52 protein-coding genes (1 of these 52 running past the window's edge) are annotated in these 56,826 nt (G+C 73.2%); 29 read left to right on the top strand and 23 right to left on the bottom strand.

Features of this window, described 5'->3' with window-relative positions; genetic code table 11:
• Both ACFY7E_RS28285 and ACFY7E_RS28280 read right to left on the bottom strand, forming a co-directional pair.
• Window positions 1-550 carry the 5' portion of a hypothetical protein gene (locus ACFY7E_RS28285; protein ID WP_389489705.1) on the bottom strand. 410 nt of this gene lie to the left of the window's left edge, so only the first 550 of its 960 coding nucleotides appear in the window; the start codon lies at window positions 548-550; its stop codon lies off the left edge, out of view.
• 110 nt (window positions 551-660) lie between these two features.
• Window positions 661-1,185: a tetratricopeptide repeat protein gene (locus ACFY7E_RS28280; RefSeq protein ID WP_389489715.1), complete on the bottom strand. Its 525-nt coding sequence runs from the start codon at window positions 1,183-1,185 to the stop codon at window positions 661-663.
• A 248-nt stretch (window positions 1,186-1,433) separates the two neighbouring features.
• On the opposite strand from ACFY7E_RS28280, the gene ACFY7E_RS28275 reads away from it, so the two are divergent.
• A complete protein-coding gene (locus tag ACFY7E_RS28275) occupies window positions 1,434-1,889 on the top strand; it encodes a VOC family protein (RefSeq protein ID WP_389489702.1) in 456 nt (151 codons plus the stop codon).
• Here ACFY7E_RS28275 and ACFY7E_RS28270 read toward each other — a convergent pair.
• On the bottom strand, window positions 1,876-2,727 hold the full coding sequence (locus ACFY7E_RS28270) for an RCC1 domain-containing protein (protein ID WP_389489700.1): 852 nt from the start codon (window positions 2,725-2,727) through the stop codon (window positions 1,876-1,878). The genes ACFY7E_RS28275 and ACFY7E_RS28270 overlap by 14 nt on opposite strands.
• 396 nt (window positions 2,728-3,123) lie before the next feature.
• On the opposite strand from ACFY7E_RS28270, the gene fusA reads away from it, so the two are divergent.
• Window positions 3,124-5,124: an elongation factor G gene (gene fusA / locus ACFY7E_RS28265; protein ID WP_389489698.1), complete on the top strand. Its 2,001-nt coding sequence runs from the start codon at window positions 3,124-3,126 to the stop codon at window positions 5,122-5,124.
• Here fusA and ACFY7E_RS28260 read toward each other — a convergent pair.
• On the bottom strand, window positions 5,090-5,551 hold the full coding sequence (locus ACFY7E_RS28260; protein WP_389489695.1) for an ATP-binding protein: 462 nt from the start codon (window positions 5,549-5,551) through the stop codon (window positions 5,090-5,092). The two genes, fusA and ACFY7E_RS28260, sit on opposite strands and share 35 nt — an antisense overlap.
• Before the next feature lie 150 nt (window positions 5,552-5,701).
• Between ACFY7E_RS28260 and ACFY7E_RS28255 the strand changes: the two genes are divergently transcribed.
• Genes ACFY7E_RS28255 through ACFY7E_RS28245 form a run of 3 tightly spaced genes read left to right on the top strand, consistent with a single transcriptional unit; the run spans window position 5,702 to window position 7,589 of the window.
• Entirely contained in the window at window positions 5,702-6,556 is an 855-nt protein-coding gene (locus tag ACFY7E_RS28255; protein ID WP_389489693.1) for a Scr1 family TA system antitoxin-like transcriptional regulator, read from the top strand.
• Entirely contained in the window at window positions 6,553-6,792 is a 240-nt protein-coding gene (locus ACFY7E_RS28250) for a DUF397 domain-containing protein (protein ID WP_389489690.1), read from the top strand. The genes ACFY7E_RS28255 and ACFY7E_RS28250 overlap by 4 nt, the downstream gene beginning before the upstream one ends.
• Before the next feature lie 11 nt (window positions 6,793-6,803).
• Window positions 6,804-7,589, top strand: coding sequence for an SDR family NAD(P)-dependent oxidoreductase (locus tag ACFY7E_RS28245; RefSeq protein WP_389489688.1), 786 nt, complete (start codon window positions 6,804-6,806; stop codon window positions 7,587-7,589).
• A 14-nt stretch (window positions 7,590-7,603) separates the two neighbouring features.
• Here the strand turns inward: ACFY7E_RS28245 and ACFY7E_RS28240 are convergent, their stop codons facing one another.
• Window positions 7,604-8,284 carry a hypothetical protein gene (locus tag ACFY7E_RS28240; protein ID WP_389489686.1) on the bottom strand — a complete coding sequence of 227 codons (681 nt, stop codon included), beginning with the start codon at window positions 8,282-8,284 and terminating at the stop codon, window positions 7,604-7,606.
• A 167-nt stretch (window positions 8,285-8,451) separates the two neighbouring features.
• On the opposite strand from ACFY7E_RS28240, the gene ACFY7E_RS28235 reads away from it, so the two are divergent.
• Together ACFY7E_RS28235 and ACFY7E_RS28230 are read left to right on the top strand one after the other, a co-directional pair.
• Complete coding sequence (locus ACFY7E_RS28235) at window positions 8,452-9,057, top strand: CchlQ (protein ID WP_389489684.1); 606 nt, start codon at window positions 8,452-8,454, stop codon at window positions 9,055-9,057.
• 183 nt (window positions 9,058-9,240) lie between these two features.
• Window positions 9,241-10,128, top strand: coding sequence for a hypothetical protein (locus ACFY7E_RS28230; protein WP_389489682.1), 888 nt, complete (start codon window positions 9,241-9,243; stop codon window positions 10,126-10,128).
• A 97-nt stretch (window positions 10,129-10,225) separates the two neighbouring features.
• Here the strand turns inward: ACFY7E_RS28230 and msrB are convergent, their stop codons facing one another.
• From msrB to ACFY7E_RS28210, 4 genes are all read right to left on the bottom strand, one after another.
• Window positions 10,226-10,633, bottom strand: a complete 408-nt coding sequence (msrB, locus tag ACFY7E_RS28225; RefSeq protein WP_389489680.1) for a peptide-methionine (R)-S-oxide reductase MsrB — start codon at window positions 10,631-10,633, stop codon at window positions 10,226-10,228.
• A gap of 24 nt (window positions 10,634-10,657) precedes the next feature.
• Window positions 10,658-12,049 (bottom strand): UDP-N-acetylmuramate--L-alanine ligase, encoded by a 1,392-nt coding sequence (gene murC, locus ACFY7E_RS28220; RefSeq protein ID WP_389489678.1) that lies wholly within the window; start codon window positions 12,047-12,049, stop codon window positions 10,658-10,660.
• A gap of 129 nt (window positions 12,050-12,178) precedes the next feature.
• Window positions 12,179-12,649, bottom strand: coding sequence for an indole-3-glycerol phosphate synthase (locus ACFY7E_RS28215; RefSeq protein WP_389489676.1), 471 nt, complete (start codon window positions 12,647-12,649; stop codon window positions 12,179-12,181).
• A gap of 105 nt (window positions 12,650-12,754) precedes the next feature.
• On the bottom strand, window positions 12,755-13,609 hold the full coding sequence (locus ACFY7E_RS28210; RefSeq protein WP_389489674.1) for a dihydrofolate reductase family protein: 855 nt from the start codon (window positions 13,607-13,609) through the stop codon (window positions 12,755-12,757).
• 36 nt (window positions 13,610-13,645) lie between these two features.
• Between ACFY7E_RS28210 and zapE the strand changes: the two genes are divergently transcribed.
• The 5 genes from zapE (at window position 13,646) to ACFY7E_RS28185 (ending at window position 18,742) form a co-directional block, all read left to right on the top strand.
• Window positions 13,646-14,731, top strand: coding sequence for a cell division protein ZapE (zapE, locus tag ACFY7E_RS28205; protein WP_389489672.1), 1,086 nt, complete (start codon window positions 13,646-13,648; stop codon window positions 14,729-14,731).
• A 38-nt stretch (window positions 14,732-14,769) separates the two neighbouring features.
• Window positions 14,770-15,195: an OsmC family protein gene (locus ACFY7E_RS28200; RefSeq protein WP_125667333.1), complete on the top strand. Its 426-nt coding sequence runs from the start codon at window positions 14,770-14,772 to the stop codon at window positions 15,193-15,195.
• A 171-nt stretch (window positions 15,196-15,366) separates the two neighbouring features.
• On the top strand, window positions 15,367-16,743 hold the full coding sequence (locus ACFY7E_RS28195) for an alkaline phosphatase PhoX (RefSeq protein WP_389489669.1): 1,377 nt from the start codon (window positions 15,367-15,369) through the stop codon (window positions 16,741-16,743).
• Between the two features lie 102 nt (window positions 16,744-16,845).
• On the top strand, window positions 16,846-17,727 hold the full coding sequence (locus ACFY7E_RS28190) for a PPK2 family polyphosphate kinase (RefSeq protein WP_389489667.1): 882 nt from the start codon (window positions 16,846-16,848) through the stop codon (window positions 17,725-17,727).
• A gap of 103 nt (window positions 17,728-17,830) precedes the next feature.
• Window positions 17,831-18,742 carry a polysaccharide deacetylase family protein gene (locus ACFY7E_RS28185; protein WP_389489664.1) on the top strand — a complete coding sequence of 304 codons (912 nt, stop codon included), beginning with the start codon at window positions 17,831-17,833 and terminating at the stop codon, window positions 18,740-18,742.
• 6 nt (window positions 18,743-18,748) lie between these two features.
• Here the strand turns inward: ACFY7E_RS28185 and ACFY7E_RS28180 are convergent, their stop codons facing one another.
• From ACFY7E_RS28180 to ACFY7E_RS28170, 3 genes are read right to left on the bottom strand one after another with little or no spacing between them, the layout of a single operon-like run.
• Window positions 18,749-18,958, bottom strand: a complete 210-nt coding sequence (locus tag ACFY7E_RS28180; protein WP_389489662.1) for a hypothetical protein — start codon at window positions 18,956-18,958, stop codon at window positions 18,749-18,751.
• 26 nt (window positions 18,959-18,984) lie between these two features.
• Window positions 18,985-19,635 carry an ABC transporter gene (locus ACFY7E_RS28175; RefSeq protein WP_389489659.1) on the bottom strand — a complete coding sequence of 217 codons (651 nt, stop codon included), beginning with the start codon at window positions 19,633-19,635 and terminating at the stop codon, window positions 18,985-18,987.
• Complete coding sequence (locus ACFY7E_RS28170; protein ID WP_389489657.1) at window positions 19,632-20,534, bottom strand: ATP-binding cassette domain-containing protein; 903 nt, start codon at window positions 20,532-20,534, stop codon at window positions 19,632-19,634. Before ACFY7E_RS28170 ends, ACFY7E_RS28175 begins: the two co-directional genes overlap by 4 nt.
• Before the next feature lie 93 nt (window positions 20,535-20,627).
• Here ACFY7E_RS28170 and ACFY7E_RS28165 point away from each other — a divergent pair, with 93 nt between their 5' ends.
• The 3 genes from ACFY7E_RS28165 to ACFY7E_RS28155 all read left to right on the top strand — a co-directional run bounded on the left by ACFY7E_RS28165 (window position 20,628) and on the right by ACFY7E_RS28155 (window position 23,877).
• On the top strand, window positions 20,628-21,311 hold the full coding sequence (locus ACFY7E_RS28165) for a peptidyl-tRNA hydrolase (protein ID WP_389489655.1): 684 nt from the start codon (window positions 20,628-20,630) through the stop codon (window positions 21,309-21,311).
• 122 nt (window positions 21,312-21,433) lie between these two features.
• Complete coding sequence (locus tag ACFY7E_RS28160) at window positions 21,434-22,864, top strand: DUF692 family multinuclear iron-containing protein (RefSeq protein WP_389489652.1); 1,431 nt, start codon at window positions 21,434-21,436, stop codon at window positions 22,862-22,864.
• A gap of 2 nt (window positions 22,865-22,866) precedes the next feature.
• On the top strand, window positions 22,867-23,877 hold the full coding sequence (locus ACFY7E_RS28155) for a TIGR04222 domain-containing membrane protein (protein WP_389489650.1): 1,011 nt from the start codon (window positions 22,867-22,869) through the stop codon (window positions 23,875-23,877).
• 203 nt (window positions 23,878-24,080) lie between these two features.
• Here the strand turns inward: ACFY7E_RS28155 and hemQ are convergent, their stop codons facing one another.
• Both hemQ and hemG read right to left on the bottom strand, forming a co-directional pair.
• Entirely contained in the window at window positions 24,081-24,794 is a 714-nt protein-coding gene (gene hemQ, locus ACFY7E_RS28150; protein ID WP_389489647.1) for a hydrogen peroxide-dependent heme synthase, read from the bottom strand.
• Window positions 24,795-24,811: 17 nt separating this feature from the next.
• A complete protein-coding gene (gene hemG, locus ACFY7E_RS28145) occupies window positions 24,812-26,308 on the bottom strand; it encodes a protoporphyrinogen oxidase (protein ID WP_389489646.1) in 1,497 nt (498 codons plus the stop codon).
• 138 nt (window positions 26,309-26,446) lie between these two features.
• Between hemG and ACFY7E_RS28140 the strand changes: the two genes are divergently transcribed.
• On the top strand, window positions 26,447-27,448 hold the full coding sequence (locus ACFY7E_RS28140) for a DUF4349 domain-containing protein (RefSeq protein WP_389489643.1): 1,002 nt from the start codon (window positions 26,447-26,449) through the stop codon (window positions 27,446-27,448).
• A 10-nt stretch (window positions 27,449-27,458) separates the two neighbouring features.
• Entirely contained in the window at window positions 27,459-28,847 is a 1,389-nt protein-coding gene (locus tag ACFY7E_RS28135; RefSeq protein WP_389489641.1) for an FAD-dependent oxidoreductase, read from the top strand.
• 88 nt (window positions 28,848-28,935) lie between these two features.
• Here ACFY7E_RS28135 and hemE read toward each other — a convergent pair whose 3' ends face one another.
• Window positions 28,936-30,012, bottom strand: coding sequence for a uroporphyrinogen decarboxylase (hemE, locus tag ACFY7E_RS28130; RefSeq protein ID WP_383448271.1), 1,077 nt, complete (start codon window positions 30,010-30,012; stop codon window positions 28,936-28,938).
• Between the two features lie 91 nt (window positions 30,013-30,103).
• Between hemE and ACFY7E_RS28125 the strand changes: the two genes are divergently transcribed.
• From ACFY7E_RS28125 to ACFY7E_RS28075, 11 genes are all read left to right on the top strand, one after another.
• Window positions 30,104-30,799 (top strand): DUF3000 domain-containing protein, encoded by a 696-nt coding sequence (locus tag ACFY7E_RS28125; protein ID WP_389489639.1) that lies wholly within the window; start codon window positions 30,104-30,106, stop codon window positions 30,797-30,799.
• Between the two features lie 284 nt (window positions 30,800-31,083).
• Window positions 31,084-31,749, top strand: coding sequence for a response regulator transcription factor (locus ACFY7E_RS28120; protein WP_015037008.1), 666 nt, complete (start codon window positions 31,084-31,086; stop codon window positions 31,747-31,749).
• A gap of 82 nt (window positions 31,750-31,831) precedes the next feature.
• Window positions 31,832-33,115, top strand: coding sequence for an HRDC domain-containing protein (locus ACFY7E_RS28115; RefSeq protein WP_389489636.1), 1,284 nt, complete (start codon window positions 31,832-31,834; stop codon window positions 33,113-33,115).
• A 224-nt stretch (window positions 33,116-33,339) separates the two neighbouring features.
• Window positions 33,340-34,554 (top strand): thiolase family protein, encoded by a 1,215-nt coding sequence (locus ACFY7E_RS28110; protein WP_389489634.1) that lies wholly within the window; start codon window positions 33,340-33,342, stop codon window positions 34,552-34,554.
• Entirely contained in the window at window positions 34,551-36,680 is a 2,130-nt protein-coding gene (locus ACFY7E_RS28105; protein ID WP_389489632.1) for a 3-hydroxyacyl-CoA dehydrogenase NAD-binding domain-containing protein, read from the top strand. The genes ACFY7E_RS28110 and ACFY7E_RS28105 overlap by 4 nt, the downstream gene beginning before the upstream one ends.
• 145 nt (window positions 36,681-36,825) lie before the next feature.
• The gene (locus tag ACFY7E_RS28100; protein WP_389489629.1) at window positions 36,826-37,881 is read left to right on the top strand and encodes a signaling protein; all 1,056 of its coding nucleotides are present in this window, start codon (window positions 36,826-36,828) and stop codon (window positions 37,879-37,881) included.
• A 261-nt stretch (window positions 37,882-38,142) separates the two neighbouring features.
• On the top strand, window positions 38,143-40,137 hold the full coding sequence (locus tag ACFY7E_RS28095; RefSeq protein WP_389489626.1) for a hypothetical protein: 1,995 nt from the start codon (window positions 38,143-38,145) through the stop codon (window positions 40,135-40,137).
• Window positions 40,138-40,204: 67 nt separating this feature from the next.
• On the top strand, window positions 40,205-41,698 hold the full coding sequence (locus ACFY7E_RS28090; RefSeq protein WP_389489623.1) for an SDR family NAD(P)-dependent oxidoreductase: 1,494 nt from the start codon (window positions 40,205-40,207) through the stop codon (window positions 41,696-41,698).
• Window positions 41,699-41,745: 47 nt separating this feature from the next.
• A complete protein-coding gene (locus tag ACFY7E_RS28085) occupies window positions 41,746-42,549 on the top strand; it encodes a rhamnogalacturonan acetylesterase (protein WP_389489620.1) in 804 nt (267 codons plus the stop codon).
• Window positions 42,550-42,558: 9 nt separating this feature from the next.
• Window positions 42,559-43,386, top strand: a complete 828-nt coding sequence (locus tag ACFY7E_RS28080; protein ID WP_389489617.1) for an Ig-like domain-containing protein — start codon at window positions 42,559-42,561, stop codon at window positions 43,384-43,386.
• Window positions 43,383-44,987, top strand: a complete 1,605-nt coding sequence (locus tag ACFY7E_RS28075) for a glycosyltransferase (protein WP_389489614.1) — start codon at window positions 43,383-43,385, stop codon at window positions 44,985-44,987. Before ACFY7E_RS28080 ends, ACFY7E_RS28075 begins: the two co-directional genes overlap by 4 nt.
• Here the strand turns inward: ACFY7E_RS28075 and ACFY7E_RS28070 are convergent.
• The gene (locus ACFY7E_RS28070) at window positions 44,964-46,151 is read right to left on the bottom strand and encodes a hypothetical protein (RefSeq protein ID WP_389489611.1); all 1,188 of its coding nucleotides are present in this window, start codon (window positions 46,149-46,151) and stop codon (window positions 44,964-44,966) included. The genes ACFY7E_RS28075 and ACFY7E_RS28070 overlap by 24 nt on opposite strands.
• A gap of 146 nt (window positions 46,152-46,297) precedes the next feature.
• Here ACFY7E_RS28070 and ACFY7E_RS28065 point away from each other — a divergent pair, with 146 nt between their 5' ends.
• Entirely contained in the window at window positions 46,298-47,392 is a 1,095-nt protein-coding gene (locus tag ACFY7E_RS28065) for an LCP family protein (protein WP_389489608.1), read from the top strand.
• Window positions 47,393-47,456: 64 nt separating this feature from the next.
• Here ACFY7E_RS28065 and ACFY7E_RS28060 read toward each other — a convergent pair whose 3' ends face one another.
• The 7 genes from ACFY7E_RS28060 to ACFY7E_RS28030 all read right to left on the bottom strand — a co-directional run.
• A complete protein-coding gene (locus ACFY7E_RS28060; protein ID WP_389489606.1) occupies window positions 47,457-48,533 on the bottom strand; it encodes a hypothetical protein in 1,077 nt (358 codons plus the stop codon).
• 109 nt (window positions 48,534-48,642) lie between these two features.
• Window positions 48,643-50,157, bottom strand: a complete 1,515-nt coding sequence (locus ACFY7E_RS28055) for an amino acid permease (protein WP_389489603.1) — start codon at window positions 50,155-50,157, stop codon at window positions 48,643-48,645.
• A 177-nt stretch (window positions 50,158-50,334) separates the two neighbouring features.
• Window positions 50,335-52,281 carry a 1-deoxy-D-xylulose-5-phosphate synthase gene (gene dxs, locus ACFY7E_RS28050; protein ID WP_383441322.1) on the bottom strand — a complete coding sequence of 649 codons (1,947 nt, stop codon included), beginning with the start codon at window positions 52,279-52,281 and terminating at the stop codon, window positions 50,335-50,337.
• Between the two features lie 235 nt (window positions 52,282-52,516).
• On the bottom strand, window positions 52,517-53,836 hold the full coding sequence (locus tag ACFY7E_RS28045) for a sugar ABC transporter permease (protein ID WP_389489600.1): 1,320 nt from the start codon (window positions 53,834-53,836) through the stop codon (window positions 52,517-52,519).
• Window positions 53,833-54,612, bottom strand: coding sequence for an ATP-binding cassette domain-containing protein (locus ACFY7E_RS28040; RefSeq protein WP_356547418.1), 780 nt, complete (start codon window positions 54,610-54,612; stop codon window positions 53,833-53,835). Before ACFY7E_RS28040 ends, ACFY7E_RS28045 begins: the two co-directional genes overlap by 4 nt.
• 322 nt (window positions 54,613-54,934) lie before the next feature.
• Window positions 54,935-55,999: a sugar ABC transporter substrate-binding protein gene (locus ACFY7E_RS28035; RefSeq protein WP_389489596.1), complete on the bottom strand. Its 1,065-nt coding sequence runs from the start codon at window positions 55,997-55,999 to the stop codon at window positions 54,935-54,937.
• A 122-nt stretch (window positions 56,000-56,121) separates the two neighbouring features.
• On the bottom strand, window positions 56,122-56,826 hold a 705-nt coding region (locus tag ACFY7E_RS28030), incomplete at its 5' end, for an ROK family protein (protein WP_389489593.1).

Here is a 56,826-nt window from a genome sequence, read left to right as displayed (position 1 = left end):
GCCCCTCGACGGGCAGTCCGCGCAGGTTGTGCAGGGCCCGGTCGCGCAGCTGCGCGTGGTTCCCGAGCCGGGCGAGGGCGTCGTCGGTGAGCATCATGACGCTCTCGGGCAGGTCGAGGGCGAGGACCTCGTACAGGCCGGGGGCGACGGTCCTGGCGTACCCGAAGGAGGCGGCGTCGATGCCGTCGCCGCTGACGACCCGGGGGTACAGCTGGGAGCGGATCCGCTCGGGCGGGAGGGTGTCGAGGGCGGAGGGGCCCTCCATGGCCCGGACGACCAGCTCGACGTGACGGCGGACCAGTCCGGGCCAGACGCGGGGGCCGCGCCGGTCCTGGTGGCAGACGGCGGCGAGGTTGGCGAGCCCGAAGCGGCGCCCCCGGTCGTCGACGACGTGGTCCGCGTAGACGGAGACCTCCAGGCCGAGTTCGGCGAAGGTCTCCCGGACCCGGCCGCGGAAGAGCGCGGCCTCGTTCCGGGAGAAGTACGCGAACTCGGGATCCCTCGGCGCGTCGTCGCCGTCCCGCCTGGGTCCCCGCCGCAGCCAGCCCACGCCCGCCCGCCTTCCGTCGCCGTTGGGCCCAGGGTAGCGACTGCGGGTGTCGGCTCCCTTTCGGAAGGGTCAACTCCGCTGCTCGCGCTACGGGTTCGCGGCGCTTCCGCTCAGGAGCCGTCGGGGGCGGTGAGGAGCGCGCGGGCGTAGTGGGCGAGGGAGCGGTTGTAGCGGGGCAGCAGGGGCGCGAGGGCGCCGAGGGCCAGGGAGGCGGCCTCGCGGTCGCGGCCGGTGTCGGCCAGGGCGAGCGCGAGGAAGGCGTCGACGGCCCCGGCGAGGCCCTTCTCGTCGGCGTCGAGCCGGTCGGCGGGAAGATCCCGTTCGGCGGTGAGGAGCTCCACGGCGAGGTCGGGCCGGCCGAGGTTGCGCAGGCTGCTGGCGAGCTGGATCACGGCCCGGCGGCGGCGCAGCCCGGTGAGCCCGAGGTCGAGGGCGCGCCGGTAGAGCGCCACGGCCTCCTCGGGCAGGCCGGTGGAGTCGTGGGCAGCGCCCTGCTCGAAGAGGGCGGCGGCGTCGCCGTCGGGCCGCTCGGCGGCCAGTTCGGCCACGCGGGCACGGAAGTCGGCGGGCTCGTGGTCGTCGATGCGCTCCCAGAGCGCGGCGATCCGGCGCTCCCAGTCCTGGTCGTCGGTCATGGCGGCGTCGTCGGTCATGGCGGCACCCTAGAGGACGCCACGGCCGCGCCGGAGGCCGGGCGGCGGGCCGACCACCAGCTCGACGCCGGGTAGGCGGGAGCCGACGCCGCGCCCCTCCGGATCCGGGCTCCGTCGGGGTCCGCGCGCGGGTCGCGAGGCGTTCGAATTGTTGCGTGTCCATGTCGGACACGGCCGCGGCGGGCGTGGCGATTGACGCGGGTAGATCCATACGTATTACTTTTGGCTCCATGCCGTCCATCGCACTCGTCACCCTCGTCGTCCGTGACTACGACGAGGCCGTCGCCTTCTACACCGACGCCCTCGGTTTCGACCTCGTCGAGGACACCGACCGGGGCGACGGCAGCCGCTGGGTCGTCGTCAGGCCGCGCGACGCGGCCGGGGTCGGGGGCCTCGGGAACGCGGGCCTGCTGCTCGCCCGCGCCAAGAACGAGGTCCAGGAGGCCGCGATCGGCAACCAGACCGGCGGCCGGGTCGGTTTCTTCCTCCACACCGAGGACTTCGCCCGCGACCACGCCCGGATGACGGCGGCGGGCGTGAAGTTCCTGGAGGAGCCCCGCCACGAGCCGTACGGCTCCGTCGCCGTCTTCGAGGACCTGTACGGCAACCGCTGGGACCTGCTCCAGCCGGCGGACGCCTCCGCGCCCGGTCCCGCTCAGGACCGGAATCCGCCTACGGGAGCCTGATTCCGGACCAGGCGCCGACCGCGCACTGTCCGTCGGCGTCGTTGCCCGTGGAGACGACCGTGCCGTCGGCGCGCAGGCCGAGGGTGTGCGTCGAGCCGGCCGCCACGGCGACGACGTCGCGCCAGTCGCCGACGTCGCACTGTCCGTGGCCGTTGTCCCCCGTCGCGAGGGCCCGTCCGGACGCGGTGGCCCCGACGGTGTGGTGGCTGCCCGCGTCGAGCGCCACCACCTCCTCCCAGTCACCGACTTCGCACGCCCCGGTGGTCCGGTCCCCGGTCGCCACCACCCGCCCGTCGGTGGTGAGGCCGACGGTGTGGACGTACCCGGCCGCGACGGCGGCGAGGTCGCGCCACCCTTCGACCGCGCACTGCCGTCGCCGGTTGTTGCCCGTGGCCACTGCGGAGCCGTCCGACCGGACGCCGACCGAGTGCCAGTCACCGCAGGAGAGGGCGACCGTCTCGCGCCAGGACCGCACGTCGCACTGCCCTTCCGCGTTCCGGCCGACCGCCACCACCCGGCCGTTCGCGAGCAGCCCGAGCGTGCGCCGCCAGCCCGCGGCCACGGCGGTGACTCCACGCCATCCGGCGACCTCGCACTGCCCGTCGCCGTTCCACCCCGTCGCCAGCACCGTGCCGTCCGACCGCAGCCCCACCGTGTGGGACCTGCCCGTGTTCGTCGCGGTGTGGACGTTCCCGGCCGCCACCATGACGACGTCCTCCCAGCGCTCGACCCGGCACTCACCGGACGCCGTGCCGCCCACGGCGAGAACGGTTCCGTCCCCGCGCCGTCCGACCGAATGGCGTCTTCCGGCCGCCAGGGCCGACGGGTTGGCGAGCACGACGCCTCCTCACACGGGAACGGGTCCACGACACGGGCCCCATGGAACCAGAGGATGCCCCCGCGTCCCCTCCCCACCCGACTCCCCCGTAAAACCGATGTCGCACGGTCACCCCGGCTCCCTACACTCACCTCCCGGCGCACCGTTCCGTGCCACCGACAGACGCCCGTGCATCCGTCCGAGGGGAGAAGACCGTGCGCAGCCACGCCGCCGTCGCCGTGTCCTCCTCCCGTGCCCGGTACGACGTGATCCTCGCCTCCCCGGCCGAGCGGTGGCGGCTGCGCGCCCGCCATCGCCGCCCGTGACGACCCCGTACGCCTCCCGCACCCGGTAGGCCCCGTCGTCCGGGAATCGCGCTGCCCGTTCCACCACCGCAGCAGCGAAAGGCACGAGACCGTGCGTACCCCTGAGATCACCGCCGTCCGCAACCTCGGCATCCTGGCCCACGTCGACGCCGGCAAGACCACCGTCACCGAGCGGATCCTGTACCTGACCGGAGCCGTCCACAAGCGGGGCGAGGTCCACGACGGCACCACCGTCACCGACTTCGACCCGCAGGAGCGGGACCGGGGCATCACGATCTTCGCGGCGGCCGTGAGCTGCGACTGGGCCGGGCACCGGATCAACCTGATCGACACGCCCGGCCACGTCGACTTCTCCGACGAGGTCGAGCGCTCGCTGCGCGTCCTCGACGGCGCGGTGGCCGTCTTCGACGCCGTCGCGGGCGTGGAGCCGCAGAGCGAGACGGTGTGGCGGCAGGCCGACCGGCACGGCGTCCCGCGCCTCGCGTTCGTCAACAAGCTGGACCGGGCGGGCGCGGACCTCGACTCGGCCGTGGAGTCCATCCGCGACCGGCTCGGTGCCGTGCCGCTCGCCGTCCAGCTCCCCATCGGGCGCGAGGACGGCTTCACCGGCGTCGTGGACCTGCTCCGGATGCGGGCGTACGTGTGGGCCGACGGCACCGACACGTACACCGAACAGGCCCTCCCCGAAGGCCTGTTGGACGAGGCCCGGCACCGTCGGCGACGTCTGGAGGAGGCCGTGGCCGAGCTGCACGCGGGCGCCTTCGAGGAGTTCCTCGCCCGCGAGGAGCTGGCCGAGGAGACCCTGCGGAGCGCGCTCCGCGACCTCACCCTCGCCGGGGAGGCCGTGGTCGTGCTGTGCGGCTCGGCCTACCGCGACCGGGGCATCGAGCCCCTGCTCGACGCCGTGGTCGCCTACCTCCCGGCCCCGTCGGACCTGCCGCCCGTGCGCGGCGAGGTCCCGGCGGACCCGGAGGCGCCGTTCACCGCGCTCGCCTTCAAGGTGAACGCCACGGCCACCGGCCGCATGACCTACGTCCGCGTCTACGCGGGCACGATCGGGAAGGGGGACACCGTGCTGGACGCGACCGGCGGACGCGCCGAGCGGATCGCCCGCATCCTGCGCGTGCAGGCGGACCGGGCGACAGAGGTCGGGTCGGCGCGCGCCGGTGACATCGTCGCCGTCGTCGGTCCGAAGTCCGTCCACGCCGGGGCGACGCTGTGCGACCCGGCCGCGCCGCTCGTCCTCGAACCGCCGACGACCGCCGATCCGGTCGTCTCGGTCGCCGTCGAGGCCCGCCGCAGCACGGACACCGGCCGCCTGGCGACGGCCCTCGCCCGCCTGTCCGAGGAGGACCCGTCGCTCGTCGTCCGGTCCGACCCGGAGACGGGCCAGACCGTCCTGTCCGGCCTGGGCGAACTGCACCTGGAGGTCGCGGTGGAGAAGCTGCGCCGCGACCGGGGCCTGGAGGTCGCGGTCGGGCGCCCCCGGGTGGCGTACCGCGAGACGGTGGCGAAGGGCGTCACCGGCCTGCTCTACCGCCACGTCAAACAGGACGGCGGCGCGGGCCAGTTCGCCCACGTCGTCATCGACCTCGAACCCCTGCAAGGAGACGAGGAGTTCGCGTTCCGCTCCACCGTCACGGGCGGTCGCGTCCCGCAGGAGTACGTCCGCGCGGTCGAGGCCGGCTGCCGGGACGCCCTCGTGGAGGGCCCCCTCGGCGGCCACCCGGTGACCGGCGTCCGGGTCACGCTCACGGACGGCGCCACGCACCCGAAGGACTCCTCGGAGATGGCGTTCCGCACGGCGGGCCGCTTCGCCCTGCGCGAGGCGCTCCGGGCGAGCGCGATGACCCTCCTGGAGCCGGTGGCCGAGGTGACCGTCACGGTTCCCACCGAGTCCGTCGGCGCGGTCCTCGGCGACCTCGCGGCCCGCCGGGGCCGGGTCACGGATCAGGCGACCCGGGGCGGTACGGCGGTGGTGGCGGCGACGGTGCCGCTGGCCGAGCTGTTCGGCTACGCGTCCCGCCTGCGCGGCCGCACCCAGGGTCGGGGCACCTTCACGACCCGCCCGGCCGGGTACGAGCCGGGCTGAGGTCCAGCTCGGCCCGTACGGTCTTCCCGACCGGTACGCGGTCGAGCACGGCCCACCGCGAGGCCAGCGCCTCGACCAGGAGCAACCCGCGCCCGCCCTCGTCGAGCGTTCCCCGCTCGGCGGGGGCGGGCCGCCGCTCGCCCCGGGTGTCGGAGACGTCGATCCGGAGCAGTTGCCCGGGCGCGTACGAGAGCGTCAGCTCGCAGTCGCGCCCGGGCACCCGGCCGTGGGTGACGGCGTTCGCGGCGAGTTCCGCGACGAGCAGCGCGGCGGTCTCGGAGGTCTCGGAGTCGTAGGGGACGCCCCAGCGGTCGAGCTGGAGTACGGCGAGCCGGCGGGCGAGCCGGGCGCCGCGCGGCGTCGAGCTGAAACGCTGCGCGAACACACGTACGGTGACGGGCACTTCGCGGATCACGGGGGAGGTCATGGGGCCAATGTGGCGTTGTGCGGGGAGTGTTGCCAGCTCAGAAACCCGTACGCTGCGACAGCGTACGGGTTCACACTCTGGACTGTATTGGTCACTAGCCGTGAGCATGGGTGCGTTCAGTACGAGTGCACGGGTGCGGGAGGTGGCCAGGTGACGGACGGGTTTCCGGAGGACTCGGGTAAGGCTCCGAGGGGGAGCGAACCGGAGGTGTCGGAGAGTCTGAAGGCCTTCGGGGAAGTTCTCAAGGTCTTGCGCAAACGGGCGGGCCTCACACAGGAGCAGTTCGCGCCGATGGTGGGCTACTCGGTGCCGATGGCCGCCTCGATCGAACAGGGGCGGCGCCTGCCGTCGAAGACGTTCGTGGACCGCTCGGAGGAGGTGTTGGACGCGTTCGGGGTGGTCCGGGCGGCGGCCAAGCATCTGACGCGCAAGGCGGGACTGGCTCGTTGGTTCGAGAAGTGGGCGGAGCTGGAAGCCCTCGCGGTGACGCTGTACACCTTCGAGAGCCGATTCGTCCCCGGCCTGCTCCAGACGCCCGCGTACGCCCGGACGCTCTTCGAGGAGCAGATCCCGGCGATGGGCGACGACCAGATCGAGTCCCATCTGACGGCTCGCATGGAGCGCACGAAAATCCTCACGGAACGCCCGCACACGATCTTCAGCTTCATCATCGAAGAGCACGCGCTGCGCCGCCAGATCTGCGCTCCGGAGGCCATGCGCGAGCAGATCGACCACATCCTCGCACTCTGCGAACGGCGCAACATCGACATCCAAGTCATGCCGCAGTCACGGGGATATCACGCAGGTCTCGGCGGCCCCTTGTGCCTCCTGGAGACCCCGGAGAACGCCTGGCACGCCTACTCCGAAGGCCAGGAGACCGGTCACATGATCTCGGACCCCAAAGTGGTCAGCGTCCTCCAGCAGCGGTATGCCAGGATGCGAGCACAGGCTCTGTCCGTGGAGGACTCCGTGAGCCTGCTGCGGGAGATCCGAGGAGCACTATGAGCACCACAGAACTGGCCTGGTTCAAGAGCAGCTACAGCAGCGGAAGCGGCGACAACTGCATCGAAGTCGCCCTCTCCTGGCACAAGTCGAGCTACAGCAGCAGCGGCGACGGCGACTGCGTAGAGGTCGCCTCCTGCCCCTCCACCGTCCACGTCCGCGACTCCAAGAACGTCACCGGTCCGCAGCTCGCGCTCTCCCCCGCCGCCTGGGCCTCGTTCCTGACCCGGCTGAGCTGAAGGGCGACACCATGAGCACGAACCCGGCCGACTACCTCTCCGGCCTCTTCTCGCTCGACGGGCGCACCGCCCTCGTCACGGGAGGCAGTTCCGGTATCGGCCGGGCCATCGCGGGAGCCCTGGCCCGCGCCGGGGCGGAGGTCGTCGTGCTCGCACGTAAGAAAACCGACCTCGTCGCGACCGTGGACGAGCTGACGGCCGACGGCTGCCGGGCGGCCTGGGTGAGCGCCGACCTGAGCACCCGGGAAGGGATCAGGGCCGGGGCCGAGGAGGCGGCGGCCGTGTTCGGGGAGCCGGACATCCTGGTGAACTCGGCCGGCATCAACCTCCGCCCGTCACTGGGTGAGTTGGCCGAGGAGGTCTGGGACGCGACGATGACCGTGAACCTGGAGGCGCCGTTCCTCCTCGGTCAGCGCTTCGGGCCCGGGATGGCCGAGCGCGGCTTCGGGCGGATCATCCACGTCACCTCGCAGCAGGCGCACCGCGCGTTCGTGCAGAGCGGGGCGTACGGGGTGTCCAAGGGCGCTCTGGAGTCGCTGGCCCGTTCGCAGGCGGAGGCCTGGTCCTCGTACGGGGTCACGGCCAACACGCTCGTGCCCGGTTTCGTGATGACCCCGCTGAACGAGCGGCTCTCCTCCGACCCCGAGAAGGTCGCCGCGCTCGCCGCCCGCACGATGGTCGGCCGCAACGGGCTCGCGGGGGACTTCGCGGGCGCGGCGGTCTTCCTGGCGAGCGCGGCCTCCGCGTACGTCACGGGGCACTCCCTCTTCGTGGACGGCGGGTTCTCCGTCCACTGAGGGGGTTCGCGGCCTCAGCCGTCGGCGGCGTTCGCGTCCCGGACGTCGGCGGCGGCCGGGGGCCGCACGTCCAGGGGGCGGTCGAAGGCGCTGTACGTGGTGGTGGTCCGGTGTTCGGGGCCCTCGTAGGCGACCTTGAGGATGTACGGCTCGCCCTCGGTGGCGATGTGGAACGTGTAGGTACTGCCCTTGTCCGCCTTGTCGGTCACCACCAGGGAGATCGCGGGGGTGCCGCCGACCTCGGTCGGCCCGCCCCTCGTCGCGGTGCCGAAGGAGGCGAACTCCTGGGCGCAGGAGGTCGGTCCCAGCTCGGCCGTCTCCTTGTCGACGGGAACCTTGGTCCAGTGCTTTCCGGCCCCCGCCCCGGGCGCTTTCGCGGCGGCTCCCTTCAGGGGGGCGGGCTCGGAGCGGGCGTAGGCCGTGTCGCCGATCCGGATCTGCTCGAAGGTCCCGCCCCCGGTCCAGGCCAGCCGGGCCGCGCACGTGTCCTTGAGGTCGGTCGTCATGTGGCCGGACTGGCCGGCAACGGCGATGGCCCCGGTGTAGGTCCAGTCGACGGTCACCGACGTGAGCGCCTTCATCGTCTCGTTCGCGCGGTCGAGCAGTTCCGCGGCGGAGGGCTCCGGCGGGGTCGCACCGTCCGAACAGCCCGCCAGGGCGAAACCCGTCGCCACGCACACCAGCGCGGTCGTCACAGCGGTCGATGTCGTACGCACGAGCCCCCCGGGAAAATACGAGCGGCTCAAGCTACCAGGCCTGCTCGAATCTTTCGGAGGCACACGGTGGGCGCCGGCCTTCGGGCATGATCCGAGGGAGGGGGCGACACGGGGGCGCCCTTCCGGAACGCCGACGGGGGCACGACATGGAGTGGGGAACGCTGGTCGCCACGCTGGGCGGTGGTCTGATCGCGATAGCGGGCACGGTCCTGGCCGACCGCCTGCGCACCCGCCAGGAGCACCGGCGCGGTCTTCAGGAGCGTCGCCGGGAGGTCTACACGGAGTTCATCGCGGCGGCGGGCGCGGCCCACACCGAGCTGCGGCGGCTCGCGCAGAGCGGCGGCGGGGACGGTCTGGAGGAGGCGAGCCGGTCGGCGCTGACGGACGCCCGGGTCTACGAGGTGCGCGAGCGCCTCTTCCTCGACGGCAGCACCGGGATCGCGGCGGCGGGCCAGACCATGTTCGAACGCCTCCGTGCCCTGCGGAGGGCGGTCGCCGGGGGCGCCGGGATCTCGGACCCCGCCTTCCACGACGTCTACCACCCCTATCTGGACGCCGTCTGGGCCTACCGCGAGGCCGTCCGCGACGAGTTGGAGGGCCGCGCCCTCGCCCCGGCCGACTTCGGCTGGTCCGCGTGGGACGGCCGCGAGCGCTGCCCGCACTGCGCGGACCGGGGAACGGGCACGGTGGCCACGGCACCCGGACAGCGGCGGCTCCTTCCCGGACGCGGGCACCGGGAGGACGCTCCCTGAGGAGCTCCCGTCATCGGCCGTCGGTCCGGCCCGGTCGTCGTACTGCCTGTTCTCCGAATCGGGCTGCGCCGAGGGGATGCTGACGTAGCATCAGGAGCGAATCGGTCGCCGTGGCACGCGAGGTCGACGTTCACGCCCGCTCCGCCGCACGCGGCCTGGCACCCTTCGCCTCCGGGGGATCCCATGAGTCCTGTGCGCAAGAACGCCGTCATCGCCGGTGCCCTGCTGTTGGGGCTGACCGCCGGGTGCGGGAAGGCAGCGGAAGCCGACAGGGCCGACAGGCGTCCCGGCGCCACCGCGGGCGACAAGGCGCCGAGCCCGTCGGCCACGGCCGACGCCACGCCACCCAGGTCGACGTACGTGGAAGCCGACTCCGGCTCCCGGTTCGACGTCACGCGGCCCGACGGAACGACCTACACCGTGACGGTGGACACCGGGCTGATCCGCAAGGCGGAACGCGGTCTCGCCACGGGAGACAGGTACAGGGCCGAGGACGACGCGACGAAGAGCGGAACGGGCCTGATCGCCGTTCTCGGCGACGGGTGCGGCGACGAGATCGACCTGAGCGCCGAAAGCCGCGACGCGGTGATGCCGTTCACGATCGGCTTCACGGACAACACGCCGGGCGGTTTCGTCACGCGGCCGGAGATCTTCGTCGACGTGTACAAGCGTGACGGGATCCTGAGGGAGACCGACGGCGTGCGGCTCATGTACGAGCGGAACGAGGGCGGCACCTACCACTGCGGCGAGACCCGTGGAAGCGGATCCCGGGCGGGCAGTTCCCTGGGCGGGACGTCGTCGAACGGCGACGCGCGGACGCCGGGATGGATCGTCCTGAAGGACTACTACTCGCCGGAGAACCCCGAGGGCGACAGGGAGAGGTTCATGGGGGTGCGGCTCTCCCTCGAAGTCGAGGACGGGGGCTACGAGACCGTCTACGACGAGCAGCGGGGCGCGCTCTTCGTCGTCCGGGAGCGCGATCAGGCCGCGGCCGACGGCAGCACGTACACGTCCCGGGTCGACATGAACCTGTTGACGGCGGGACGGAACAAGGTCCCCCCGACCGGGTGACTGCAGCCCGGCGGGACACCGCACCCGGAGGCCCTCCCGTCTCCCCCGCCCCCTCGGGACGGGTCGCACGGAAGGGCCCCTCTCCGGGTGGTCCGGCTCAGCCCTCCGTCGGCTCCAGCCGCAGCGAGATCGAGTTGATGCAGTACCGCTGGTCCGTCGGGGTCGGGTAGCCCTCGCCCTCGAAGACGTGGCCCAGGTGGGAGCCGCAGCGGGAGCAGCGGACCTCCGTGCGGACCATGCCGTGGGTGCGGTCCTCGATCAGTTCGACCGCGTCGGAGTCCTTCGGGTCGTAGAAGGACGGCCAGCCGCAGTGCGACGAGAACTTCTCGTTCGAGGTGAACAGCTCCGCGCCGCACGCCCTGCAGGAGTAGACGCCCCTGGTGGTGGTGTCGGTGTACTCACCGCGGAAGGCGGGCTCGGTGCCCGCCTGGCGCAGCACCTGGTACTCCGCCGGGGACAGCTCCGCACGCCACTGCTCGTCCGGCTTCTCGACGTCGTACGCCATGGGCTCGCTCCCTCTTGCTTCGCGCTACTTCGACAGGTGGTCCAGGATGCGCGGGCCGAGGTCCGTGACGTCGCCCGCTCCCATGGTGAGAACGAGATCGCCGGGGCCGGCCATTCCCTCGACGATCTCGGGCACGGCACCCTTGTCGTGCACGGGCGTCACGTCGGCGCCGGCCTTCCGGGCGGCCTCGACGATCAGCTCGCTGGTGACGCCCGGGATCGGGTCCTCGCGGGCCGGGTAGATGTCGAGGACGACGGAGGCGTCCGCGAGGGCCAGCGCGTCGCCCATCTCCTCGCTCAGCTCCTGGGTGCGGGAGAACAGGTGCGGCTGGAAGACGACGAGCAGGCGGGAGCCCCCGGCGGCGCCCCGCATGGCCTCCAGGTCGGCCGTCATCTCGGTGGGGTGGTGCGCGTACGAGTCGATGACCTGCACGCCCCTGGCCTCGCCCTTGAGCTGGAGGCGGCGGCCGACGCCCGTGTAGGCGGTGAGGGCCTGGGCCAGCTCGGCCGCGTCGATGCCGACGCGGGCGCCGGCGGCGAGCGCGGCGGCGGCGTTGTGCGCGTAGTGGCGGCCGGGGACCGAGACGGTGAAGGTGTGCTCGGCGCCGTCGAGGGCGACGGTCACCTCGCTCTTCATGCCGCTCGGGACGATCTTCAGGATGCGCGCGTCGGAGTCCTCGGACTCGCCGACCGTGACGATCTCCAGGCCCTCGCGGTCCGCGACCCGGCGGGCCAGCTCGCGGGCTCCGGCGTGCTCGCCGACGACGAGGGTGCCGCCGGGGCGGATCTTGGTGGTGAAGGCCTCGAAGGACTCGTAGATCTCGTCCATGGAGGCGTAGTTCGCGTGGTGGTCCAGCTCGACGTTGAGGACGATCGCGACCTCGGGGTCGTACTTCTGGAAGCTGCGGTCGCTCTCGTCGGCCTCGGCGACGAAGACCTCGCCGTCGCCGTGCCGGGCGTTGGTGCCGGGGCCCGCCAGGTCGCCGCCGATGGCGTACGAGGGGTCGAGGCCGAGGTGACCGAGGGCGACGGCCAGCATGGAGGTGGTCGTGGTCTTGCCGTGCGTGCCTGCGACCGCGATCGCGCGCAGGCCGTCCATGAGGGAGGCGAGCGCGTCGGAGCGGTGCACGACCGGGATGCCGAGCTCGGCGGCGCGGGCCAGCTCGGGGTTGTCGGCGCGGATGGCGCTGGAGACGACGACGGCGGAGGCGTCGTCGGCCAGGTGCTCGGCGGCGTGGCCGATGTGCACGGTGACGCCGAGGGCGCGCAGGGCCTCGGCGGTCGCGGAGTCCTTGGCGTCGCTGCCGGCGACCTTGGCGCCGCGCTGGGCGAGGATCTTCGCGATGCCCGACATCCCGGCACCGCCGATGCCGATGAAGTGCGGCCGGTCCATGGCGGCGGGAATGGCGGGTGCCATGCGGATCTCTCCCCGAGGTGTGTCGTTGGCTTGAAGTCCCAGCCTAGTGGCTCCCTCCGGACGCGCCCGGCAGGGCACGGCCCGGCCCGCGCCCCCGTACGGAGCGCGGGCCGGGCCGTCACCCTCCGGTCACTCGCTGTGCGCGAAGAGCTTCAGGACGGGGACGCCCACCTTGTGGCGGGCGCGGGAGGCCCAGTCGCGGTGGAAGAACTCCTCCACGTAGTGCGGGGCGGTGAGGACGATGACCTCGTCCGCCCCCGCCTCCTCGACGACCGCCCTCATCTTGTCGAGCGGGTGGTTCTCGACGACCTGGCCGACCGCCTCGCAGCCGGCGTCCCTCAGGGCCCGGAGCGAGTGCTCCAGGGCCTGTTCGGCGGGGGGCCGGGCCTCCTCGCCCTCCGGTTCCTCGCCCTCGCGGGCGGCTTCCTTCAGTTCGCCCATGGCGACGTCGTCGATGGCGCGCAGCAGTACGTCGGCCTGGTCACCGCGCGGCTGCATCAGGACGATGAAGGACACGCCCTCGTCGCCGTGCAGCGTGGTGACGAACTCCACGTCGACGGACGTCAGGGGCTTCTCGATCATCAGAACGCTTGTGAACACTTCGGGAGCCCTTCTGCGGAAGCCGTCCTTCCCCGTGTTCGCACGGGGACTGCGACAGTAAGTGTGCCCGGCGGACAGTAAGCGGAACGGCAAATTCCGCTTTTCTCAGGACCGAAGGTAGCGGGTGAAGAGGAAGCCGTCCCGCTCCAGGACGGAAGCCACCCGGAAGCGTGTCGGGACGGCCACCCGGGGGCCCTCGGCGATCCGCTGGGCGTCCCCGGCCGTCATGGTCGGCGAGATCGTCAGGCACAGCTCGTCGAGGACCTCCGCCGCCACGAACTGGCCGAGCAGCCGGGGCCCGCCCTCGGTCAGCTGGCGCCGCAGCCCGCGCTCCGCCAGGACCGCGAGCGCGCGGGCCGGGTCGACCCGGGTCCCGTCGCCCGCGAACAGCACCTCGGCCCCCGCCTCCCGGGCCGTCCGGACCCGCTCGGCGGGCGCCCCGTCGCCGGTGAGGACCAGGGTCGGCACCGACGGCTCGGTGAAGAGCGGACGCGAGAAGTCCAGGTCGAGCGAGGCGGTGACCACGGCGATCACGGGGGCCGGGCCCTGTCCGGCGGCGGCCCGGCGCTCCGCGAAGGCCTCCCGCGCCCGGGCGGGGCGGTACCCCTCCAGGCGTACGGTCTCCGCGCCCACCACGATCACGTCGGCGAGCCCGCGCAGGGTGCCGAAGATCCTCATGTCGGTCTCGGAGGAGAGCGGCTGGGAGCGCCCCTCGTGCTGGCCGGCGCCGTCGAGCGAGGAGACCATGTTGGCCCGCAGCCAGGAGCCCCCGGTCTCCGGGTAGGCGTAGGCGTCGGCGAGCGCGTCGAGGGACCAGTCCCCGCCCTCCGTCCCGGCCTCGTCGGCCGGTCCGGCCGGTCCGACGGGTGCGGTCGGCACGGCGGGTGCGGTCGGACCGGCCGGTCCGGTCGGCACGGCCGGTCCGGCTGTCATGTCCGTCACAGGAAACAGGCGTCGCATCCAGGCAGTCTGACATGGCGCTTACAGTGGGGAACTGTGTCGACCCGTGCCCTCACCGAAGCCGTCCCCTCCGCCGCGGCCCCGCTCTCGCTCTGCTCCCGAGAGCCCCACGTCCCCGCCGAGCGCCTCGTCGCGGAGATGGTGCCGCCGCCGCGCTTCGACTCCGTGCGTTTCGACACGTACATCCCGGACCCGAACCAGCCCAGCCAGACGCAGGCGGTCGAGGTCCTGAGCGGCTTCGCCGAGGGCCTGGGCGGCGCGCACGCCTCCGGCGCCGGGAAGCGCCGCTGGTTCGCGCGGAAGCCCGCCGCCCCCACCGGGCCGCGCGGGGTCTACCTGGACGGCGGGTACGGCGTCGGCAAGACCCACCTCCTGGCCTCGCTCTGGCACGCGACCCCCGCCGAGCCCGCCCTGAAGGCCTTCGGCACCTTCGTGGAGCTGACCAACCTGGTGGGCGCGCTCGGCTTCCAGCAGACCGTGCGGACCCTGAGCGGGCACCGGCTCCTCTGCATCGACGAGTTCGAGCTCGACGACCCGGGCGACACCGTCCTCGTCTCCAGCCTCCTCGGCAAGCTGGTCGAGGCGGGCGTGGCGCTCGCCGCCACCTCCAACACGCTCCCCGGCAAGCTCGGCGAGGGCCGCTTCGCCGCCGCCGACTTCCTCCGCGAGATCCAGGGCCTCTCCGCCCACTTCCGGCCGCTGCGGATCGACGGCGAGGACTACCGCCACCGCGGCCTGCCCGAGGCCCCCGCGCCCTTCTCCGACCAGGACGTCACCGCGACCGCGTACGCCACGCCGGGCGCCTCCCTGGACGACTTCCCGCACCTGCTCGACCACCTGGCCAGGGTCCACCCGAGCCGGTACGGCGCCCTGACCGACGACCTCACCGCCGTCTGCCTCACCGACGTGCGGCCCGTGCCCGACCAGTCGACCGCGCTGCGGCTCGTCGTCCTGGCCGACCGGCTCTACGACCGCGAGATACCCGTGCTCGCCTCCGGCCTGCCCTTCGACCGCCTGTTCAGCGACGAGATGCTGAACGGCGGATACCGCAAGAAGTACTTCCGGGCGATCTCACGGCTCACCGCGCTCGCCCGCGACGCGAAGGGGCTCGTCGCGCAGTAGCTTGGGGGCCGTACCCGACCGATCGAAAGGGATCCACCATGGCCACCGTGCGTCACGCCCACACCGTCTGGCAGGGCGACCTCCTCAAGGGCTCCGGCACCGTCTCCCTCGACTCCTCCGGCATCGGCTCGTACGACGTCTCCTGGCCCGCCCGGTCGGAGGAGCCGAACGGGAAGACCAGCCCCGAAGAGCTGATCGCCGCCGCGCACTCCTCCTGCTTCTCGATGGCCCTCTCCCACGGGCTGGCCGGCGCGGGCAACCCGCCCACCCGTCTGGAGACGAAGGCCGACGTCACCTTCCAGCCGGGCGAGGGCATCACCGGCATCCACCTGACGGTGCGGGGCGAGGTCCCCGGCCTGGACGCGGACGGCTTCCGGGCGGCGGCGGAGGACGCGAAGAAGAACTGCCCGGTCAGCCAGGCGCTGTCGGGCACGACCATCACGCTCGACGCCGAGCTGGCCTGATCCCGCTCCTGACCCGGAGTCAGGATCCGCGCCGCACGCGGCAGTTGCGGCCCGCATGGTTCACGCGCCACCGGAGTGCGTGATACACACGTGCGGGTCGCACGTCACACAGGCAACACGTGACGCGACGGAACGTCACCACCTGTCCGCCAACAGGGGAGCCCGTTGCCCATGTCCGCAACACGACGTCAGATCCTGTCCGGCACCGGCGCGTCCGTCGCCGGGATCGCCTTCGCCGGAGCCCTCTCCGAACTCTTCGCCGCGAGCGCGTCGGCCGCGACCGGCGGCCACCCGCCCCGGGGCGGCTACGGCCCCCTCGTACCCGACCCCGACGGGCTCCTCGACCTGCCGGCCGGGTTCCGCTACAAGGTCCTCTCCCGGCAGGGCGACCCCCTCCGCTCCGGCGAGGGACCCGTGCCCGGCAACCACGACGGCATGGGCGCCTTCCCCGGTCACCGGGGCCGGACGCACCTGGTCCGCAACCACGAGAACAAGGCCACCGGGAAGAGCGGCGTCCCGACCGTCCCCGGCCTCACGTACGACCCGGCGGCCAAGGGCGGCTGTACGGCCCTCGAACTCGACGGCCGGAACAACGTCCTCGGCGAGCGGGTCGCCGTCGCGGGCACGGCCGTCAACTGCGCCGGCGGGCCCACGCCCTGGAACACCTGGCTGACCTGCGAGGAGACCGAGGACCGGGCCGGCACGAACGGCTACACCAAGGACCACGGCTTCGTCTTCGAGGTCGACGGCGCCGACCCGCGCCGCACCGGGGCCGTCCCGCTCACCGCCCTGGGCCGCTTCCAGCACGAGGCCGTCGCCGTCGACCCGCACAGCGGCATCGTGTACGAGACGGAGGACGCCTTCGACCGCCCCTTCGGGCTCTTCTACCGCTTCCTCCCCCGCAAGCCGCTCGGCGGCACGGGCTCGCTGCGCGCGGGCGGCGCCCTGGAGGCGATGCGGGTGCCGGGCGTCCCCGACCTCTCCGCGGTCCAGGAGACCGGCACCCGCTTCGAGGGCGTCGAGTGGGTCCCCGTACCGGACCCCCTGGCGGCCGTGACCCCCGTCCGCTTCCAGGACTTCGGGCCGAAGGGCATCACGCACGCGCAGAAGCTGGAGGGCTGCTACTGGGGCGGGCGGGCCGTCTACTTCGTGTCGTCGTTCGCGCGGGTCGGGGACGGCTCGGCGGCCACCCACTTCGGCCAGGTGTGGAAGTACGAGCCGCACCGGCGCCGGCTCACCCTCGTCGTCGTCTTCGGCCCGAGCACCGACGTGCGACTGCCGGGCGAGTCGCCGGACAACATCTGCCTGGCGCCGACCGGGGGCCTGATGGTCTGCGAGGACGGCGGAGGCGCGCAGCACGTCTTCGGGGTGAGCGAGCGCGGCGAGGTCTACCCGGTGGCCCGGGGGCGGCAGAACATCGGCACGGCCGAGGAGCCCGAGTGGGGCGAGTTCGCGGGAGTCACCTTCTCCCCGGACCGGAGCACGATGTACGTGAACTGCTACACGCCGGGCACGACGTTCGCGGTGACGGGTCCCTGGCACCGCTGATCCGCCGGCCTCCGGGGGCCGGTCCGCCCCCGGAGGTCGCGGACGGCCCGGTTGCGGCGGAGGATCGGGGGAAGGCGGGCGGGACTGCGGAAGGAGCGCGAGATGCCGAAGAAGAACGACGGGAAGAAGCGACGGAAGGAGCGGGAGCCGGCCCTGCGCGACGTGCTGCGCGTGCCCGTGGGCGAGCCGGTCGACCTCTCCTCGTACGACGCCCGGGGCATCCCGGCGGGCCCCGCCGACAAGGCGGCCGGGGTGGCCGCCACCGCCGAGCTGGGACCGCGCCTGGCCGACCTCCAGGAGCGCCTGTACGCGTCGAGCACCGCCGGGGACCGCCGCAGGGTGCTCCTGGTCCTCCAGGGCATGGACACCAGCGGCAAGGGCGGCACGGTCAAGCACGTGATCGGCTTCCTCAGCCCGTCGGGCTGCCGGGTGCGCGCCTTCAAGGCCCCGACGCAGGAGGAGAAGGAGCACTCCTTCCTCTGGCGGATCGAGAAGGCGCTGCCCCTGCCTGGCGAGATCGGCATCTTCGACCGCTCGCACTACGAGGACGTCCTCGTCCCCCGCGTCCACGAGCTGCTCTCCCGCTCCGAGATCAAGCGCCGCTACCGGCAGATCAACCACTTCGAGAAGTCCCTCGCGGACGACGGCGTGACGGTGGTGAAGGTCTTCCTCCACCTCTCGTACGAGGAGCAGCGCGCCCGGCTCCTCGCCCGCCTCGACGATCCCGACAAGCACTGGAAGTTCACCACGGGCGACATCGAGGAACGCGCCCTGTGGCCGGACTACCAGAAGGCCTATGCGCTGGCCCTGGAGCGCTGCGGTACGGACGCGGCCCCCTGGCACGTGGTCCCGGCGGACCGCAAGTGGTACCGGAACTGGGCGATCAGCAAGCTCCTCCTGGAACACCTGGAGGCGCTGGACCCGAAGTACCCGCCGGGCGACTACGACGTGGAGGAGAGCCGGAAGCGGCTCCTGGCCTCCTGAGCGGCGCCGCGCGCCGGGGCGGGCGTCGGCCCGGCGGGTGGACTCGGGCTCTGCCGTCGCCGGGTCGCAGGCATTAATAACTTTGATCGGATAACTTCCGATCGTGAATATTCCTGTACGAAAAGCGGCGGCGCTCGGTCTTCTGGGCGCCGCCCTCGTCGGCTGCGGCGGGGCTGCCGGAAGCGGCGCCCCGACGGCCGACGCCCCGAAGGCCCCGATCGCCGGGGCGTCGGTCGGCGTCCTCCCGCCCTCTGCGAGCACCGGCGCCGCCGCCCGCCCCAAGCCGGGAGCCGAGCCCGCCGCCGCGCCCACCATGGCGCCCGGGCCGAACGGACTCACGCCCGTCTACACGCGCCGGGCCGCGAACTCCCCGAAGGGCGCCGAGAAGGTCGTCGCGCTCACCTTCGACGCCGACATGACCGCCGACCAGGGGCCCAGGGCCGCGCGCGGCGAGCGCTTCGACAACCCGGAGCTCATCGCGACCCTGCGCCGCCTGGAGGTGGACGCGACCGTCTTCATGACGGGCCGCTGGGCGGAGGAGTACCCGGACCAGGCCAAGGCCATCGGCGGCGACCCGCGCTTCGAGATCGCCAACCACTCGTACAGCCATCACGCCTTCGCGTCCCCCTGCTACGGCCTGCCCTCCGTCGCCGGACCCGACATGGCGGCGGACGTCCAGCGTGCCTTCGACGCCTTCCGGGACGCCGGGGCCCTCAACGTCGTCCCGTACTTCCGCTTCCCCGGCGGCTGCTACGACGACGCGGCCCTGCGCGCCCTCGGCCCCGCCGGGGTGACGGCGGTCCAGTGGGACGTGGTCAGCGGGGACGCCTTCGCGAAGGACGCGGACGCGGTCGCCGAGCAGGTGCTCGACGGGGTGCGGCCCGGGTCGCTCGTGGTCATGCACTGCACGCGCAGCGCCGCGCCCGTCACCGAGCGGGCGATCCGCCGGATCGTCCCGGAGCTGCGCGCCCGCGGCTACCGCTTCGTGAAGGTGTCGGACCTCATGCGCGGCTGAGGGGGCTCAGCCGGAGCAGGCCGTGCGCTGGGCCTCCTGCCACTCGCACACCGGGCAGAGCGTGATACCCCTGGCCGAGGTCGGGTACTCGGTCGGTTCCTGGCACAGCACGCAGGCCGCGAAAGGGCCCTCGGCCGCAAGTTCGGGCCTCGGGGCGGGCTCGGGGGCGCAGTACGACGCGGCCGCGGAGGCGGACGCGGGCGTGGTCTCGGTCATGTTGTCCGAGCGTACTCCCGGCGTGCTCACTCCAGGCGTGCCGTGGCGCGGCAGGCGAGGGCCGCCGCCGTCGCCGCGAGGAGCAGGGCGCCCGCGCAGGCGAGCCAGGGCGGGTCGGCGGTCGCCGTGCGGGCCCCGGTGGTCAGGACCGTCATGGCGTGCTTCGCCGGGGACCCGGTGACCACGAAGGCGAGGAGAGAGCCGAGGACGAGGGCCGAGAGGGACCAGCCGGAGGCCTTGAGGAAGGGCCGGGAGGCCAGCGCGCCCACGGCGGCGCCGGTGAGGGCGCAGGCGAGCGCCGCGAGGAGCCCGGTGAGGGCCGCGACGGGGGCGGGAATCCCGCGCCGGTCGCTCACGGCCGTCACGACCAGGACGGCGAGCGTGCCGGGCAGGACCGGCCAGGCGGTCCCGGCGAGGAGCGCCGCGAGGTGTGCGCGGTTCCGGCCGGCGGCGGCCGCGACCACGTTCCGCGCGGCGGGCGGCTCCTGGGTGAGGCAGATCCGCACCGTCCAGGCCGTCACCGGCAGCAGGGCGGCGGCGGTGAACCCGAGCGCGTCGAGCACGGGTTCGGCCGCCTGGACGCCGGCGCCGACGAAGACCGCGTACAGGAGGAACGGGGCCAGCCACCGCTGCGAGCGGAGGAGGAGGCCCGACTGGTAGCGCAGCAGCGCCGTCATGTCCGTACGCCTTCCTCGGGAACGTCGGTCTTCGCCGCATGGAGCCGGTGGACGTGCCAGGAGGCCGCGAGGAGCGCTCCGAGCAGGGCGTCGGAGTGCGCCGCGCCCACGGTGAGGGCGGTGGTGCCGTCGGGGCCGGGGGCGACGGCCGGTTCCCCCGGCAGCCGGTCGGGGAGCGTGCGCCCGCCGGAGACGGTGATCCGCACGAGGGCGTCGGACGGCTCCCCCGCGGGCTCCCGCCCCGCCCGCACCCGCCCCGCCTCCACCCCGTACACCACGTCCGCCTCGCCCCGCAGCCGGCGCGGGTCGTGGTCGACGAAGACGACCGTCGCGCCCGCCGCGACGCGTTCGCGGACGACGGCGTCGAGTGCGGCGCGGGCTCCGGCGTCGAGCCCGGTCCAGGCCTCGTCGAGGACGAGGAGGTCCGGGTCGGCGAGCAGCGCCTGGGCCACGGCGACCTTCTGGCTCGTACCCTTGGAGAGCTCCCCGAGTCCGGTACGGGCGTGCCCGCCGGCCCCGAAGCGCTCCAGCCACTCCCCCGCCCGGGCCCGGGCGGCCGTCCGGCCGAGGCCCTGGACGCGGCCGAGGCGGACCAGGTAGCCGAGGGCCGTGAACGGCAGCGCGACGGGGAAGCGTTCGGGGACGTACGCGGTGCGGGCGGGCCGTCCGGTGACGCGCCCCTCGGTGGGCGCGTCGACGCCGGCGAGCAGCCGGAGCAGGGTGGACTTGCCGGTGCCGTTGGTGCCGGTGATCCGGACGAGGGCGGCGGCGGGCAGGTCGAGGTCGACCCCGCGCAGCACCCACGGCCCCCGGGGGCCGTGCCGGCGCCCGACCTTCTCCAGCCTCGGCCGTCCGTCCACGGGGGCGGGCCGCCCCCCGGCGGAGAGATCGCTCCTCATGGGGGCATCCTGGCGTGGAAGCGGCGAGTTCCACAAAACCGCTCGTCACGGCACCGGTGACGGCGCTCGTGACGGCGGTGGCAGACTTGCCGGGTGAGCAGCGAAGAGACCGATTCCCGCGACGAGAAGCCCCAGTTCGTCCTTCCCCTGGTGGTGCGGATCGAGCGGGAGGCGCCCCCGGCCCGCACCGACGCCCTGGAGACCGCGGCGCGGGCCGTCCTGGAGATCCTGACCGACGAGCGCTCCACCGGCGAGGGCGAGTGGGCGCGGGCCATGACCGACTGGCAGGACGCCCGGATCCGCAAGGTGGTGCGCCGGGCGCGCGGCGCCGAGTGGCGGCGGGCGTGCGCGCTCCCCGGCATCACGGTCACCGGCGCGGAGGCGGAGCTACGGGTCTTCCCGCCGGTCCCGCTCGACGGCTGGCCCAAGGACCTGGCCCGCCTCCAGGTCTCGGGCACCGACCTCGACGACCCGGCCGCCCCCGGCCCCGTACCGGAGGGGGCGGCGGTGCTGTGGTTCAACCCCGACCTGGACATGTCGGCCGGCAAGTCGATGGCCCAGGCCGGCCACGGCGCCCAACTGCTCTGGTGGGCCCTGCCGGACGCCGGACGCGAGGCCTGGCGGAAGGCCGGCTTCCCCCTCGCCGTACGCACCGCCCCGGCCGCCGACTGGCCCGCCCTCACCACGAGCGGCCTCCCGCTCGTCCGCGACGCGGGCTTCACGGAGATCGCGCCGGGCTCGGCGACGGTGGTGTCGGCGTTCCCCCGGACCGACTGAGAGCACCGCCGGGCTCCCGGGTGCCCGGAACCTCAAATGAAGCTCTGAACGTCCCCCTCCCGGGGTTCGAACGTTCCCGCGTGGGCCATCACAGGGGAACTGAGGACCGAAGGAGGGGGACCATGACGGAACTCGGCATCGGCATCGGCTGGCGTCCCGAGATCGCGGAGGCGGTGGAGGGACTGTCCGGGGTCGACTGGGTGGAGGTCGTCGCGGAGAACATCTGCGCGGACCACCTGCCCGACTCCCTGACCCGGCTGCGGGGGCGCGGCGTCACGGTCGTGCCGCACGGGGTCTCGCTCGGGCTCGGCGGTGCGGACCGGCCGGACCCCGGGCGGCTCGCGGCGCTCGGCGAGAAGGCGGTGGCCCTCGGGGCGCCGCTGGTCACGGAGCACATCGCGTTCGTACGGGCCGGGGGGACGCTCACCGCGTCCCCGGCGCTCGAAGCGGGCCACCTGCTGCCCGTGCCCCGCACCCGGGACGCCCTGGACGTGCTCTGCGAGAACGTGCGCATCGCCCAGGAGGCGCTGCCCGTACCGCTCGCCCTGGAGAACATCGCCGCCCTGATCGCCTGGCCGGGCGAGGAGATGACGGAGGGGCGGTTCCTCGCGGAGCTGGTGGAGCGCACGGGGGTGCGGCTCCTGATCGACGTCGCCAACCTGCACACCAACCACGTCAACCGGGGCGAGGACCCGGCGCGGGCCCTGTCCGAACTGCCCGTCGAGGCCATCGCGTACGTGCACGTGGCGGGCGGCGTCGAGCGGGACGGCGTCTGGCACGACACCCACGCCCACCCGGTGCCGCGCCCGGTCCTCGACGTCCTCGCCGACCTCGCCTCCCGGGTCTCCCCTCCCGGGGTGCTCCTGGAGCGGGACGACGACTTCCCCCCGGCGGCGGAGCTGGCGGAGGAACTGGCCGTGATCCGGGCGACGGTGGCGGGGGCGCCCGTCCGCCGTGGGGCGGAGGCGCAGCGGCCGGCCGGCCGGCCGCTGCTCATCGGCGCCGGGGCCCGCGTCTCCGGCGGGCCGATGCCCGGGGCCGTCCTCGACGCGCCCCCGGTTCCGGCGCAGGCGAGCACGCCCGTACGGGAAGGGGACGCGGCCGACCAGGGGGTGCGGCAGCGGCTCGGGACCGTGGCGGACGAAGGCGCGCGGCAGCGGCTCGGGCTCGCGCAGGCCTCGTTGCTCTCGGCGCTCGTCGCGGGGACGCCCGTGCCCGAGGGGTTCGACAGCCGGCGGATCGGGGTGCAGAGCCGGGCGCTCGCGGCCAAGCGGGCCGGGGTGGTCGCCAAGGTCGCGCCGGAGCTGCCCGAGATCCTGGGCCGGGAGTTCCGGCCCGCGTTCCTCGCGTACGCCAGGTCCCGTCCCATGGGCGGCGGTTACCGCCGGGACGCGCTCGACTTCGTCGAGCACCTGCTGATCGCCGGGCGTCCGGAGGACCCGGTCGCCCACCGCCGGCTCACCCGGTGGTGGCAGGACCGTTCCGGCAACCGCCCGCAGGGCCCCGCCGCGCGGCTCGTCCGGGCCGCCCGCCACGCACTCGTACGGAGATGACCATGGACCTCCTGATCGTCCTGTACTACCTCGTGGCCGCCGTCGCCGTCGCCCTGCTCGTCACCCGGGTCGTCCGGTCCCGCCGGGGCTCCGGCGGGCCGGTCCACGACCGGTACGAGGCCGCCTTCCTGCACGGTGGTCCCGCGAGGGTCGTCGACAGCGCCCTCGCCTCCCTCCACGCGGACGGGCGGATCGCGATCGGCGGGCCCGGCATCGTGGCCGTCGTCCGTCCCACCGCGCGCGACCTGGTGGAGCGCGCGGTGTTCCAGGAGCACGCCGCCGCCCCGCACGGCGCCCTGCACCACCTGCGGCTCGCCGTGATGCGGCACCCGGCGGTGCAGGAGATCGGCGACGGGCTCGCGGAGCGCGGCCTCCTCGTGGACCCGGCGACGCGGCGCGCCGTGAACCGGTGGTGCGCGGCGGTCGGCATCGCGGCGTTCGTCCTGTTCCCGGTCTCGTTCTTCGTCACGGTCGCCGACTTCGCCGCGGCGGAGGAGTTCTCGGTGCCGTTCACCTTCAAGGTGGTCCCGGCGCTGTTCGTCATGGGGGCCGCGGCCGTCGTCTGCGGATCGGTCTCCGCCCGGCGGGTCACCCCGGCCGGGCGGGGCGCGCTCGCCGCGCACGGGCGCGAGCGGGGGCACCTGGCGGACGCGGGCCACCTCGTGGCCCTGTACGGGCTGCGGGCGCTGCCGGACCCGGTGCTCCGGGAGCAGCTCGTCGCCGCCGCCCGCGTCCACGGGCCCCGGAGGCCCGGTCGCGGCGGGCGTCCGGGACCGTTCCCGCACCAGTCCTCCTCCCCGGGCGCGGACGAGTTCGGCGTGGTCGCCGTGTGGTGCGCGGGCGCCGGGTCCTGCGGCGGCGGGGGCGGGGGCGGAGGCGGTGGGAGCTCCTGCTCGTCGGGCTCGTGCTCCTCCGGGTCCTGCTCGGGAGGGGGATCGAGCTGCGGCGGAGGTTCCAGCAGCAGCGACGGCGGGAGCTCCAGCTCGTGTTCCAGCTCCAGCTCCAGTGGCTGACCGTCCTTACCGCGCGGAGACGTCCCGGAAAAGGCCCCGGAAATGACGCCGGTGCGGCGCGCGTGACGCGCGCCGCACCAGGAGCCGGACCCGGTGTCGCTGGAGCGGCCGGCGGATGGTTTCCGCCGGCCGTCTGATCTTCCGGGTCGGGGGATGGCGCGCCCGGCCGGGAGCCGGGCCGCCACCGGGTTTTCGGGAGGCCGTCAGGCCAGGCCCGCCACCAGGTCGGCGACGCTCTTGCGCCGGCCGGTGAAGAACGGCACCTCCTCGCGGACGTGCATCCGCGCCTCGGAGGCGCGCAGGTGGCGCATGAGGTCCACGATGCGGTACAGCTCGTCGGCCTCGAAGGCGAGGAGCCACTCGTAGTCGCCGAGCGAGAAGGAGGCGACCGTGTTGGCGCGGACGTCGGGGTAGCCGCGGGCCATCTTGCCGTGGTCGGCGAGCATCCGGCGACGGTCCTCGTCCGGCAGCAGGTACCAGTCGTACGAGCGGACGAAGGGGTAGACCGAGACGTAGTCGCGCGGGTTCTCGTCGGCCAGGAAGGCCGGGATGTGCGACTTGTTGAACTCGGCCGGGCGGTGCAGCGCCATGTTCGACCAGACCGGCTCCAGGGCGCGGCCCAGGCGGGTGCGGCGGAAGAGGTTGTACGCCTCCTGGAGCTCGTCGCTCGTCTCGGCGTGCCACCAGATCATGACGTCGGCGTCGGCGCGCAGACCGGACAGGTCGTACGTGCCGCGGACGGTGACGTCCTTGGCCGCGAGCTGGTCGAACAGCTCCTGGACCTCGTCGGCGTAGCCGCTCCGGTCCTCGGGCAGGACGTCGCGCAGCTTGAAGACGGACCACAGGGTGTAGCGGATGACCTCGTTGAGGTCCTTCGCCTTCTTACCGGCGTTCGGGATCTTTTCGGGCGCACTCATACGCCCATTCTCGCCCGTCACGAGGAGTGCCCCGCACCGGGGGGCGCCGTTTCCGACGTGGCGATGATCTCGTCGGCGCGGCCGGAGGTCCCGTCGGCGAGCGCGCCCGCGATCTCGTCGGCCGCGCGGTGCGCCGAGGCGATGCAGGCGGGGATGCCGACGCCGTCGTACGCGGCGCCCGCGATCCGCAGTCCGGGCAGGGCGGCGACGGCCTCGCGGATCCGGGCGACGCGGGCGAGGTGGCCGGTCGGGTACTGGGGCAGGCCGCCGGCCCAGCGGGTGACCGTGGTGGCGACGGGCCGGGCGCCGAGGCCGGTGGCGGCGGCGAGGTCCTTGAGGGAGGCGTCGACGAGGTCGGCGTCCTCGCGGTGGAGCTGCTGCTCCTCGCCGTGGCGGCCGACGGAGGTGCGCAGGACGAACAGGCCGGGCGCCGCGTCGGCCACCCAGCCCCACTTCTGCGAGGAGAAGGTGGAGGCCTTGATCGTGTGGCCGTCGACGGGGGGCACGAGGAAGCCGGAGCCGGGCAGGCCGGGCACGTCCGAGCGGCGGAACGCGAGGGTGACCAGGGCCATGGAGGCGTACTCGACCGCGCCGAGTTCGCCCGCGGCGGCGGGGGCGTGCTCCGCGAGGAGGGCGGCGGCGGGCCCGGCGGGGGTGGCGAGGACGACGGCGTCGGCGGTGAGGACCCGGTCGCCGCTCACGACCTGCCAGCCGGTGGCCCCGGTGCGGCGCAGCGCCGTCACGGGGGCGTTCGGGACGATCTCGCCGCCGGCCGCGCGGACGGCGTCGGCGACCGCGCCGGGCAGGGTGCCGACGCCGCCCTCGATCCCGGCGAAGACGGAGCCGCCGAGGCCGGTGGCGGCGCCCGCCGCGTCGGCCGGGACGGCGGCGCCGGCCCGCTGGACGGCGCGGACGGCGGCGGTGAGCGTGGGGTGCTCGCGGGCGGCATCGAAGAGGGCGGGGACGGCGGCCTTCATGGAGATGCGGTGGGCGTCCCCGGCGTACACCCCGCCGAGGAGGGGTTCGACGAGGCGGTCGACGACCTCGTGGCCCATGCGGGCGGCGACGTACGCGCCGATGGCGATGTCGTCGCCGATCGCGGTGGGCGGCAGGTCGAGGTCGGCGGCGATCCGGCGCACGCCCTCCTCGGAGAGGAGGCCCTCGACGGCGCGGGCGTCGCCGGGGACGCCCATGACGTGCCCCTTGGGCATGGGGACGAGCTCGCCCCGGGACCAGACGGACGCGGTGGTGGTGGCGGGGGCCGTCAGCCGGTCGCCGAGGCCGACGGCGCGGGCGAGGGCGACCGCCTCGGGACGGCGGGCGAGCAGCGACTCGGCGCCGAGGTCCACGGGCGCGCCCGCGACCTCCCCGGCGAGGAGCTTGCCGCCGAGTCTGCCGTCCGCTTCGAGGAGGGTCACCCGGTGGCCGGCGAGGGCCAGCCGGTGGGCGGCCGCGAGGCCGGTGATCCCGCCTCCGGCGACGACGACGTGGGGTCCCGTGGTGTCCGCGTTCATGGGACCACTCTCTCAAATCGCCCGTCCGCTCCCGTTCCGAGGCCGGACCGTGACCGCATCGCTACCGCCGGACGGCAACCCGCGCCACCGGGTCGTACGTCAAAGGGGCATCGATCGTCACCACCTTGGGGGGTTCCCGTGCGGAGAGCGCATACGACGGCCGCCGTCCTGCTGACGGCGTCACTGGTCCTGACGGGCTGCGGCGCGGGCGGTACGGACGCGGGCGGCAAGGCGGGGGGCGCGCGGGCGGCGCGGCCCGCCGCGCCGGAGCCGGGCGGGGGCGCGGCGGACGGCTCCTCGGGGGCCGCGTCCGGTTCCGGATCCGGGCGGGCGGCGGCGGAGGCTCCGGCCCCGCAGCACGTCATCCGTACCGCCTCGCTGTCCGTGGAGGTCGCGGACGCGACGAAGGCCCTGGCCACCGCCCGTGCGGCGGCGGTGGACGCGGGCGGGCGGGTCGAGGACGAGTCGACGGAGCGGATCGACGACGCGTACCTCGCCTCCCGGGTCGTGCTGCGGGTGCCGCAGGCGGAGTACGACTCCGTCCTGGCCGAACTGGCGGGCACGGGAAGGCTGTTGTCCCGCAAGGCCGACGCGAAGGACGTCACCGACCAGGTGGTGGACGTGCGGAGCCGGATCGCCACCCAGCGGGCGAGCGTGGCGCGGGTGCGGGAGCTGATGGACCGGGCGGACGCGCTGTCCGACGTGGTGACCCTGGAGGCCGAGCTGAGCCGGCGTCAGGCGGACCTGGAGGCGCTGCTCGCCGGGGAGGCCTCGCTGAAGGACCGGACGTCGCTGGCGACGATCACCCTCCAGCTCACCGAGGAGCGGAAGGAGAAGCCGGAGGACGAGGAGCGGGAGGAGGGCCGTCCCGGTTTCCTGGAGGCCCTGGGCGGCGGCTGGAACGCCCTGGTCGGCGTGGTGGCCTGGGTCCTGATCGTGCTCGCGGCCCTGGCCCCGTGGCTCGCGGTCGGCCTGGTCGCCTTCGTCCTCTGGCGCCGGCTGGTCCGCCCCCGGCTCGCCGCCCGCCGCCCCGCGCCGGTGCCGGGGCCGCGCCCCGGAGGGCCGGCGGTCGAACGGAACGCCGCCGGGGCGCCGGTGGGACCGGAGGCCCCGGAGACCGGAGGGGCCCCGGAGAAGTAGCGTCGTCCCCATGAGCGAACGACTGGTGGTCATCGGTGGCGACGCGGCGGGCATGTCCGCCGCGTCGCAGGCGCGCAGGCTCAGGTCCCCCGGGGAGCTGGAGATCGTCGCCTTCGAACGCGGGCACTTCTCCTCGTACTCGGCCTGCGGCATCCCCTACTGGGTCGGCGGGGACGTCGGCTCGCGCGACGAGCTGGTAGCGCGGTCCCCCGAGGAGCACCGCGCCCGTGACATCGGGCTGCGGACGCGGACCGAGGTGACGGAGATCGACGTCGGCGGGCAGCGGGTCCGCGCCCGGGACCTGGAGTCCGGTACGGAGGAGTGGACCGGCTTCGACAAGCTGGTGATCGCGACGGGGGCCAGGCCGCTGCGCCCGCCGGTGCCGGGGATCGACGCGCCCGGGGTGTACGGCGTGCAGAACCTGGACGACGGCCAGGCCCTGATCGACGCGCTGTCCCGTACGGAGGGCTCCGGTACGGAGGGGCGGCGGGCGGTGGTGGTCGGCGCCGGATACATCGGGGTGGAGATGGCCGAGGCGCTCCTGAACCGGGGGTACGAGGTGACCGTCCTCAACCGCAGCGAGCAGCCGATGGCGACGCTCGACCCGGACATGGGGCGGCTCGTGCACGACGCGATGGACGGGCTCGGGATCAGGACGGTCAACTCGGCCGAGGTCACGAAGGTCCTCACGGGGCCCGACGGCCGGGTCCGGGCGGTGGCGACGGACGAGGAGGAGTACCCCGCGGACGTGGTGGTCCTGGGCACGGGGGTGGAGCCGGAGACCTCGCTCGCCCGGGAGGCGGGGCTGCCGCTCGGGGCGTACGGCGGGCTGCTCACCGACCTGGGCATGCGGGTGCGGGGGCACGGGAACGTCTGGGCGGGCGGCGACTGCGTCGAGGTCCTGGACCTGGTCTCGGGCCGGATGCGGCACGTGGCCCTCGGGACGCACGCGAACAAGCAGGGCCAGGTCATCGGGTCGAACGTCGGCGGCGACTACGCGACCTTCCCGGGCATGGTGGGCACGGCGGTGTCGAAGGTGTGCGACCTGGAGATCGCGCGGACCGGCCTGCGGGAGAAGGAGGCCCGGGAGGCGGGGCTGCGGTTCGTGACGGTGACGATCGAGTCGACGAGCCGCGCGGGCTACTACCCGGGGGCGGCGCCGATGACGGTGAAGATGCTGGCCGAGCGGCGGACCGGGCGGCTGCTCGGGACGCAGATCGTGGGCCGGGAGGGCGCGGCGAAGCGGGTGGACGTGGCGGCGGTGGCGCTCACGGCGAAGATGACGGTGGAGGAGATGACGGCCCTGGACCTGGGGTACGCACCGCCGTTCTCGCCGGTGTGGGACCCGGTGCTCGTCGCGGCCCGCAAGGCGACGGCGGCGGTCCGCGCGGCGGGCTGAGGAGGTCCTTTCCCGAAGGACGGAGAACGGCGACGGCCGCCGGGGGTTCCCCGGCGGCCGCCGCCGTCGCGCGAGTGCCGCCCGGCGGTCAGACGGCCGTGTGGGTGTGGACGTACTCGACGAGGCGGGTCAGCGCGTCCGGGTCGGTGGTCGGCAGGACGCCGTGGCCCAGGTTGAAGACGTGCCCCTCCAGGCCCTTCGCGGCGGCCAGGACCTCGTCCGTCTTGGCCTCGACGGCCTCGCGGGAGGAGAAGAGGACGGCGGGGTCGAGGTTGCCCTGGAGCGCCTTGCCGGGGCCGACGCGGCGGACGGCCTCGTCGAGCGGGACGCGCCAGTCGACGCCGACGACGTCCGCGCCCGCCTCGCCCATGAGGCCGAGCAGCTCGCCCGTGCCGACGCCGAAGTGGATGCGCGGGACGCCGTACCCGGCGACCGCGTCGAACACCTTCACGGAGGCGGGCATCACGGAGCGGCGGTAGTCGGCCGGGGCGAGGGCGCCGACCCAGGAGTCGAAGAGCTGCACGGCGGAGGCGCCGGCCTCGATCTGGACCTTGAGGAAGGCCGAGGTGATCCCGGCGAGGCGGTCGAGGAGGTCGGCCCAGAGCTGCGGGTCGCCGTACATGAGCGCCTTGGTGTGCTCGTGGTTGCGCGACGGACCGCCCTCGACGAGGTAGCTCGCGAGGGTGAAGGGCGCGCCGGCGAAACCGATGAGCGGGGTGTCGCCCAGCTCGCCGGTGAGCATGCCGATGGCCTCGGTGACGTAGTGGACGTCCTCGGGGGTGAGGTCGCGCAGCCGGGCGAGGTCGGCGCGGGTGCGGATCGGGTCGGCGACGACCGGGCCGACGCCGGGCTTGATGTCGAGGTCGATGCCGATGGCCTTGAGGGGGACGACGATGTCGCTGAAGTAGATGGCGGCGTCGACCTTGTGGCGCCGCACCGGCTGGAGCGTGATCTCGGTGACCAGCTCGGGCCGCATGCACGACTCCAGCATGGGGATGCCCTCGCGGACCTTCAGGTACTCGGGGAGGGAGCGCCCGGCCTGCCGCATGAACCAGACGGGGGTGTGCGGCACCGGCTCGCGCCGGCACGCCTTGAGGAACGCGGAGTCGTACGTCCGCGACTGCTGCTTCGTCTGCTGGCCCTGCGGGCTGTCGTTGGCGCTCACGCCCAGAATCTTCGCATGTGGCGGGAAGCCGCTCGTCCGGGCCGGGTGTCCCTCCCTGCACGGAGGCCCCGTTCCGCCTACTCTTCCCCGCATGGCTGCGGCTCAGGGACACTTTTCCGATCATTCCGACGGCGATCGAGGGACGGACGAAACGGCGGGCAGTACGGAGACGAACCCGGTGCCACCGGCCTTCCGGCGGGCGGTGGAGGCCTTGCGCGCGGCGCGGCTGCGGTCCGAGATCGAGGTGGACCCGACCAGGCCGCCGCAGCGGCTGGCGCCGTACGCGTACGCGGTGGAGGCGGCCGTCGTCGACGGCGAGGAGGACCTGGCGGACGGGCGGCTGGTGCTGCTGCACGACCCGGACGGGCACGAGGCCTGGAAGGGAACGTTCCGCCTGGTGACGCTGGTCCGGGCGGAGCTGGAGCCGGAGATGGCGGCGGACCCGCTGCTGCCCGAGGTGTGCTGGTCCTGGCTGACCGGGGCCCTGGAGGCGCGGGGGCTTCCGTACGGGGAGGCGAGCGGGACCGTGACGATGGCGGGCTCGCACTACTTCGGCGGGCTCGCGGACCGGCGGCCGGCGACCCAGATCGAGATCCGGGCGTCCTGGACGCCGCGCGAGGGCCTGGGCGGGGTGCCGGACACGGGGGCGCACCTGGCGGCCTGGTGCGACCTGCTCTGCCAGATCGCGGGGCTTCCGCCCGCGCCGGTCGAGCCGGGGGCGGCGGGGACGACCACGGGCGGGGGCGTCGTCTCGCTGCCGCAGCGGCGGGGGCCGCAGCAGGCCTGATTCCTCGGGGACCGGGGCCCCGGGGGGTGCTCCGGCGCCTCGCACAAAGCGTTCGGAAGGCGCTCCGGGGCTCCCCCGGGAGGGTGAAGGAGCGGGCGTCGCTCGTAGGATGATCGATCAGCCGTCCGAATTGTCCTGATTGTTACTCACCAAATCGTGATCTTTCCCTAAAGGCGGGCGGCCCTGCTGCCGAAGGAGTCAGTGACCCCTTCGCAGCACGGGTCCGCCCCCCGGCTTCTTCCCCGAGCCGGCTCCGTCCCCCACCTTCCCCCCCAGGAGGCCTGGTGTCCGTTCTCCTCGAGCAGCCCGCAAGCCTGGTCGCCTACCGCCCGAACAAGCCGACGGCCATGGTCGTCGTGGCCGACCCGCGCGTCCGTTCCACCGTGACCCGCCACCTGTGGGCCCTCGGAGTACGTGACGTGATCGAGGCGTCGTCCATCGCGGAGGCCCGCCCCCGCGTCGGCAACCCGCGCGACATCTGCGTTGCCGACGTCCACCTGCCCGACGGCAGCGGCCTGACCCTGCTGTCCGAGACCCGCGCCGCGGGCTGGCCCAACGGCCTCGCCCTCTCGGCCGCCGACGACATCGGCGCCGTGCGCAACGCCCTCGCGGGCGGCGTGAAGGGCTACGTCGTCACCGGCACCCGGACCAACATCGGTCACCCCACCCGCCCCGGCGCCGCCCCCATCGGCGCCGCGGCGGCCCGTCTGGGCCACCGCCGCCCCCCGGGTGCCCCGAGCCACCCGGGCGGCTACCGCGAGCTCTCCGGCCGTGAGGTCGAGGTGCTGCGGCTCGTCGCGGAGGGCCAGTCGAACAAGGCGATCGGCGTCTCCATGGGCCTGTCCGCCCTGACCGTGAAGAGCCACCTCGCCCGCATCGCCCGCAAGCTGGGCACCGGCGACCGCGCCGGAATGGTCGCGGTGGCCTTGCGGACGGGAATCATCCACTGATCCGCGTCGGTCGACCCGGTGGGCACCTGTCGGCGGAACGTTCCGCCGACAGGTGCCCACCGTTCACCGATACCCTTGACGGGTGACCGACGCCCAAGAGACCGCAGCAGACACAGCACTGCGCACCACCGGGGGCGCCCCCCCGGACGACGACGTCCCTGCGAATGGGCTTCCGACCCCGTTGCTGGCGCCCCGCGAGGGGGTGCCGCCCGTCGTCGAGACCGAGGACGCGCTCGCGGAGGTGATCGCCGCCTTCGCCGCCGGAACCGGCCCCGTGGCCGTGGACGCCGAGCGCGCCTCCGGCTACCGCTACGGCCAGCGCGCCTACCTCGTCCAGCTCCGCCGCGCGGGCGCGGGCACCGCTCTGATCGACCCCGTGGGCTGCCCCGACCTCTCGGGGCTCGGCGAGGCGCTGGCCGGCGCCGAATGGATCCTGCACGCCGCCACCCAGGACCTGCCCTGCCTGCGCGACATAGGCATGCGGCCGACCTCGCTCTTCGACACCGAGCTGGCCGGGCGGCTCGCGGGCTTCCCGCGCGTCGGCCTCGGCGCGATGGTCGAGTCCGTCCTCGGCTACGCCCTGGAGAAGGGCCACTCCGCCGTGGACTGGTCGACCCGGCCGCTGCCCGAGCCCTGGCTGCGGTACGCGGCGCTCGACGTCGAACTCCTCGTCGACCTGCGGGACGCCCTGGAGGAGGAGCTCGACCGGCAGGGCAAGCTGGAGTGGGCGCGCCAGGAGTTCGACGCGATCGCCGCCGCCCCGCCCGCCCCGCCGCGCAAGGACCCGTGGCGGCGGACCTCCGGCATGCACAAGGTGCGCCGCCGCCGCCAGATGGCGGTCGTACGGGAGCTGTGGACGGCCCGCGACCGGGTGGCCCAGCGGCGCGACGTCTCCCCCGGCAAGGTGCTGAGCGACGCGGCGATCGTGGAGGCGGCGCTCGCGGTGCCGGTGAACCTGGCCGCGCTGACCGCGCTGACCGGTTTCGGCCACCGGATGGGCCGGCGCCAGCTGGAGCAGTGGCAGGCGGCGGTGGACCGGGCCAGGGCGCTGCCGGAGAGCGAGCTGCCCCAGCCGGGCCAGCAGCCGGCGGGGCCGCCCCCGCCGCGCGCCTGGGCCGACAAGGACCCGGTCGCGGCGGCCCGCCTCTCGGCGGCGCGCGCGGCGGTCTCGGCGCTCGCGGAGGAGCTGAACCTGCCGCAGGAGAACCTGATCACCCCGGACACCGTGCGCCGGGTCTGCTGGGAGCCGCCGTCCCCGGCCGACGCCGACCGCGTCGCCGCCGCCCTGACGGGCCACGGGGCGCGTCCCTGGCAGGTGGAGCTCGTGACCCCGCTCCTGGTGAAGGCGCTGGCGGCGACCGCGTAATCCCGCGAGCGGAGCTTCCGCCCGAGGAGCCCCCGCACCCGGAAGGGTGACGGGGGTTCCGCCGTTTCCGGGCGGGTCCGGCAGAGTTCCCGGTGTGACCTTCGCCGCTTGGCCCCCAAGGGGTGGGCAGCATGGTTACCCGTAAGTAGCATGGGGGGAGCAAGCGCGCGCTTAGGCGTGCGCCGCAGCAGCAGTGCCATCCCGCACCCTGGAGGAGAGCCATCGTGCCTCGTACCGTCAGGGACGTCGTCTTCGTCGACGGCGTCCGCACCCCGTTCGGCAAGGCGGGCCCGAAGGGCATCTACCACGAGACCCGCGCCGACGACCTCGTCGTCAAGGCCATCCGGGAGCTGCTGCGCCGCAACCCGGGCCTCGACCCCGCGAAGATCGACGAGGTCGCCATCGCCGCGACCACGCAGATCGGCGACCAGGGTCTGACCCTCGGCCGTACGGCGGGCATCCTCGCCGGGCTGCCGCAGTCGGTGCCGGGCTACTCCATCGACCGCATGTGCGCCGGCGCGCTGACCGCCGTCACCACGACCGCCGGCTCGATCGCCTTCGGCGCCTACGACGCCGTCATCGCCGGTGGCGTCGAGCACATGGGCCGCCACCCCATGGGCGAGGGCGTCGACCCGAACCCGCGCTTCGTGTCGGAGAAGCTCGTCGACGAGTCCGCCCTCTTCATGGGCATGACCGCCGAGAACCTGCACGACCGCTACCCGAGCATCACCAAGCGGCGCGCCGACGAGTACGCCGTGCGCTCGCAGGAGAAGGCCGCCAAGGCGTACGCCGACGGCAAGATCCAGCAGGACCTGGTGCCGATCTCGGTCCGCCGCACCTCCCCCGAGGGCGGCGAGACGGGCTGGGGCCTGGTCACCGCCGACGAGCCGATGCGCCCGGGCACCACCCTGGAGTCGCTGGCGAACCTGAAGACGCCGTTCCGCGTCCACGGCAACGTGACCGCGGGCAACGCGGCCGGCCTGAACGACGGAGCCACCGCCTCGATCATCGCCTCCGAGGACTTCGCCCGGGAGAACGACCTCCCGGTCAAGATGCGCCTGGTCTCCTACTCCTTCGCCGGTGTCGAGCCCGAGGTCATGGGCTACGGCCCGATCCCGGCCACCGAGAAGGCCCTGGCCCAGGCCGGCCTGTCCATCGAGGACATCGGCCTCTTCGAGATCAACGAGGCCTTCGCCGTCCAGGTCCTCGCCTTCCTGGAGCACTACGGCATCGCCGACGACGACGCCCGCGTCAACCAGTACGGCGGCGCCATCGCCTACGGTCACCCGCTGGCCTCCTCCGGCGTCCGTCTGATGACGCAGCTGGCTCGCCAGTTCGAGGAGAACCCGCAGGTCCGCTACGGCCTCAACACCATGTGCGTCGGCTTCGGCATGGGCGCGACGGTCATCTGGGAGAACCCCCACTGGGAGGGCAAGTGAGCACCACCGCCGAGCTTCTGAAGGGCGCCGCCGAGCTCTTCCCGGACGAGGTCGTCACCAGCGCCCACGTACGGCACTTCGAACTGCCCGCGGGTGCGGGCCGGTTCGCGCTGATCACGCTGGACAACGGCTTCGACCACACCAAGCCGACCACCTTCGGCCCGCAGTCCCTCGCCAACCTGAACACGGCGATCGACCAGGTCGAGGCGGAGGCCGCGAACGGCGAGATCGTCGGCGTCGGCCTCACCGGCAAGCCGTTCATCTTCGCCGTCGGCGCCGACCTCAAGGGCGTCGAGCTGCTGAAGAAGCACGACGAGGCCCTCGCCATCGGCAAGGGCGGCCACGACGTCTTCAAGCGTCTGTCCTCCCTCGCCGTGCCGACCTTCGCGTACTACAACGGCGCGGCCATGGGCGGCGGCGTCGAGGTCGGTCTGCACTGCACCTACCGCACCGTCTCGAAGGCCCTGCCGGCCTTCTCGCTGCCCGAGGTCTTCCTCGGCCTGGTGCCCGGCTGGGGCGGCTGCGCCCTCCTGCCGAACCTGATCGGCGCCGAGAAGGCCGTCTCGGTCGTCATCGAGAACTCGCTGAACCAGAACCGTCAGCTCAAGGGCCAGCAGGTCTTCGAGCTCGGCATCGCCGACGCGCTCTTCGAGGGCGCGGACTTCCTGGAGCAGTCGCTGATCTGGACGGCCTCCGTCCTGAACGGCACCACGACCGTCGAGCGCCCCGAGGTCGACCGCGGCGAGGCCTGGGACCGGGCCGTCGCCAAGGGCCGCTTCGTCGCCGACTCCAAGGTGCACGGCGCCGCCCCGGCCGCCTACCGCGCCCTCGACATCATCGAGGCCGCCAAGGACGGGGACCTCCAGAAGGGCTTCGACGCCGAGGACCGGGCCCTCGCGGACCTGATCATGGGCGGCGAGCTGCGCTCCGGCATCTACGCCTTCAACCTGGTGCAGAAGCGCGGCAAGCGCCCCGCCGGCGCCCCGGACAAGTCGCTGGCCCGCCCGGTCACCAAGGTCGGCGTCGTCGGCGCCGGTCTGATGGCCTCCCAGCTGGCCCTGCTCTTCCTGCGCCGCCTGGAGGTGCCGGTCGTCCTGACCGACATCGACCAGGAGCGCGTCGACAAGGGCGTCGGCTACGTGCACGCCGAGATCGAGAAGCTGCTCGGCAAGGGCCGCATCAACCAGGACAAGGCCAACCGCCTCAAGGGCCTGGTCTCCGGCGTCCTGGACAAGGCCGAGGGCTTCGCGGACGCGGACTTCGTCATCGAGGCCGTGTTCGAGGAGATGTCCGTCAAGCAGAAGGTGTTCGCGGAGGTCGAGGCGGTCGCCCCGGCGCACGCGATCCTCGCCACCAACACCTCCTCGCTGTCCGTCTCGGAGATGGCCTCCAAGCTCAAGCACCCCGAGCGCGTGGTCGGCTTCCACTTCTTCAACCCGGTCGCGATCCTCCCGCTCCTGGAGATCGTGCGCGGCGAGCAGACGGACGACGCCTCCCTCGCCACCGCCTTCGGCGTGGCGAAGAAGCTGAAGAAGACCGCGGTCCTCACCAAGGACGCCCCGGCGTTCGTCGTGAACCGCATCCTGACCCGCTTCATGGGCGAGATCCAGAACGTCATCGACGAGGGCACCCCCGTCGAGACGGCGGAGAAGGCCATCGAGCCGCTCGGCCTGCCGATGTCGCCGCTGGTCCTCCTGGAGCTGGTCGGCCCGGCGATCGGCCTGCACGTCTCCGAGACGCTGAACCGCTCCTTCCCCGAGCGCTTCACGGTCTCCCCCAACCTGAAGGCGGTCGTCGAGGCCGGCAAGCGGGGCTTCTACGTGTACGACTCCGGGAAGCCGGAGCTCGACCCCGAGGTCGCCGCCCTCCTGAAGCAGGGCGACACCGTCCTGACCGAGGAGCAGGTCCGCGACCGCGTCCTGGACGCGGTGGCGCAGGAGATCGGCCTGATGCTGGAGGAGGGTGTCGTCGCCGAGGCGCAGGACATCGACCTCTGCCTGATCACGGGCGCGGGCTGGCCCTTCCACCTGGGCGGCATCACGCCGTACCTGGACCGCGAGGGCGTCTCCGAGCGCGTCAACGGCAAGCGTTTCCTGGCGCAGGGCGTGGCGAGCGTCCCGGCGTAACGCGCACCGAGACACGGCGGATGCCGGCGGCCCCTCTCCGGGGTCGCCGGCATCCGCCGTTCGCGTGCGGGGAACGGTCGTTCGACGCTCGCCCGAAGGGTGACAGAATGACGGGTCTTGTCCTCGGGAGAACGGTTTCCGCACCATGGCGCACCCCGGTTCCGGCTCCAGTCGGCGCACCCTCCTGATCGCCGGCACGGCCGCGCTGGCCGCCGGCGGGCTGGGCGGACTCGCCCTGTGGGGCGACGCCAGGACCGAGGACTCCAAGAACGTGCCCGCGCCCGCGCTCGCGGGCGGCTTCGACATCGCCCGGCCGACCCGGCTGTGGCGGCCCACCGCGCTGAGCGACACCACGGGGCCGCAGTCGCTGGCCTTCGACGACGTGCGCCAGGACGTGTACGCGGTGCAGCTGGTGCAGGGCGGGCTGACACTGGCGGACGACGAGGACGAGCCGGTCGACGCGGACCGGCGCAAGCGCGACGGGGACCTGTGCGTCACCCGGTTCTCCCGCTCCGGGGAGCGCCTGGGGCGGATGTACCTGCGGGGCTTCGGCCACGGGCTGTCGATGGGGGTGGAGCCGCGGGGCGACACCGTCCTGCTCTGGGTCGAGTCCCGCCCGAAGTCGGGGTACGGGCGGGCCGTCGCCCGGGTGCGCTTCGCCGACGGCACGGTGCTCGACGGCGACGACCCCGCGGTGCGGCACCACCCGATCGCCCCGGAGGGCGCCACCCGGGTCCACCCTGCCGTCGACATGGCCGGGGACCGGCTCCTGGTCGGCTACCGGCAGGGGGCGGTGCGCGGATACACCGTGCACCGCCTGCGGGACGTGGTCGCGGACGACTACACCCCCGTGCACCGGATCGCCCGCACCCCCTACCTGGAGGACGAGACCTTCCAGGGGTGCGCGCTGTACGGGGACCACGTCTACCAGCTGACCGGGAACCCCTACAGCAGGGCCGACGGGAGGAACCCGCGCGATTCCGGCGGGAACACCTTCGTCTCGGCCGTCGACGTGCGGACCGGCGCCCCGGCCGGCCGGCAGCCCGTGACCGTCGACCGCGAGCTGCGGTACCGGGAACCCGAGGGCGTCGCCGTGCGGCTGGCCCCCGATCCGGTGCTCTGCATGGGCTTCTCGGTGAAGACGGCGGACCGCCGCAAGCTCGCCCTCTACGGTTTCGCGCCCCACACCGCCGGTCACTGAGGGTGCCGACTCCGGCGCTTCGGGTGAGCGGTTGTAGGCGGTGAGGACACGCTTGCGGAAGATTTTGATAACCATTCTATGACCTTTGCCGCCAGGTTCACCTCTCCGACCGTTCCTGTGCGTTTTCCGTTCACATCGGCCCTATGATTTGCGGACGCTTACAGCATCTTCACAAGTCGACTGGTACGCCCCCACCCATGGCGCAGTCTCAACGCGCAATGAGACGCACCGCGCTCAGGGCAGGGAGGGGCCGGTACGGCCATGAACAAGCAGAAGAGCCAAGCCCTTCTGGGCTTCCTGATCACGGCCGTCCTCGTCCTGAGCTTCTTCGGCATGATGATCGCGGTCGTCCTCCCGTCCCTGACGGTCTTCGCCGCCTCGGCCGCCGCCAGCTACCTCGCCGACCTGCTGCTGCACAGCGCCCGGTCCACGGCCCTGGACCGGCTGCGCGACTCCCGCTTCGGCCTCACGATCCGCTTCATCATCCGCCAGTTCCTGCTGCTCGGACTCTGCGGCGCGATGGGGAACATCGACTCCTTCGTGGTGCAGATGACCGCGGTCGGGCTGCTCATGCTGTTCGCCCTCCAGCTGGTGTACGGCGCGCTGCTCAAGCACGTCCGCAAGAAGCGCCAGGAGCTCCCGTACACCACCCGCGGGCTGGACATGGAGGGGCTGGGGATCCGACGCATGCCGCACCCCTTCCTCATGGACAAGTACGTCCGCAAGACGCTGCACCTGGACGTCCCGCTGTTCGCGGGCGCCCTCGGCACGATGGCGACCGACAACTGGCGGTACGTGACCTACGGCGGCATCCTCTCGGTGTCGGTCGCCTACCTGGCCGTCCTGGTCCTGCTGCCGGGCGTCCGCAACGCCCTGATCCTGCCCTCCGCCGACGAGGCCGTCGACGAGCTGAACGAGGAGCTCGCCCGCTACCGTCCGCAGGTCGCCCTCTACTTCACCTTCGCCGCCGTCTCCCGGGACTTCATGTACCAGGTGAACATGTGGCTGGAGTCGCTGGAGTCGCTGGACCTGCGCCCCGTCATCGTGCTGCGCGAACGAGCCACCCTGCGTTACCTGGACGCCACCCCCGTCCCCGTCGTCTGCGTGCCGAAGGCCGAGTACCTGGCCCGGGTCGAGATGCCGGAGCTGCGCGTCACGCTCTACCCCGGCAACGCCGGCAAGAACGTGCACATGCTCCAGCGCCACGACGTCAAGCACGTCTTCATCGGCCACGGCGACAGCGACAAGGCCGCCAGCAGCAACCGCGTGAGCAAGGTCTTCGACGAGATATGGGTGGCTGGCCGCGCCGGCCGCGACCGCTACGAGCGCATCAAGCACGCCGTGCGCCCCGACCAGATCGTCGAGGTCGGCCGCCCGCAGCTGATGTCCCTGCACCGCTGGACCGGCCGCCCGGCCCAGCGGATCCCCACCGTCGTCTACGCGCCGACCTGGGAGGGCTGGACCGACGACGCCTGCTACACCTCGGTGATCCCGGCCGGCGAGAAGCTGGTCGAGAGGCTGCTCGCGCACGAGAGCCGACTGCGCGTCATCTACAAGCCGCACCCCCTCACCGGCACCCGGTCCGCCGCCGCCGCCGCGGCGCACCGCCGCATCATCGCCCTCCTCCAGGAGGACAACGTCCGGCGCCTCGGCCGGCAGATGACCGACTCGAAGGCCGCCGCGCGCAAGCTGGAGCGGATCGACAGGCGCATCGCCGACCTGTCCGAGCGCGGCGTCCGCTCCCCGTTCCCCGACCTCGGCGAGGCCGAGCGGACCGACCGCATCCGGCGCAACCGCGACCAGGCCGGGGAGCTCTACTGGAGCGCCGTGCCCGACGAGGCCCACCACGTGGTCCTGGACCGGATCCCGGCGCTCAACGACTGCTTCAACCACTCGGACCTGCTCATCGGTGACATGTCCAGCGTGGTGTCGGACTTCGTCGCGACCCGCAAGCCCTACGCGATCTTCAACCTCGAAGGCCTGCCGGATCAGCAGTTCCGCGACGAACAGCGGACCGCCTACGCCTCCTACCTGCTCGACCCGGAGTGCAACGGGCTCGACGAGGCGCTGGACGCGACGCTGAACCCGGAGCGCGACGGCATGGCGCCGCACCGGGAGCAGCTCAAGGAGTACCTGCTCGGCCCGGACCACCCGCCGTCCGTCGTCCGCTTCAACGACGCGGCGAACGACCTCTACGCGCGCGGTCTGCGGGACTTCCCGATCGAGCACCCCGACCACGCCCAGGTCGACGCCTAGTCCGCGCCGGGCTCCCCCCTTCCGCACGTCGCCTTTCGGCACCACCCTCACCTTGGAGACCGGAGCTGTGACCACCCCCTCCCCCCGCCGCCGTACCGTCGCCGTCGTCCTCGCCGGCGGCACCGGTCAGCGCGTCGGACTCGCCATCCCCAAGCAGCTCCTGAAGATCGCGGGCAAGTCGATCCTCGAGCACACGCTGTGCATATTCGAGAACTCCCCCTCGGTGGACGAGATCATCGTCCTCATGACCGCCGACCACACGGCAGAGGCCGAGCGGATCGTCGCCGCGGCGGGGTTCGAGAAGGTCTCCCGGGTGCTGCCGGGCGGCTCGACCCGCAGCGAGACCACCAGCATCGCCATCCGGCACGTCTCCGAGGGGCTCGCCGAGGGCGAGGACGTCAGCCTGCTGTTCCACGACGCCGTGCGCCCGCTGCTCTCGCAGCGCGTGGTGAAGGAGTGCGTGGAGTCGCTGGAGCGCTACCAGGCGGTGGACGTCGCCATCCCGTCCGCGGACACCATCATCGTGACCCGGACCCACGGCATCGACGGCGAGTTCATCACCGAGGTGCCGGACCGCTCGCGCCTGCGCCGCGGCCAGACGCCGCAGGGCTTCCACCTGTCGACCATCCGGCGGGCCTACGAGCGGGCCCTGGCGGACCCGTCGTTCGAGGCCACCGACGACTGCTCGGTCGTCATCAAGTACCTGCCGGACGTCCCCGTCCACGTGGTCATGGGCGACGAGTACAACATGAAGGTCACCCAGCCCGTCGACGTCTTCATCGCCGACAAGCTGTTCCAGCTGGCCTCGTCGACGGCTCCCGCGCCGGCCGGCGAGGAGTCCTACCGCGAGGCGCTGACCGGCCGCACCGTGCTGGTCTTCGGCGGCTCGTACGGCATCGGCGCGGACATCGCCCGGCTCGCCGAGGGCCACGGCGCGACGGTGTACGCCCTGGGCCGGTCCACCACGGGCACCCACGTGGAGAACCCGGAGCACATCGAGGCGGCGCTGGCGACGGCGTACGCCGAGACCGGCCGGATCGACTACGTGATCAACACGGCGGGCGTGCTGCGCACCGGCCGCCTGGCCGACACCGACGGCGACGCCATCCGCGAGGCGACCGAGGTCAACTACGTCGCCCCGGTGAACATCGCCCGCTCCTCGTACAAGTACCTGGCGGAGACGCACGGCCAGCTGCTGCTGTTCACCTCCAGCAGCTACACCCGCGGCCGCTCCGAGTACAGCCTCTACTCCTCCACCAAGGCGGCGGTGGTCAACCTGACCCAGGCGCTCGCCGAGGAGTGGGCGGAGGACGGCGTCCGGGTCAACTGCGTGAACCCCGAGCGGACGGCCACCCCCATGCGCACCGCGGCCTTCGGCCAGGAGCCCGAGGGCACCCTGCTCTCCTCGGAGACCGTCGCGCGCAGCGCCCTCGACGTGCTGCTGTCCGGGATGACGGGCCACGTCATCGACGTGCGGCAGCAGAACCCGGCCTCCGCGAAGTCGGGCTTCGACCAGGCGATCGCGTCGGTGCTCAGCCGACAGGAGACCCAGGAGCTCTGAGCTCCGGGCCGCCGCCTCGGGGCGGGACACGGGAGGGAACGCAGGACATGACGTACGACGACGGACGAACGGGCCACCGGACCAGGATCTTCCTGTCCGGCGGCTCCGGAACGGTCACCCGGCCCGTGAGCCATCTGCCCATGGCCGGATGGGGGCAGGCCCTCGGCCTGTTCCTCACCGACGAGGTGGAGGTCGTCAACTGCTCCCGGGGGCGGGCGAGCACGAAGAGCTTCCGGGAGCGGGGACGCCTCCAGTGGATCCTCGACGCCATGGCCCCCGGCGACTACCTGGTCATGGCCTTCGGGCAGATCGACTGGAAGCCCGACCCCGGTCTGCACACCGAGCCGTTCGAGGACTTCATCGAGCACCTGCGGGCGTACGTCACGGGGGCCCGGGAGCGTCAGGGGCACCCCGTCCTGATGATGCCGTTCGAGCGGCGCCGGATCGACCGGCACGGCAACGTGAGCCGGTTCCTCGGCGACTACCCGCTGGCCATGCGGCAGCTGGCACAGGAGGAGTTCGTCCCGCTCCTCGACGTGTACGGCCAGAGCCTGCGGTGGTGGGAGGAGCTCGGCCCCGAGGAGACCAAGCACGTCTTCACCTACCTGCGCCCCGGCGAACCGCTCCTGCCGGTCGTGCAGGACGCCGACAACGTCCACCTGCGGGCCGAGGGCGCCGTGGAGGTGGCCCGGTTCGTGGCCAGGGCGCTGGTGACGCAGCAGCTGATCCCCGCGCACTGGGTGAAGGACCTCGACCGGCGGACCTTCTCCTACGACGAACTGGGCTGGCTCGACGACGCCACGTTCCAGCACCGCACCACGTCCCGTGTCGCTCCCGTCCGCGATCTGTGAGGCCGGCCCATGAACCACCTGCTGTGCAGCGGCAAGGCCGTCGGCACCGAAGACGACCTGCCCGGCGTGGCGCACGCCGCGCTCTACTGCTCCGTCCCGCCCTTCAGCGGCGTCGCCCCGGGTGACGTCGTGCAGCTCGCGCTGTCCGTGGCCGTGGAGAACGCCCCGTTCGGCTACGCCTACCTCCAGGAGAAGTACTTCGCCGACGCGGCGGAGGTCCTCGCGTTCCAGCAGATGGAGTACTTCCCCCGGCAGCGCTGGTACCGGGTGCGGGCCGAACCCGGCGCGAACGGCGTCGGGTTCCTGTCCGTGCGGGTGAAGCGGCCCCGGAAGAACGAGCCCCGGCTGCGTCCGCAGATCGCCGTGGCCGTGCCGGGGCGGGAGTCCGGCAAGAAGGTGCGGACCGCGTCGCTGCGCGACCGGTCGCTGCTCATCCACACCCTGTTCGCCCCCGGGCTGCGGATCGTCACCGGCCCCGGTGTCCCGGGGTCGGCCGACGCGCTGGCGGCGGTCCCGCCCGGCAGCGCGCCGGCCGGGGTGACGCAGCCCCGGCACGGCACCGCGCGGTTCGACCCGGACGGGACGCTGACCTACCTCCCGTACCAGGGCTTCACCGGCTACGACCGGTTCGAGTACACCGTCACGGGACCGGAGGGCGAGAAGGTCACCGCTCCCGTCAACGTCCACGTGGGCGGCCTGGAGGGGCGCGCCGGGGTCTTCCCCGAGCGGCAGCGGCTCACCACCGAGTTCCGGAGCTGGCAGTGGCCGGAGCTGACCGGCGCGATGCCGTGGCCCGAGGCCGCCCGACCTTCTCGGAACGGACAGGTACCGGCATGACCCACCCCTCACCCGTGCGCCCCGGCGACCTGCGCGACGTCACCGTCGTCCTGCACGTCCGGGACCAGGCGGACACCCTGCCGGCGTGCCTGGACTCGCTGTTCGGCCAGACCCTCGGTGCCGAGCGCATCGAGGTCGTCGCCGTCGACGACGGCTCCGCGGACGGCGGCGGCTCCCTGCTGGCCCGGGCCGAGCAGGAGCGGCCCGGACTGCTGCGGGCCGCCCGGTTCCATCGGGGCGCGTCCACCGCCGAGGCCCGCAACTGGGCCATGGGCCAGGCCACCGGACGCTACCTGCTGTTCCTGACCGGCGCCGACCGGCTCGCGCCCCGGGCGCTGGAGCTGATGGTGGCCTCGGCCGACGACAACGAGGCGGACGTGGTGCTGGGCCGCCTGGAGAGCTCCGGCTCCCACCCCGTCGCGACCTCGATGTTCCGCAGGTCCCAGGGCTCGGTGGACCTCTACGGCTCGCGCGTGTACTGGTCCCTGACGCCGGAGAAGCTGTTCCGGACGAGCATGGTGCGCCGCTGCGGCCTCGAATTCCCCCTGGACGCGCCCTTCGGCGAGGACCAGGTGTTCACCGCCGCCGCGTACGTCCGCGCCGACTCCGTCGCGGTGGTCGCCGACGAGCCGTGCGTGGTCAAGGGGCCGCCGGCGGCCGGGGCGGCGTCCCCGGCGCAGCGGATCGCGCTGGCCGGCCGGATGGTGGGCCTGCTGAACTCGATGCTGCCCGCCGGACCGCGCCGGGACCTGCTGGTCTCGCGGCACCTGGAGACGGACCTGGGCGAGGCGACCGGCCGGACGCTGCTCGCCACGGAGCGGCCCGCCGACCGGGAGCACGCCCTGTGGGCGGCCGCCGAGCTGCTGCGGGGCGCCGTCCCCGGGAGCGCGCTCGCGCTGCTGCCGAGGCCGCTGGCCGTCCGGTACGCGCTGATCGCGGCCGGTCACCACGCCGAGGCCGAGCGCATGGCGGCGTACGAGGCGGACACGTCCCGTCCGGCGCCGAAGAAGACGGTCGAGAACGGCCGGGTGTACACCCTGCTGCCGTACTTCCGCGATCCGTCGGTGGGGCTGCCCGACGAACTCTTCGACATCACCGACAGGATGACGGTGAACCAGCAGCTCACCGGGGCGCGGTGGAACGGCTCCCTGCTGCTGCTCGACGGCCACGCCTTCTTCGAGCAGCTCAGCACGCGGGAGCGGGCCACGAAGGTCGTGCTGCGGCACCGGCCGACGGGCGCGGAGGAGCGCTTCTCGGTGACCGCGCGGCGGGACGAGACCCTGGTGAACAGCAAGGGCAAGACCCGGGCGATGGGCCGGTTCTCCGCGCGGATCAACCTGCGGCAGATGTCCGACGGCCGGCCCCTGGCCCCCGGGGTCTGGGACGTCCATCTGTCGGTGAGCTTCGAGGGCGTCACCCGGGAGGTCCGGCTCGGCCGCCGGCGCTCCGAGGACGTCGACGTCGTCAGCCGGGCGCCGGTGGTCTTCGCGCCCTCCCCGACGACGCCCGGCCACGAGCTGGCGGCGACCCCGTTCTACACCCCGGAGGGCGACCTCTCCCTCGAAATAGCGGAGCGGCTACCCGTGCCGTCCGGCCGCTGACGGCGCATGCGTGCCCTCTCGGTTCCACGGTCCGAACGCGAGGCCGTCCTGGGTGAGGTCCTGGCGGGTCAGCACCAGGGCCCCGGTCCCGTCGAGCGCGGCGACGACCACACGGCCCGCGCCGTCCACCCCCGGCTGGGGGGCGACGAGCGGCGTCCCGGGGTCGCCGACGGGCGCCCACCAGGTGCCGTACTCCTCGTTCCCGGTCACGTGGGCGGCGACCTCGACGGCGCCGTGGGCGCCGGTCTGGGCCAGCACCGTGCAGTCGTGACCGCCGACGGGGGCGCGCGTCACGCCCGGACGGCCCCGGCCCCCGGCGCCGCCGAGCGGCAGCAGCCGGCCGGACCCGCCGTCCCCGGCGCGCCAGGCGACGAGCGAGTCGTCGCCGGGGTGGCGCCAGATGTACGTGGCGCGCTTGCGGCCGGTCTCCAGGGCGGTCGGGGTGCCGTCGACCACGGGCGTGCCGAAACGATCCCGCAGTTCGAACCCGCCGCCCCCGGCCCCCGCCCAGCGGTCCACCGAGCCCTCGTGGCCCACGGCGAGGACCTCGAGCGGGCCGCCGGTGGGCATGGCCGCCGTGAACTCCCCGGCGTACGGGCGGTCGGTGACGCGCTTCCAGCGGCCCCAGCGGCCCTCCCCGGTGCGGCTGCGCCGGAGGATGCCGGTGCGCGGCAGGGACACCAGGACGTGGACGGAGCCGGACACCTGGTTCACCACCACGACCGGCCCCGCGGCGACCGCGTCGGCGACGGCGCCCTCCTCCCCGGACGGGCGGGGCACCCCGAGGTCGTACCAGTCGGCCAGCGGGCGGCCGGTCTGGTACTGGGTGCTGACGACGACGCTCGGGAGGCCGCCGTCCTCGGGGACGCGCAGGCCCGCGAAGTACACGTACCCCTCGCGGCTGCTCGCCAGGGACAGCGGCCCGGCCCAGCCCGGCGCCTCCGTCGTGTACGGGCCGTCGAAGGTCCCGTGCGCGGTCTCGGTCCAGCGGACGGGCCCGGCGGCGGAGGTCGCGTACGCGGTCAGCCGGCCGTCACCGCCGGTGAACAGCCAGCGGCCGGCCGGGGCCGGGGCCGGCGGGGTCCCTCCGGCGGAGGGGGCCCGGTGCGCGGCCGCACCGGCCCGCGCGCCCCTGCCCCTGTTCCTGCCACGGATCACGACCATCGTCCGTCCCCACGCCTCTCCGTACGCGACGGGGCCCGTTCCACGCTCCACCGCGCGGTCACGAGCGGGCACCGGCCCGCGGCCCCCGACAGCACAAGAACGTCATCCTATTCACTTCGTTTCCGACGGAAGAGACCCGATCGCTCATGACCGACCTCCACACCCCGGCCGGCACCGCTTCCGCGCCGCCCCCGGAGCCCCGCGGCAGGCGGCGCGGAAGCGCTCCCAAGAGGCGCCGTCCGCTGCGGACCGTCCTGCTGACGCTCCTGGTCCTGGTCCTGGCCGCGGGCGGCGGCCTGTACTGGATGTACGACAGCCTCGACGGCAACATCAAGGGCGTCGACATCGACAGGGCGCTCGGCGACGACCGCCCGGAGAAGCTGCCCACCAGCGGGCAGAACCTGCTCGTCCTGGGTTCCGACTCGCGGGCGGGCGCCAACGGCGACCTGGCCGGCGGCGACGCCGGCGGGGGCCGCTCGGACACCACGCTCGTCGTGCACGTGCCCGAGGGGCGGACCGAGGCCGTCGCCGTGAGCATCCCGCGCGACACCCTGGTCACCCGGCCCGAGTGCGTCCGCGGCGACGGTTCGTCCGCGCCCCCGGCCGAGCGGGTCATGTTCAACTCCGTCTACGCCCAGTTCGGCCCGGCCTGCGTGGTCAAGACCGTGGAGTCGATGTCCGGGGTCCGGCTCGACCACTTCCTGGAGATCGACTTCGCCGGCTTCAAGGACCTGGTCGACACCATCGGCGGGGTCACCGTGGACGTGAAGCAGCCGATCGACGACGAGCGGAGCGGCCTCCACCTCGCCGCCGGCCCGCAGCGGCTCGACGGCACCCGGTCCCTCGCCTTCGTCCGCACCCGCCACGGCGTCGGCGACGGCAGCGACCTCGGCCGGATCAGCCTCCAGCAGCAGTTCCTGACCGCCCTCCTCTCCGAGGTCAAGAAGCAGGACCTCCTGGGCAGCCCCGCCAAGAGCTACAAGATCGCCGACTCGGCGACCAAGGCGCTCACCACCGACTCCGCGCTGGCCTCCCTGACCGCGCTCAGCGAGTTCGGCCGGAGCCTGAACGGGGTCGACCCGCAGAACATGGAGACGATCATGCTGCCGGTCGCCTACGACAAGAAGGACCCGAACCGCGTCGTCGCCGCCGAGCCGAACGCCTCCCGGCTGTGGAAGGCGGTCCGCGAGGACACCGAGATCCCCGAGTCCGCGAGGAAGTCCCCCGCCACGGGCGGCTGACCGCGCGCGGGTACGCCGGTGCCCCGGGCCCCGTGGGGGGTCCGGGGCACCGGCGCGTCCGGGATCAGATCCGCGTCCACGCCCCCAGGGCGAAGCCCGGCCCGCTCTCCTGGCGCGCCACCACCGGTTCACCGGCCGCGACCGCCGCGGCGACGACACCGCCGGAGGCGTCGTTCGTCAGGACCGGGGCGGCCTGGACGGCGGGGCCGGACGGGGACCAGCGCAGCCCCGCCACCTCCCACTCCGCCGGGTAGGCGGCGAACGCCGTCCGCCCCGAGGCGTCGCACTGGGCGATCAGCGTGTGGTCGGCGCCGTCGACGAGACAGCGGGCGGCGGTCAGCGGGCCGGTGCCGACCGCGTCGGCGAGGGGCGTGGGCTTCAGGGACCGCTCGGGCGACCAGGCGCACACCCTCCTCTCCTCGTCCACGTAGAAGGCCGTGACGTGCCCGGAGGGACCCCGCACGGCCGCCAGGGTGCCCATGCTGACGGAGGCGGGGAGGAGCTCCTCGCGGATCGGCTTCGCCCCGGACTCGCGCTGCACGTAGCGGACGAGTCCCGCGGCGTGCGAGGAGTACAGCTCGACGAGGCCGGAGCCGTTGGTGACGGCCACCGGCAGGGAGTCGGTCCTGGAGCCGAGGAGGTCCCACCACGGGTGCCAGCCGCCCGCGTCCTTCTGGGCCCGCACGCTGACGCCGCCGCCGCCGTTGCGGCAGAAGACGTACGCGCGCCCGATGCCGTCCACGGCCACGGAGGGGGTGCCGGTCCACCGGTAGGAGGCGCCGTTGGGGTGGGTGATCGAGCGCCACTCCACGGCCGGGCGGCCCGTCTGGTACTGGGTGGTGTGCACCAGCTCGACGTGGTCCGGCTCGCCGTCCGCCACGGGCCGGACGCCGACGAGGTGGACGTATCCGTCGGCGCCCTGGCCCACCGAGAGGCCGGGCAGCAGCGTGCCGCCGCCGAGCGACACGGGCCCGCTCCAGCCGCCGTCGACGCCCTCCGTCCAGCGCACCACCTCGCCGTCCCGGGGCAGGTAGAGGCTGAATCTGCCCTCCCTCCCCCGGGCCAGCCAGGAGCCCCGCGGGCCGGGGGCGGTGGAGGAGCCGTGGGGGTGGGCGGCGGAGGCCTCGGATCGATTCGCCATGAGGGGTGCAGCGCTCCGGTATCGGGGGGTGCGGGTCGGGTACGAGCCGACTGTAGCGGCCCCTCCGGGCACCCTTCCCCCCGCCCGCTGTACCGCTCCCGGCGGCCCCTCAGTACCGGGCTTCCCGGCCCGCCCGGCCCAACCGGCTGTGACTCCGGCCGTACAGGAAGTACACGACGATGCCGATCGCCATCCAGACGGCGAACCGGAACCAGGTCTCGCCCGGCAGGTTGAGCATCAGCCAGAACGAGGCCGCGATGGAGACGACCGGCAGCACGGGCACCCAGGGGGTGCGGAAGGCGCGCGGCAGGTCGGGGCGGGTGCGGCGGAGCACGATGACTCCGGCCGCGACCATCACGAAGGCGAAGAGGGTGCCGATGTTCACCAGGGTCGCCAGCTCGTTGATGCTGGTGAAGCCGGCGACGATCGCGATGATCACACCGAGCAGGATGGTCGGCCGGTACGGGGTCTTGAACCGGGGGTGGGTGACGGAGAAGAAGCGCGGCAGCAGGCCGTCGCGGCTCATCGCGAAGAAGACGCGGGTCTGGCCGAGGAGCAGGATCAGACAGACCGTGGTGAGGCCGACGGCGGCGCCGAAGCTGATCACGCCCGCGTAGAAGGGGTGGCCGGAGGCTTTGAACGCGTCGGCGAGCGGGGCGCTGACGGACAGCTCCTTGTAGTTCTGCATGCCGGTGACGACGAGTGAGACGGCCATGTAGAGCACGGTGCAGACGAGGAGGGAGCCGAGGATGCCGCGGGGCATGTCCCGCTGCGGCAGCTTGGTCTCCTCGGCGGCGGTGGCCACCACGTCGAAGCCGATGAAGGCGAAGAAGACGACGGAGGCGGCGGTGAAGATGCCCATGACGCCGAAGTTCGTCGGCTCGTAGCCGAAGATCAGCTGGACCAGCGGGGAGTCCCAGCCGGACGCGCCGCCCTCGGGGGTGACGGCGGGCGGGATGAAGGGCTTGTAGTTGTCGCCGACGATGAAGAACAGGCCGGCGACGATCACGATCATCACCACGGTCACCTTGATCGCCACGACGAGCGCGGTGATCCGGGCGGAGAGCTTCATGCCCAGGACGAGGACGACGGTGATGGCGAGGACGAGGAGGAAGGCCAGGACGTCGAAGGTGCCGCCCGCGACGTCCGGGCCCTCCAGCGCGGCCGGCAGGTGCCAGCCGATGTTGTCCATGAGCGAGCGGACGTAGCCGGACCAGCCGACGGCCACCACCGCCGTGCCGAGGGCGAACTCCAGGACGAGGTCCCAGCCGATGATCCAGGCGGGCAGTTCGCCGATGGAGGCGTACGCGAAGGTGTACGCCGATCCGGCCACCGGCACCGTCGAGGCGAACTCGGCGTAGCAGAGGGCGGCGAGGGCGCAGACGATGCCGGCGGCGACGAAGGCGAGGGCCGTCGCCGGGCCGGCGTTCTCCTTGGCGACCTTGCCGGTGAGGACGAAGATGCCGGTGCCGATGATGACGCCGACGCCGAAGACCGCCAGGTCCCAGGCGGACAGGGACTTCCGGAGGGCGTGCTCCGGCTCCTCCGTGTCCCGGATCGACTGCTCGACCGATTTGGTCCGGAACACACCGGAGTTCGCCCGTGGCTGCTGGTCCGTACTCACCGTGGTACCTCCGCGCTCCGCCCGACGGTCGGTCTCGGTGCCCCCGCGGGTCGGAGGCTGTGATGACGTCTGCCCGGACAGAGCCCAGAATGCACGCGAACGGGCCGGTCGGCACCCGGGAGGGTGAGCCGACCGGCCCAAAGGGTGGTGCGGAGGTGGTACGGAGGCGTCGCGGGGTCAGTCGCGGGCGGGCTCCGCGGTCCTGGCGCCGCTCTTCTCCGCGCTCTCCCCGGCGCTGTCCTCGTACCTGCCGTCGAGGCGCGAGACCAGACCGGTGACCTGCCGGGCGACGTCCGGGGCGGTCAGGCCGATCTCGGCCAGGACCTCGGCGCGGGAGGCGTGGTCGAGGAAGCGCGGCGGGATGCCGAAGTCGCGCAGCGGCACGTCCACGCCGGCGTCGCGGAGCGCCTGGGCGACGGCCGAGCCGACGCCGCCGACGCGGCTGTTGTCCTCGACGGTGACGACGACCCGGTGGCGCGCGGCGAGCGGGGCGAGGGCCTCGTCGACGGGCTTGACCCAGCGGGGGTCGACCACGGTGGTGGAGATGCCCTGCCGGTCGAGGAGGTCGGCGATCTCCAGGCACATCGGCGCCAGGGCACCGACGGAGACCAGGAGGACGTCGGGCCTGTCCGTGCCCGGCTCGCGGAGCACGTCCATGCCGCCGACGCGGCGCAGGGCGGGGACGGCGGGGCCGACCGCGCCCTTGGAGAAGCGGACCACGGTGGGGGCGTCGGTGACCTCGACGGCCTCGCGCAGCTGGGCGCGGACCTGGTCGGCGTCGCGCGGGGCGGCGAGCCGCAGGCCGGGGACGACCTGGAGGATCGACATGTCCCACATGCCGTTGTGGGAGGCGCCGTCGGTGCCGGTGACGCCGGCCCGGTCGAGGACGAAGGTGACGCCGCACTTGTGCAGGGCCACGTCCATCAGGACCTGGTCGAAGGCGCGGTTGAGGAAGGTGGCGTACACCGCGAAGACGGGGTGGAGGCCGCCGGTGGCGAGGCCGGCCGCGGAGACCGCGCCGTGCTGCTCGGCGATGCCGACGTCGAAGACCCGCTCGGGGAAGGCCTTGGCGAACTTGTCGAGGCCGACGGGCTGGAGCATGGCCGCGGTGATGGCGACGATGTCCGCGCGCTCCTCGCCGAGGGCGACCATCTCGTCGGCGAAGACGCCGGTCCAGTCGGCGCCGGAGGTGGCGATCGGCAGGCCGGTGTCGGGGTGGATCTTCCCGACGGCGTGGAAGCGGTCGGCCTCGTCCTGGAGGGCGGGCTGGTAGCCGCGGCCCTTCTCGGTGAGGCAGTGGACGATGACGGGGCCGCCGAAGCGCTTGGCGCGCGTCAGGGCGGACTCCAGGGCCTCGATGTCGTGGCCGTCGATGGGGCCGACGTACTTGAGGCCGAGGTCCTCGAACATGCCCTGGGGGGCGATGAAGTCCTTGAGGCCCTTCTTGGCGCCGTGCAGGGTCTCGTAGAGGGGCTTCCCGACGACCGGGGTGCGCTCCAGGATGTCCTTGCCGCGGGCGAGGAAGCGCTCGTAGCCGTCGGTGGTGCGCAGGGTCGCCAGATGGGTGGCGAGGCCGCCGATGGTGGGCGCGTAGGAGCGCTCGTTGTCGTTGACGACGACGACCAGCGGGCGGTCCTTGGCGGCGGCGATGTTGTTCAGCGCCTCCCAGGCCATGCCGCCGGTGAGGGCGCCGTCGCCGATGACGGCCACGACGTGGTCGTCCTTCTTCAGGACCTCGTTCGCCTTGGCCAGGCCGTCGGCCCAGCCGAGGACCGTGGAGGCGTGCGAGTTCTCGATGACGTCGTGCTCGGACTCGGCCTGCGAGGGGTAGCCGGAGAGGCCGCCCTTCATCTTGAGGCGGGAGAAGTCCTGGCGGCCGGTGAGGAGCTTGTGGACGTAGCTCTGGTGGCCGGTGTCCCAGAGGACCCTGTCCTTCGGGGAGTCGAAGACGCGGTGCAGGGCGATGGTCAGCTCGACCACGCCCAGGTTGGGTCCGAGGTGCCCGCCGGTCTTGGAGACGGCGTCCACGAGGAACGTCCTGATCTCGTCGGCCAGCTGGTCCAGCTGTTCCGGGGAGAGCCGGTCCAGGTCTCGCGGTCCCCTGATACGGGTCAGCAGAGCCACCCGTTCCTCCTTGCGTTTGAGCTGGTCGAGCTTGCCGGTCTGTCGAGTCTAATGTTCCGTCTTGGATCGCGGGCAGCGGGCCGGGGGGTGAGGCGTCACTCCGACGGCTTACGGTCCGATGATCTGTACGGCCCCGTACGGGCGTGTGCCCTGGTCCGGACGCACCGGTGCCCGGCGCCGGTTTCACGGCGCCGGGCAGGTGTGGCGAGCGTTACGCGTGCGCGTGGCGTCCGCGCTAGGCGCGTCCGGCCGTCTTCTGGGTCTTGCGGGAGACGGAGTCGATGATCACGGCGATGAGCAGGACCGCTCCGGTGATCATGTACTGGATCGCGTTCGAGGACAGGTTCATCTGGTTGAGGCCCTGGACGATCGACTGGATGACCAGGATGCCCAGGAGCGCCGACCAGACCTTGCCGCGTCCGCCGAACAGGGACGTGCCGCCGATGACGGCCGCGGCGATGCACATCATGAGCTGGTTGCCGCCGCCGAGGGAGCGGTCGGCGCCGCCGGTCGCGGAGGCGAGGAACAGGCCGCCGATCGCGCCCATGGTGCCGGAGATCATGAAGACCGAGATCCGGATCCAGGAGACGTTGATGCCGGCGCGGCGGGCGGCCTCGATGCCGCCGCCGACCGCGAAGACCTGGCGGCCGTAGGTGGTGCGGCGCAGGACGAAGTCGGTGACGAGCAGGATCACCAGGAAGATCACCAGGGAGAGCGGCAGGCCCTGCTCCTGGTTGAAGCCGTACGCGGCGACGAGGACCAGGACCGCGAGGACGACGGTGCGCAGGATGATCTCGCTCTGCGGGCGGTGCGGCAGGTCGGCGGCCCTGCGGCGGTGCGCGTCGCGGAACTGGGCCAGGTAGAAGGCGGCGATCACGACGGCGGCGAGGCCGTAGGCGGCGGCGACGTCGGAGAAGTAGTACTTCGTGAGGTCGTTGACGAAGCTGCCGATCGGGGTGGAGATGGTGGAGCGCTCGCCCATCACCCAGGTCTGGAGGCCGGCCCAGCCGAGGAAGCCGGCGAGGGTGACGACGAAGGCGGGCACGCCGATCTTGGCGAACACGATGCCGTGGAAGGCGCCGATCAGGGTGCCGGACAGGATGCCGAGGAGGATGGCGAGGCCGTCGGGCATGTCGGTGCCGAGGACGCCCCAGACGGAGCCGGCGAGGCCGGCCACGGAGCCGACGGCGAGGTCGATCTCGCCGAGCAGCAGCACGAAGACGATGCCGACGGCCATGATGCCGGGGCCGACCGCGTACAGCGTGATCTGGTCGAGGTTGTACGAGGTGATGAAGTTGCCGGTGAGGGCCTGGAAGACGACGCCGATGACGATGAGGCCGACGACGACGGGGAGCGAGCCGATCTCGCCGGAGCGGATCTTGCGCTTGAACTCGTCGACGTAGCCCTTGAAGCCCTGCTCGCGGACGAGGAGGCGGGGGTCGACGGCGGGGACCGCCGCGGCGGCGGGGGCCTCGGTGGCCGGCGCGTCGGCGTCGGGGGTGCGGGGCTCGGGCACGGCGGCCGGGTCGCTCGCGGTGGGAGGGGTCTTGCTCACTTCGCTACCTCCGCGTTGCGGGCCTGGCGGCGGGTCACGGCGTTGTCCGTGGCACCGGTGATCGCGGCGATGATCTCTTCGTGCGTGGTGGTGGCGACCGGGAAGGTGCCGTTGTTGCGGCCCAGGCGGAGGACGGCCACGGTGTCCGCGACGGCCTTGACGTCGGCCATGTTGTGGCTGATGAGGATGACGCCGAGGCCCTGCTCGCGCAGCCGCTCGACCAGGTCGAGGACCTGCGCGGTCTGCTCGACGCCGAGCGCGGCGGTCGGCTCGTCGAGGATCACGATCTTCGGGTCGCCGACCAGGGCGCGGGCGATGGCCACGACCTGCCGCTGACCGCCGGAGAGGGCGGCGACGGGGATGCGGACGCTGGGGATGCGGATGGAGAGGGTGGAGAGCAGGTCCTTCGCGCGCTTCTCCATGGCGACCTCGTCGAGGACGCCGCCCTTCTTGATCTCGCGGCCGAGGAACAGGTTGGCGACGACGTCGAGGTTGTCGCAGAGCGCGAGGTCCTGGTAGACGGTCGCGACGCCGAGGTTCTGGGAGTCCTGCGGGCGGGAGATGTCGACCCGCTCGCCCTCCCACTCGATGACGCCCTCGTCGATGGGGTGCACGCCGGCGATCGTCTTGACGAGCGTGGACTTTCCCGCTCCGTTGTCGCCGACGAGCGCGACGACCTCACCTGCGTGGACTTCGAGATCGACACCGGAGAGGACCTGGACCGCTCCGAATCGCTTGAAGATCCCGCGCAACGCCAGCACGGGCGTCTGGGACACGTGAACCAACTCCTTCGCCGCCCGCGGACGGCGGCACGTCGCGCCGCGGGTGCGGCGCCGACACAAGTTCGAGAGGGGGGTGGGCTGCGTCCGGTCCCCGGGCCGACAGCGGGGTCTGGGTCGGCCGGGGACCGGACGGGCTCGGGGGAACGGATCCGGGTCCGTCACCGGTCGTCGTACGGGGTTCTTCACCCTCTGTACGCGGGTGTCGGCCGCGCGGCGGACGCCGTCCCGGTCGGGGGACGGCCGGGGTGCCGCGCGCGGCCGGACCGGGATCCGTGGCGCCGGGCCCGCGAGGGCCCGGCCGGGGGACGAGCGGGGGTTACTTGACGCCCAGCTCGGCGCACTTGGCGGCGAGGTCCGCGGTGCAGAGGTCGGCGGCCTTGTAGATGCCGTCCTTGACGACCGTGGTCTGGATGTTGGTCTTGTCGACCACGACCGGCGGGAAGAGCGTGGACGGGACGCCGTCGGTGTCGCCCTGGGCGCCGAGGTCCTTGCCCTGGAGCAGGTTCACCGCGAACTTGGCGGCCTCGGGGGCCAGCTGGAGCGGCGACTTGTAGATGGTGAAGGTCTGGGTGCCGGCGATGATGCGCTGGACGCCCGCGACCTCGGCGTCCTGGCCGCCGACCGGGATGCCCTTGATGCCGGCGTTCTCCAGGGAGGTGACGATGCCGCCCGCCATGCCGTCGTTGGCGGAGTAGACGGCGCCGATCTTGGCCTTGCCGACCGAGGAGATCGCGGCGGACATCTTCTCGCCGGCGATCTTCGGGTCCCACTCGCCGGAGGCCTCGTAGGCGATCTTGCCGACCTTGCCGTCGAGGGCGGTGTGGGCGCCCTTCTTGAACAGCGCGGCGTTCGGGTCCTTCTCGTCGCCGTTGATCATCACGACGTTGGCGGAGGCGGCCTTGGCGCCGAGCGCGGCGAGGAGGGCCTGGCCCTGGAGCTCGCCGACCTTGTTGTTGTCGTGGCTGACGTAGGCGTCGGCACCCTTGACGGCGCGGTCGTACGCGACGACCTTGACGCCCTTGGCCTTGGCGTCCTTGACCCAGCTCTCGGCCTTGGTGGCGTCCACCGGGTCGAGGGCGATGACCTTGATGCCGTCGGCGATGAACTGGTCGAACTGCTGCTTCTGCTTGACGACGTCGGAGACGGCGTTGTTGTAGACGACCTCGCAGTCGCCGCACGCGGCCTTGACGGCCTTCTCGAACTGCGGCTTGTCCAGGGCCTCGTAGCGCGAGGTCTTGTTCTCGGGAAGGAGCAGGCCGATCTTGGTCGAGCTGCCCTTGTCGCCGCTGTCGTCGCCGCCGGCCTGGCCACAGGCTGCGAGCGAGAGGGCCATCGACACCGCGGCCGTGGCTATGACGGCGCGACGCGTCACTGCGTTCATTTGGGGTTGCCTCCCTGACGAGGCCGCGACGTTGCGGCCGAGGTGGCACGAAGTCAACTCGGCCGCAACGTTGCCGTCAAGAAGTAAATTCTTAACGAGATGACAACGGTGGTGTTCGTTATCTAAGTGAAGGCAAGCCGGGAGGCCGGACCGGCGGTCGGCAGCGCACTCTCCAACAGGGTCGAATCGCCCATTTCGCTCAGGACGAGGGCGAGGGCGCCGAGCACCTCGGCGCGCCCTCCGAGGGCCCCCTGGGCCAGCGAGAGCTGCCGGGCGGCACTGGGGATCGCGTACCGCGAGACGGAGTCCCTGATGGGCGCCAGGACCAGCTCACCGGCCTCGGCGAGGTCGCCGCCGAGCACCACCCGGCTGGGGTTGAGGAGGTTGCAGAGGTTGGCGATGCCGCTGCCGATGTGCCGTCCGACGTCCGCGATCACCCGCCGGCAGCCGGGGTCGCCCTCCCGGGCCAGCTGGACGACCCGCTCCATGGTCAGGTCGGGCCCGTGGCTCGGCCGGAGCAGCGGCAGGACGTAGCGGGCGGCCGTGAAGGTCTCCAGGCAGCCCCGGTTGCCGCAGCGGCAGACCGGCCCGGACTCGTCCAGGGTGATGTGCCCGATCTCCCCCGCGGTGCCGCCGGGGCCCCGGTAGACCCGTCCGTCTATGACCAGGCCGGCGCCGACGCCGCTGGCCACCTTGATGTACGCCAGGTCCTTGACGCCCCGGCCGCCGCCCCAGACCAGCTCGCCGAGCGCGCCGAGGTTGGCGTCGTTGTCGACGTGCACGGGGACCCCGAGGCGGCCCGAGAGCTCCTCGGCGGGGTTGATGCC

The sequence above is a fragment of the Streptomyces sp. NPDC012825 genome, from assembly GCF_042900925.1.
Classification (GTDB): domain Bacteria; phylum Actinomycetota; class Actinomycetes; order Streptomycetales; family Streptomycetaceae; genus Streptomyces.
This window is presented reverse-complemented; position numbering and strand designations above follow the sequence as displayed.

Bases quoted from the DNA above. Each gene is read 5' to 3' on its own strand.
- ACFY7E_RS28280 (WP_389489715.1), bottom strand. From the start codon at position 1,185: ATGACCGACGACCAGGACTGGGAGCGCCGGATCGCCGCGCTCTGGGAG.
- ACFY7E_RS28275 (WP_389489702.1), top strand. From the start codon at position 1,434: ATGCCGTCCATCGCACTCGTCACCCTCGTCGTCCGTGACTACGACGAG.
- ACFY7E_RS28260 (WP_389489695.1), bottom strand. From the start codon at position 5,551: ATGACCTCCCCCGTGATCCGCGAAGTGCCCGTCACCGTACGTGTGTTC.
- ACFY7E_RS28250 (WP_389489690.1), top strand. From the start codon at position 6,553: ATGAGCACCACAGAACTGGCCTGGTTCAAGAGCAGCTACAGCAGCGGA.
- ACFY7E_RS28245 (WP_389489688.1), top strand. From the start codon at position 6,804: ATGAGCACGAACCCGGCCGACTACCTCTCCGGCCTCTTCTCGCTCGAC.
- ACFY7E_RS28235 (WP_389489684.1), top strand. From the start codon at position 8,452: ATGGAGTGGGGAACGCTGGTCGCCACGCTGGGCGGTGGTCTGATCGCG.
- ACFY7E_RS28230 (WP_389489682.1), top strand. From the start codon at position 9,241: ATGAGTCCTGTGCGCAAGAACGCCGTCATCGCCGGTGCCCTGCTGTTG.
- msrB (WP_389489680.1), bottom strand. From the start codon at position 10,633: ATGGCGTACGACGTCGAGAAGCCGGACGAGCAGTGGCGTGCGGAGCTG.
- murC (WP_389489678.1), bottom strand. From the start codon at position 12,049: ATGGCACCCGCCATTCCCGCCGCCATGGACCGGCCGCACTTCATCGGC.
- ACFY7E_RS28210 (WP_389489674.1), bottom strand. From the start codon at position 13,609: ATGCGACGCCTGTTTCCTGTGACGGACATGACAGCCGGACCGGCCGTG.
- ACFY7E_RS28200 (WP_125667333.1), top strand. From the start codon at position 14,770: ATGGCCACCGTGCGTCACGCCCACACCGTCTGGCAGGGCGACCTCCTC.
- ACFY7E_RS28195 (WP_389489669.1), top strand. From the start codon at position 15,367: ATGTCCGCAACACGACGTCAGATCCTGTCCGGCACCGGCGCGTCCGTC.
- ACFY7E_RS28190 (WP_389489667.1), top strand. From the start codon at position 16,846: ATGCCGAAGAAGAACGACGGGAAGAAGCGACGGAAGGAGCGGGAGCCG.
- ACFY7E_RS28180 (WP_389489662.1), bottom strand. From the start codon at position 18,958: ATGACCGAGACCACGCCCGCGTCCGCCTCCGCGGCCGCGTCGTACTGC.
- ACFY7E_RS28175 (WP_389489659.1), bottom strand. From the start codon at position 19,635: ATGACGGCGCTGCTGCGCTACCAGTCGGGCCTCCTCCTCCGCTCGCAG.
- ACFY7E_RS28170 (WP_389489657.1), bottom strand. From the start codon at position 20,534: ATGAGGAGCGATCTCTCCGCCGGGGGGCGGCCCGCCCCCGTGGACGGA.
- ACFY7E_RS28160 (WP_389489652.1), top strand. From the start codon at position 21,434: ATGACGGAACTCGGCATCGGCATCGGCTGGCGTCCCGAGATCGCGGAG.
- ACFY7E_RS28155 (WP_389489650.1), top strand. From the start codon at position 22,867: ATGGACCTCCTGATCGTCCTGTACTACCTCGTGGCCGCCGTCGCCGTC.
- hemQ (WP_389489647.1), bottom strand. From the start codon at position 24,794: ATGAGTGCGCCCGAAAAGATCCCGAACGCCGGTAAGAAGGCGAAGGAC.
- hemG (WP_389489646.1), bottom strand. From the start codon at position 26,308: ATGAACGCGGACACCACGGGACCCCACGTCGTCGTCGCCGGAGGCGGG.
- ACFY7E_RS28135 (WP_389489641.1), top strand. From the start codon at position 27,459: ATGAGCGAACGACTGGTGGTCATCGGTGGCGACGCGGCGGGCATGTCC.
- ACFY7E_RS28125 (WP_389489639.1), top strand. From the start codon at position 30,104: ATGGCTGCGGCTCAGGGACACTTTTCCGATCATTCCGACGGCGATCGA.
- ACFY7E_RS28100 (WP_389489629.1), top strand. From the start codon at position 36,826: ATGGCGCACCCCGGTTCCGGCTCCAGTCGGCGCACCCTCCTGATCGCC.
- ACFY7E_RS28095 (WP_389489626.1), top strand. From the start codon at position 38,143: ATGAACAAGCAGAAGAGCCAAGCCCTTCTGGGCTTCCTGATCACGGCC.
- ACFY7E_RS28085 (WP_389489620.1), top strand. From the start codon at position 41,746: ATGACGTACGACGACGGACGAACGGGCCACCGGACCAGGATCTTCCTG.
- ACFY7E_RS28080 (WP_389489617.1), top strand. From the start codon at position 42,559: ATGAACCACCTGCTGTGCAGCGGCAAGGCCGTCGGCACCGAAGACGAC.
- ACFY7E_RS28075 (WP_389489614.1), top strand. From the start codon at position 43,383: ATGACCCACCCCTCACCCGTGCGCCCCGGCGACCTGCGCGACGTCACC.
- ACFY7E_RS28070 (WP_389489611.1), bottom strand. From the start codon at position 46,151: ATGGTCGTGATCCGTGGCAGGAACAGGGGCAGGGGCGCGCGGGCCGGT.
- ACFY7E_RS28065 (WP_389489608.1), top strand. From the start codon at position 46,298: ATGACCGACCTCCACACCCCGGCCGGCACCGCTTCCGCGCCGCCCCCG.
- ACFY7E_RS28060 (WP_389489606.1), bottom strand. From the start codon at position 48,533: ATGGCGAATCGATCCGAGGCCTCCGCCGCCCACCCCCACGGCTCCTCC.
- ACFY7E_RS28035 (WP_389489596.1), bottom strand. From the start codon at position 55,999: ATGAACGCAGTGACGCGTCGCGCCGTCATAGCCACGGCCGCGGTGTCG.